This is a genomic window from Mycobacterium sp. E3251 (assembly GCF_001666835.1).
Classification (GTDB): Bacteria; Actinomycetota; Actinomycetes; order Mycobacteriales; family Mycobacteriaceae; genus Mycobacterium.
This window is the reverse complement of record NZ_LZJF01000014.1, coordinates 1-56,581: the sequence shown is the minus strand read 5'-3', so window position 1 is coordinate 56,581 and position 56,581 is coordinate 1. Positions and strand designations below refer to the sequence as shown.

The 56,581-nt window shown below is 68.1% G+C and carries 54 protein-coding genes, 1 tRNA gene and 1 other RNA gene (1 of these 56 cut by a window edge); 27 read left to right on the top strand and 29 right to left on the bottom strand.

All coding sequences use genetic code 11. The features are described from left to right. Positions 1-899: the 5' portion of a dihydrodipicolinate reductase gene (locus A5697_RS01970; protein WP_067943423.1), read on the bottom strand. The gene continues 181 nt to the left of window position 1, outside the view; 899 of the gene's 1,080 nt are visible here — the first part of the coding sequence; it begins with the start codon at positions 897-899; the stop codon falls past the left edge of the window. A 105-nt stretch (positions 900-1,004) separates the two neighbouring features. On the opposite strand from A5697_RS01970, the gene A5697_RS01965 reads away from it, so the two are divergent. Together A5697_RS01965 and A5697_RS01960 are read left to right on the top strand one after the other, a co-directional pair. Next, a complete protein-coding gene (locus tag A5697_RS01965; RefSeq protein WP_068007501.1) occupies positions 1,005-1,862 on the top strand; it encodes an SDR family NAD(P)-dependent oxidoreductase in 858 nt (285 codons plus the stop codon). A gap of 8 nt (positions 1,863-1,870) precedes the next feature. Continuing rightward, the gene (locus tag A5697_RS01960; RefSeq protein WP_067943350.1) at positions 1,871-2,257 is read left to right on the top strand and encodes a DUF1330 domain-containing protein; all 387 of its coding nucleotides are present in this window, start codon (positions 1,871-1,873) and stop codon (positions 2,255-2,257) included. A gap of 1 nt (position 2,258) precedes the next feature. Here the strand turns inward: A5697_RS01960 and A5697_RS01955 are convergent, their stop codons facing one another. After that, complete coding sequence (locus A5697_RS01955) at positions 2,259-2,756, bottom strand: adenosine-specific kinase (protein WP_068007584.1); 498 nt, start codon at positions 2,754-2,756, stop codon at positions 2,259-2,261. Between the two features lie 93 nt (positions 2,757-2,849). On the opposite strand from A5697_RS01955, the gene A5697_RS01950 reads away from it, so the two are divergent. The 4 genes from A5697_RS01950 to A5697_RS01935 are packed head-to-tail and all read left to right on the top strand — an operon-like array spanning position 2,850 to position 6,865. Next, positions 2,850-4,205 (top strand): wax ester/triacylglycerol synthase family O-acyltransferase, encoded by a 1,356-nt coding sequence (locus tag A5697_RS01950; RefSeq protein WP_067943352.1) that lies wholly within the window; start codon positions 2,850-2,852, stop codon positions 4,203-4,205. A 4-nt stretch (positions 4,206-4,209) separates the two neighbouring features. Beyond that, positions 4,210-4,695, top strand: coding sequence for an NUDIX domain-containing protein (locus A5697_RS01945; protein ID WP_067943353.1), 486 nt, complete (start codon positions 4,210-4,212; stop codon positions 4,693-4,695). Position 4,696: 1 nt separating this feature from the next. After that, complete coding sequence (locus A5697_RS01940) at positions 4,697-5,602, top strand: haloalkane dehalogenase (RefSeq protein ID WP_067943355.1); 906 nt, start codon at positions 4,697-4,699, stop codon at positions 5,600-5,602. Between the two features lie 36 nt (positions 5,603-5,638). Next, the gene (locus A5697_RS01935) at positions 5,639-6,865 is read left to right on the top strand and encodes a cytochrome P450 (RefSeq protein ID WP_067943427.1); all 1,227 of its coding nucleotides are present in this window, start codon (positions 5,639-5,641) and stop codon (positions 6,863-6,865) included. Between the two features lies 1 nt (position 6,866). Here A5697_RS01935 and A5697_RS01930 read toward each other — a convergent pair whose 3' ends face one another. Continuing rightward, positions 6,867-7,235, bottom strand: coding sequence for a hypothetical protein (locus A5697_RS01930; protein WP_067943357.1), 369 nt, complete (start codon positions 7,233-7,235; stop codon positions 6,867-6,869). Between the two features lie 127 nt (positions 7,236-7,362). Between A5697_RS01930 and A5697_RS01925 the strand changes: the two genes are divergently transcribed. Further along, complete coding sequence (locus A5697_RS01925; RefSeq protein ID WP_067943359.1) at positions 7,363-8,898, top strand: HNH endonuclease signature motif containing protein; 1,536 nt, start codon at positions 7,363-7,365, stop codon at positions 8,896-8,898. Here A5697_RS01925 and A5697_RS01920 read toward each other — a convergent pair. Further along, positions 8,895-9,965, bottom strand: coding sequence for an ATP-dependent DNA ligase (locus tag A5697_RS01920; RefSeq protein WP_067943361.1), 1,071 nt, complete (start codon positions 9,963-9,965; stop codon positions 8,895-8,897). The genes A5697_RS01925 and A5697_RS01920 overlap by 4 nt on opposite strands. A gap of 26 nt (positions 9,966-9,991) precedes the next feature. Here A5697_RS01920 and ligD point away from each other — a divergent pair, with 26 nt between their 5' ends. Together ligD and A5697_RS01910 are read left to right on the top strand one after the other, a co-directional pair. After that, on the top strand, positions 9,992-11,029 hold the full coding sequence (ligD, locus tag A5697_RS01915) for a non-homologous end-joining DNA ligase (RefSeq protein ID WP_068007498.1): 1,038 nt from the start codon (positions 9,992-9,994) through the stop codon (positions 11,027-11,029). A 1,510-nt stretch (positions 11,030-12,539) separates the two neighbouring features. After that, positions 12,540-14,582 (top strand): glycoside hydrolase family 172 protein, encoded by a 2,043-nt coding sequence (locus A5697_RS01910; protein ID WP_082953197.1) that lies wholly within the window; start codon positions 12,540-12,542, stop codon positions 14,580-14,582. Here A5697_RS01910 and A5697_RS01905 read toward each other — a convergent pair. After that, complete coding sequence (locus A5697_RS01905; protein WP_231971946.1) at positions 14,579-15,235, bottom strand: rhomboid-like protein; 657 nt, start codon at positions 15,233-15,235, stop codon at positions 14,579-14,581. The genes A5697_RS01910 and A5697_RS01905 overlap by 4 nt on opposite strands. Positions 15,236-15,333: 98 nt before the next feature. Beyond that, positions 15,334-16,638 carry a diaminopimelate decarboxylase gene (locus tag A5697_RS01900; RefSeq protein WP_068007494.1) on the bottom strand — a complete coding sequence of 435 codons (1,305 nt, stop codon included), beginning with the start codon at positions 16,636-16,638 and terminating at the stop codon, positions 15,334-15,336. 200 nt (positions 16,639-16,838) lie between these two features. Between A5697_RS01900 and A5697_RS01895 the strand changes: the two genes are divergently transcribed. Next, positions 16,839-18,041 carry a cytochrome P450 gene (locus A5697_RS01895; RefSeq protein WP_068007492.1) on the top strand — a complete coding sequence of 401 codons (1,203 nt, stop codon included), beginning with the start codon at positions 16,839-16,841 and terminating at the stop codon, positions 18,039-18,041. 1 nt (position 18,042) lies between these two features. On the opposite strand, the gene A5697_RS01890 is transcribed toward A5697_RS01895, so the two are convergent. Beyond that, a complete protein-coding gene (locus A5697_RS01890; RefSeq protein WP_068007490.1) occupies positions 18,043-18,606 on the bottom strand; it encodes a TetR/AcrR family transcriptional regulator in 564 nt (187 codons plus the stop codon). Positions 18,607-18,738: 132 nt separating this feature from the next. Here A5697_RS01890 and A5697_RS01885 point away from each other — a divergent pair, with 132 nt between their 5' ends. Continuing rightward, positions 18,739-19,125, top strand: a complete 387-nt coding sequence (locus tag A5697_RS01885; RefSeq protein ID WP_067943433.1) for a PPOX class F420-dependent oxidoreductase — start codon at positions 18,739-18,741, stop codon at positions 19,123-19,125. Here A5697_RS01885 and A5697_RS01880 read toward each other — a convergent pair. The 5 genes from A5697_RS01880 to A5697_RS01860 all read right to left on the bottom strand — a co-directional run bounded on the left by A5697_RS01880 (position 19,109) and on the right by A5697_RS01860 (position 23,698). Then, on the bottom strand, positions 19,109-20,272 hold the full coding sequence (locus A5697_RS01880) for a zinc-binding dehydrogenase (RefSeq protein WP_068007487.1): 1,164 nt from the start codon (positions 20,270-20,272) through the stop codon (positions 19,109-19,111). The two genes, A5697_RS01885 and A5697_RS01880, sit on opposite strands and share 17 nt — an antisense overlap. A 12-nt stretch (positions 20,273-20,284) precedes the next feature. Further along, positions 20,285-21,688: a wax ester/triacylglycerol synthase family O-acyltransferase gene (locus A5697_RS01875; protein WP_068007578.1), complete on the bottom strand. Its 1,404-nt coding sequence runs from the start codon at positions 21,686-21,688 to the stop codon at positions 20,285-20,287. Between the two features lie 121 nt (positions 21,689-21,809). Then, positions 21,810-22,793, bottom strand: a complete 984-nt coding sequence (locus A5697_RS01870; protein ID WP_067943372.1) for an NAD-dependent epimerase/dehydratase family protein — start codon at positions 22,791-22,793, stop codon at positions 21,810-21,812. A 27-nt stretch (positions 22,794-22,820) separates the two neighbouring features. Continuing rightward, a complete protein-coding gene (locus tag A5697_RS01865; protein ID WP_197500886.1) occupies positions 22,821-23,528 on the bottom strand; it encodes a cutinase family protein in 708 nt (235 codons plus the stop codon). Beyond that, on the bottom strand, positions 23,525-23,698 hold the full coding sequence (locus A5697_RS01860) for a CsbD family protein (protein WP_046182002.1): 174 nt from the start codon (positions 23,696-23,698) through the stop codon (positions 23,525-23,527). Before A5697_RS01860 ends, A5697_RS01865 begins: the two co-directional genes overlap by 4 nt. Before the next feature lie 59 nt (positions 23,699-23,757). Between A5697_RS01860 and A5697_RS01855 the strand changes: the two genes are divergently transcribed. Continuing rightward, positions 23,758-23,910: a hypothetical protein gene (locus tag A5697_RS01855; RefSeq protein ID WP_231971948.1), complete on the top strand. Its 153-nt coding sequence runs from the start codon at positions 23,758-23,760 to the stop codon at positions 23,908-23,910. A gap of 66 nt (positions 23,911-23,976) precedes the next feature. Further along, positions 23,977-25,251, top strand: coding sequence for a serine hydrolase domain-containing protein (locus tag A5697_RS01850; protein WP_068007484.1), 1,275 nt, complete (start codon positions 23,977-23,979; stop codon positions 25,249-25,251). Here A5697_RS01850 and A5697_RS01845 read toward each other — a convergent pair. Genes A5697_RS01845 through A5697_RS01830 form a run of 4 tightly spaced genes read right to left on the bottom strand, consistent with a single transcriptional unit; the run spans position 25,246 to position 29,424 of the window. Then, complete coding sequence (locus tag A5697_RS01845; protein ID WP_082953196.1) at positions 25,246-25,884, bottom strand: cutinase family protein; 639 nt, start codon at positions 25,882-25,884, stop codon at positions 25,246-25,248. The genes A5697_RS01850 and A5697_RS01845 overlap by 6 nt on opposite strands. Next, a complete protein-coding gene (locus A5697_RS01840; protein WP_068007481.1) occupies positions 25,881-26,948 on the bottom strand; it encodes a dihydrodipicolinate reductase in 1,068 nt (355 codons plus the stop codon). Before A5697_RS01840 ends, A5697_RS01845 begins: the two co-directional genes overlap by 4 nt. Positions 26,949-26,977: 29 nt before the next feature. Continuing rightward, on the bottom strand, positions 26,978-28,114 hold the full coding sequence (locus tag A5697_RS01835) for a hypothetical protein (RefSeq protein WP_068007478.1): 1,137 nt from the start codon (positions 28,112-28,114) through the stop codon (positions 26,978-26,980). Further along, complete coding sequence (locus A5697_RS01830) at positions 28,111-29,424, bottom strand: hypothetical protein (protein WP_068007570.1); 1,314 nt, start codon at positions 29,422-29,424, stop codon at positions 28,111-28,113. Before A5697_RS01830 ends, A5697_RS01835 begins: the two co-directional genes overlap by 4 nt. Positions 29,425-29,468: 44 nt before the next feature. Here A5697_RS01830 and A5697_RS01825 point away from each other — a divergent pair, with 44 nt between their 5' ends. Then, positions 29,469-29,807, top strand: a complete 339-nt coding sequence (locus tag A5697_RS01825; protein WP_068007476.1) for a hypothetical protein — start codon at positions 29,469-29,471, stop codon at positions 29,805-29,807. A 3-nt stretch (positions 29,808-29,810) separates the two neighbouring features. Here A5697_RS01825 and A5697_RS01820 read toward each other — a convergent pair whose 3' ends face one another. The 3 genes from A5697_RS01820 to A5697_RS01810 all read right to left on the bottom strand — a co-directional run bounded on the left by A5697_RS01820 (position 29,811) and on the right by A5697_RS01810 (position 33,420). Beyond that, positions 29,811-31,157 carry a CHAT domain-containing protein gene (locus A5697_RS01820; RefSeq protein WP_068007568.1) on the bottom strand — a complete coding sequence of 449 codons (1,347 nt, stop codon included), beginning with the start codon at positions 31,155-31,157 and terminating at the stop codon, positions 29,811-29,813. After that, positions 31,154-32,845 carry a hypothetical protein gene (locus A5697_RS01815; RefSeq protein WP_068007473.1) on the bottom strand — a complete coding sequence of 564 codons (1,692 nt, stop codon included), beginning with the start codon at positions 32,843-32,845 and terminating at the stop codon, positions 31,154-31,156. The genes A5697_RS01820 and A5697_RS01815 overlap by 4 nt, the downstream gene beginning before the upstream one ends. Before the next feature lie 95 nt (positions 32,846-32,940). Continuing rightward, positions 32,941-33,420, bottom strand: coding sequence for a lipoprotein LpqH (locus A5697_RS01810; RefSeq protein ID WP_067943384.1), 480 nt, complete (start codon positions 33,418-33,420; stop codon positions 32,941-32,943). Positions 33,421-33,563: 143 nt separating this feature from the next. On the opposite strand from A5697_RS01810, the gene A5697_RS01805 reads away from it, so the two are divergent. Beyond that, positions 33,564-33,944, top strand: a complete 381-nt coding sequence (locus tag A5697_RS01805; protein ID WP_067278284.1) for a hypothetical protein — start codon at positions 33,564-33,566, stop codon at positions 33,942-33,944. A 14-nt stretch (positions 33,945-33,958) separates the two neighbouring features. After that, positions 33,959-34,702, top strand: a complete 744-nt coding sequence (locus tag A5697_RS01800) for an enoyl-CoA hydratase/isomerase family protein (protein WP_082953200.1) — start codon at positions 33,959-33,961, stop codon at positions 34,700-34,702. Here A5697_RS01800 and A5697_RS01795 read toward each other — a convergent pair whose 3' ends face one another. Together A5697_RS01795 and A5697_RS01790 are read right to left on the bottom strand one after the other, a co-directional pair. Further along, positions 34,703-35,482 carry a hypothetical protein gene (locus A5697_RS01795; RefSeq protein WP_068007467.1) on the bottom strand — a complete coding sequence of 260 codons (780 nt, stop codon included), beginning with the start codon at positions 35,480-35,482 and terminating at the stop codon, positions 34,703-34,705. It lies immediately after the preceding gene. A gap of 92 nt (positions 35,483-35,574) precedes the next feature. Then, positions 35,575-35,660, bottom strand: a tRNA-Ser gene (locus A5697_RS01790). Positions 35,661-35,734: 74 nt separating this feature from the next. Between A5697_RS01790 and ffs the strand changes: the two genes are divergently transcribed. The 3 genes from ffs (at position 35,735) to A5697_RS01775 (ending at position 39,052) form a co-directional block, all read left to right on the top strand. Continuing rightward, an RNA gene (ffs, locus tag A5697_RS01785) (signal recognition particle sRNA small type) lies at positions 35,735-35,829 on the top strand. A 57-nt stretch (positions 35,830-35,886) separates the two neighbouring features. Beyond that, positions 35,887-37,182, top strand: a complete 1,296-nt coding sequence (locus A5697_RS01780) for an aminotransferase (protein ID WP_156673056.1) — start codon at positions 35,887-35,889, stop codon at positions 37,180-37,182. A 55-nt stretch (positions 37,183-37,237) separates the two neighbouring features. Continuing rightward, positions 37,238-39,052 (top strand): DNA polymerase III subunits gamma/tau, encoded by a 1,815-nt coding sequence (locus tag A5697_RS01775; protein ID WP_068007463.1) that lies wholly within the window; start codon positions 37,238-37,240, stop codon positions 39,050-39,052. A 9-nt stretch (positions 39,053-39,061) separates the two neighbouring features. Here the strand turns inward: A5697_RS01775 and A5697_RS01770 are convergent, their stop codons facing one another. Then, positions 39,062-40,372 carry a class I SAM-dependent methyltransferase gene (locus tag A5697_RS01770; RefSeq protein WP_197500885.1) on the bottom strand — a complete coding sequence of 437 codons (1,311 nt, stop codon included), beginning with the start codon at positions 40,370-40,372 and terminating at the stop codon, positions 39,062-39,064. Beyond that, on the bottom strand, positions 40,369-41,760 hold the full coding sequence (locus A5697_RS01765) for an FAD-binding oxidoreductase (RefSeq protein WP_068007461.1): 1,392 nt from the start codon (positions 41,758-41,760) through the stop codon (positions 40,369-40,371). The genes A5697_RS01770 and A5697_RS01765 overlap by 4 nt, the downstream gene beginning before the upstream one ends. Positions 41,761-41,827: 67 nt before the next feature. Between A5697_RS01765 and A5697_RS01760 the strand changes: the two genes are divergently transcribed. Beyond that, positions 41,828-42,271, top strand: coding sequence for an SRPBCC family protein (locus A5697_RS01760; RefSeq protein ID WP_068007458.1), 444 nt, complete (start codon positions 41,828-41,830; stop codon positions 42,269-42,271). Here A5697_RS01760 and A5697_RS01755 read toward each other — a convergent pair. Then, complete coding sequence (locus tag A5697_RS01755; RefSeq protein WP_067943397.1) at positions 42,268-43,029, bottom strand: Rv3717 family N-acetylmuramoyl-L-alanine amidase; 762 nt, start codon at positions 43,027-43,029, stop codon at positions 42,268-42,270. The genes A5697_RS01760 and A5697_RS01755 overlap by 4 nt on opposite strands. 98 nt (positions 43,030-43,127) lie before the next feature. On the opposite strand from A5697_RS01755, the gene A5697_RS01750 reads away from it, so the two are divergent. After that, positions 43,128-43,475, top strand: coding sequence for a YbaB/EbfC family nucleoid-associated protein (locus A5697_RS01750; RefSeq protein WP_068007455.1), 348 nt, complete (start codon positions 43,128-43,130; stop codon positions 43,473-43,475). Between the two features lie 10 nt (positions 43,476-43,485). Further along, complete coding sequence (gene recR / locus A5697_RS01745; protein ID WP_067943399.1) at positions 43,486-44,097, top strand: recombination mediator RecR; 612 nt, start codon at positions 43,486-43,488, stop codon at positions 44,095-44,097. Positions 44,098-44,102: 5 nt separating this feature from the next. On the opposite strand, the gene A5697_RS01740 is transcribed toward recR, so the two are convergent. From A5697_RS01740 to A5697_RS01730, 3 genes are read right to left on the bottom strand one after another with little or no spacing between them, the layout of a single operon-like run. Then, the gene (locus A5697_RS01740) at positions 44,103-44,537 is read right to left on the bottom strand and encodes a hypothetical protein (protein WP_231971944.1); all 435 of its coding nucleotides are present in this window, start codon (positions 44,535-44,537) and stop codon (positions 44,103-44,105) included. 1 nt (position 44,538) lies between these two features. After that, on the bottom strand, positions 44,539-45,246 hold the full coding sequence (locus tag A5697_RS01735; RefSeq protein WP_068007454.1) for a type 1 glutamine amidotransferase: 708 nt from the start codon (positions 45,244-45,246) through the stop codon (positions 44,539-44,541). Further along, positions 45,239-46,468, bottom strand: coding sequence for a Mur ligase family protein (locus tag A5697_RS01730; protein WP_068007451.1), 1,230 nt, complete (start codon positions 46,466-46,468; stop codon positions 45,239-45,241). The genes A5697_RS01735 and A5697_RS01730 overlap by 8 nt, the downstream gene beginning before the upstream one ends. Before the next feature lie 99 nt (positions 46,469-46,567). Between A5697_RS01730 and A5697_RS01725 the strand changes: the two genes are divergently transcribed. Then, on the top strand, positions 46,568-47,560 hold the full coding sequence (locus A5697_RS01725) for a DEDDh family exonuclease (RefSeq protein ID WP_067943405.1): 993 nt from the start codon (positions 46,568-46,570) through the stop codon (positions 47,558-47,560). A gap of 6 nt (positions 47,561-47,566) precedes the next feature. Here A5697_RS01725 and leuA read toward each other — a convergent pair whose 3' ends face one another. Beyond that, the gene (gene leuA, locus A5697_RS01720) at positions 47,567-49,408 is read right to left on the bottom strand and encodes a 2-isopropylmalate synthase (RefSeq protein WP_197500884.1); all 1,842 of its coding nucleotides are present in this window, start codon (positions 49,406-49,408) and stop codon (positions 47,567-47,569) included. Between the two features lie 230 nt (positions 49,409-49,638). On the opposite strand from leuA, the gene A5697_RS01715 reads away from it, so the two are divergent. The 4 genes from A5697_RS01715 (at position 49,639) to A5697_RS01700 (ending at position 54,883) form a co-directional block, all read left to right on the top strand. Continuing rightward, the gene (locus A5697_RS01715) at positions 49,639-50,904 is read left to right on the top strand and encodes an aspartate kinase (protein WP_068007446.1); all 1,266 of its coding nucleotides are present in this window, start codon (positions 49,639-49,641) and stop codon (positions 50,902-50,904) included. Further along, entirely contained in the window at positions 50,905-51,939 is a 1,035-nt protein-coding gene (locus tag A5697_RS01710; protein ID WP_068007443.1) for an aspartate-semialdehyde dehydrogenase, read from the top strand. A gap of 7 nt (positions 51,940-51,946) precedes the next feature. Next, complete coding sequence (locus A5697_RS01705; RefSeq protein WP_068007440.1) at positions 51,947-53,089, top strand: DUF4185 domain-containing protein; 1,143 nt, start codon at positions 51,947-51,949, stop codon at positions 53,087-53,089. Between the two features lie 66 nt (positions 53,090-53,155). Next, on the top strand, positions 53,156-54,883 hold the full coding sequence (locus A5697_RS01700) for an NAD-binding protein (protein WP_231971943.1): 1,728 nt from the start codon (positions 53,156-53,158) through the stop codon (positions 54,881-54,883). Between the two features lie 14 nt (positions 54,884-54,897). Here A5697_RS01700 and A5697_RS01695 read toward each other — a convergent pair whose 3' ends face one another. Continuing rightward, positions 54,898-56,406 (bottom strand): sensor domain-containing protein, encoded by a 1,509-nt coding sequence (locus A5697_RS01695; RefSeq protein WP_068007438.1) that lies wholly within the window; start codon positions 56,404-56,406, stop codon positions 54,898-54,900. Between the last annotated feature and the right edge of the window lie 175 nt (positions 56,407-56,581).

Here is a 56,581-nt window from a genome sequence, read left to right as displayed (position 1 = left end):
AAGGTGAGGCTCACGGTGGGGTCACCGGTGATCTCGACCTCGAAGCGTTCACCCTTGCCGCCGAAATTCCAGGCCGGCTCCAAGTTCTCCTCACCCATCAGCCAGTTGACCGCCGCGGTGATGACCGGCTCGCCGTCGACCAGGGCCTGCCAACGGAACCGGCGCGCGGCCACGGTTCCGGTGGTGATCGGAAACGGCGCATAGTCGATGTCGGCGGTCGCGACGGCGACGTCCTGAATGGTCCTGATGTTCGGTTCGATACGAAACCCCATGTGGTCTGCGATCATTCGCACCGACTGCTTGAAGCCGGCCTCGAGCAGGCCGGCCATGGGCCCTTGCATTGCTTCCTCGGGGGTGCCGCCGAAGCCCATGATGTGGCGCACGACGTCCGGGGCGTTGTAGGTGCGGATGTCGGAGAATTCCTCGGCCCGGATGTGGGTGACCGCCGACGAGAGCGACGACAGCATGAGCGGGAATCGTTCGGTGATGCCGCCGGGGTGGATCCCGGAACCGTGCAGAGTTACGCCACCTTCCACCGCCGCGTCTGCGACGGCCTGGTGCCTGGGGTTACCCGGGTCGGGGTACACCCAGCCGACCGGGGTGACGACGTTCTTGCCGGATCGCAGGATCGCGATCACCTCTTCGTCGTTGGGAATCAGCGGGCTGTACATGACGCAGTCGGCGTCCAGCGCCAGGATCTCGTCGATGCTGGAAGTGGCCGTGACACCGAGGTCCTGAATTCCGAGGATTCGCCCTACGTCGACCCCGTTCTTGTCGGCGCTGTGCACCCAGCAGCCCGCCAGCTCCAGCCGCGGATGGTTCAGGACGCACGCGATGGCCGCCTTGCCGACGCCTCCGGTCGCCCATTGAATGACACGAAGCTTGGACGGACTACTCATCTGCTGACCTCCGAATTGCATGCTTTACACGCCCACGACCGGACTGGCACAGTATGACCGGTTGACAGTGACTGTCAACATCGATCTGGAGTGGGAAGGCCTGTCATGAGCATCCTCGACGGCAAGGTCGCGATCGTCACCGGGACGAGCCGCGGAGTGGGCGTCGGCATCGCCCACGAATTGCTCCGTGCCGGCGCCACCGTCATCGGCTGTTCGCGTTCACCGCTGGACGCCATCCCCGGTTGCGAAACCGACTGGGCCGCCCGGGCCTTCCAGAAGGTTTGTGATCAAGGGGACTACCGCGCGATCGACTCCTTCGTCACCGACGTCGTCGCCGAGCACGGCCGGATCGACATTCTGGTGAACAACGCCGGCGGGACCGTTCCGGCGCCGCACGTCGACAGCATTCCCGAGTTGGTGCAACGCATTCAGGGGGCGCCGGCCAGCGACGACGAGTATGAGCGAACGGCGCTGTTCCACGCGTACGCGGTGCAGATGAACCTGATCAGCCCGCTCTGGTTCGCCATCCGCGCCTACCGGCAGATGCGCACCCAAGAGGGCGTCGGCTGCATCATCAACATCTCCAGCGGCGCGGGGCATCCGGCGGGATCGCCGACGCTGGTTTCCTACGGCGCGGCCAAGAGCGGGCTCAACCATCTCACCCGCTCGCTGGCCGAGGAGTGGGGGCCCAAGGTGCGGGTCAATTGCATCGCGCTGGGACCGACGATGACCGAGAACTTCCGGTCGTTCGTGCTGCCCAAGGACGACCCGACCGGCGCAAAGTATTTCGCCGCCGTCCCGCTGCGGCGTGCCGGCGACCCCGCGGAGGTGGGCAGGGTCTGCGTGTTCCTGGCCGGCGGCGAGGCCGACTTCGTCAACGGCACCACCATCGAGCACGACGGGGGCATGCTGCCCGGCGTGCTGTACGAAGCGGGCCTGAAGACCATCACCGATCTGCTCTAATCGTTGCCATGAGCAGTTCCTTGGAGCCCACCCGCGAGCAGTTCGCGGCTCTGGCCGCCCGGCCGGCCGACGCACCGGTGGTGATGGTCAACCTGTTGAAGTTCAAGACGCCGGGTGGTCTGGAGTCCTACCAGCGCTACGGGCAGGAGGTCGCACCGCACCTGCAGCGGGTGGGTGCCACCGTCCGCTACGCGGGAACCGCGCCGGCCTTCGTCATCGGCGATGGCGAAAGGCCTTGGTGGGACGCTATTCTCCTCGTTGAGTATCCGACGCCGCAGGCGTTCATCGACATGGTGACCACCGCCGAGTACGCGGCGGTGCATGAACATCGCGCCGCCGGTTTGGACCGCGGTGACCTCATCGCGACGTCAGCGTGGTCACTCGCGGCCGACTGACTCAGAGCTTGTAACCGATGGCGCGCAGCAAGTCGTGGCGTTCGGCCGCGTCGCTGTCGCCTTCCACTCCGAGGGGAGTCTGTCCGTCGATGACGCCCACGATGCCGCGACCGTGCGGGGACACCGCCACAATGACTTCCACTGAATTGGCTGTGGCGCAGTAGATCCCGCAGACTTCGGGCACCGCTTTCACCGGGTTGAGGACATTGACCGGAAAGCCCTCACGCAAGAAGATCACGAAGCTGTGTCCGGCCGCGATGGCCAGCGCGGCGTGAGTTGCCAGTTCGACCAGGTCCGCGTCGTTGCCGCTGCGGCGAACCAACCGCGGCCCGGACGCCTCGCAGAAGGCCACTCCGAACCGCAGCGACGGGCTCACTCCGGCCAGGGTCTCGTGCAGGTCTTCGACCGTTTTGATGAAATGCGCCTGGCCGATGATCACGTTGACATCCGCTGGCTTGTCAACGGCCACCACATCCCAGTTCAACGATCGCGTCGCCACGAACCCATGCTGCCACCAGTCCACCGCCGGCCGAAAGACCGCGATGTTCGAAGAGGGCCTTCGCCCGGGCGCTAGTCGAGGTCTAATTGATGGATGGAACTGATGATGCCCACCGACGCGATATTTCTGCTGGGCGAGTCGCGGGAACATCCCATGCACGTCGGCGGTCTGCAGTTGTTCGAGCTGCCGGAGGGCGCCGGCCGCGGCTTCGTCCGTGACCTCTACGACCGCTTGGTGGCGCAGGATGATTTCCAGCCCACGTTCCGCAAGCATCCGGCGACGTTCGTCGGCGGAATCGCGAACCTGGGCTGGTCCTACGACAAAGATGTCGACATCGACTACCACGTCCGGCGCTCGGCGGTGCCCTCGCCCGGGCGGATCCGTGAACTGCTCGAGCTGACCTCGCGGTGGCACAGCAGCCTGCTCGATCGTCATCGCCCGCTGTGGGAAACACACATCATCGAGGGACTCAAGGACGGCCGGTTCGCCGTCTACACGAAGATCCACCACGCACTGATCGACGGCGTCTCCGCGCAGAAGCTGATGCAGCGCGCATTGTCGACCGACCCCGACGATACCGAGATCCGCGCGCCGTGGAGCCTGCCCAAGAGCAAGCGCAAGCGGAACCCGGTGAGTCCCCTGACTTCGGCGCTGCATGCGGCGGGATCCCTTGCGGCGCTTGCCCCGTCGACGCTCTCGCTGGCCCGGGCGGCGCTGTTCGAACAGCAGCTGACGCTGCCGTTCGGGGCCCCGCGCACCATGCTGAACGTCAAGATAGGCGGCGCGCGCCGCTGCGCGGCACAGTCATGGTCGTTGGACCGCATCAAGAGCGTCAAGAAGGCCGCCGGCGTGACCGTCAACGATGTCGTGCTGGCGATGTGCTCGGGCGCCCTGCGCTACTACCTGCTCGAGCAGAACGCGTTGCCGGACACCCCGCTGATCGCGATGGTCCCCGTGAGCCTGCGCACCGAGGAGGAGGCCGACGCCGGGGGCAACCTCGTCGGCGCCATCCTGTGCAACCTCGCCACCGATACCGACGATCCCGCACAGCGATTGCAGACCATCAGCGATTCGATGCGCAGCAACAAGAAGGTGTTCTCGCAGTTGCCTCGCTTCCAAGCGCTGGCGCTGTCCGCCGCCAATACGTCAGCGCTCGCTTTGGCGGCGGTCCCCGGTTGGGTGGCGTCGACGTCGCCGCCGTTCAACATCATCATTTCGAACGTGCCGGGGCCCACCCAGCCGATCTACTACGGGGGCGCTCGCCTCGACGGAAACTATCCGCTATCGATCGCGCTCGACGGACAGGCGTTGAACATCACGCTGGCCAACAACGCCGGAAACCTGGACTTCGGTCTGGTGGGATGCCGGCGCAGCGTGCCGCACCTGCAGCGGCTGCTCGCGCACCTCGAGTCATCGCTCAAGGACCTGGAACGCTCGGTCGGGTCCTGAGGGAATGCCGAAGCTCAGTGCGGGCGTGCTGTTGTACCGGACCCGCGACGGCGTCGTCGAAGTCCTGATCGCCCATCCGGGAGGCCCGTTCTGGGCGCGAAAAGACGACGGGGCGTGGTCGATTCCCAAAGGGGAGTACGCCGAGAGCGACGATCCGTGGACCGCCGCGCGACGCGAGTTCTCCGAAGAACTCGGGCTTTCGGCGCCGGGCGGGGAACGGCTGGACCTCGGCCAACTCAAACAGTCCGGCGGCAAGGTAGTCACCGCCTTCGCCGTTTGCGGCGACCTGGACGTGACCGACGCGCGCAGCAACACCTTCGAATTGGAATGGCCGAAGGGTTCGGGCAAGTTGCGCGAGTTCCCGGAAGTCGATCGGGTGGGCTGGTTTTCGGTGGCGCAGGCCCGCGTCAAGCTGCTGAAGGGGCAACTTGGATTTCTGGACCGGTTGATGGCGCATCCCGATTTGGCGGGGTTACACGAAGGGACCTGACATGCAGACGTTACGCACACCCGACGAGTCGTTCGACCGGGTACCCGACTTTCCGTATGCGCCCAGGTATTGCGAAATATCGGACGGCGAAGGCGGGACGCTGCGGGTCGCCTGGGTGCAAGACGGTCCCGAGCGAGCCGACCCGATCCTCATGCTGCACGGCGAACCGTCGTGGTCTTTCCTGTACCGCAAGATGATTCCGGTACTTGTCGGCGCCGGACACCGGGTTATCTGCCCCGATCTGGTCGGGTTCGGTCGTTCGGACAAACCCACCCGCCGCGAGGATCACAGCTACGCGCGCCACGTCGAATGGATGCGCGCGGTGGCCTTCGATGTCCTCGATCTTCGAAACGTGACCCTCGTCGGCCAGGACTGGGGCGGGCTGATCGGTTTGCGCCTCGCCGCCGAACACCCCGACCGATTCGCCCAGCTGGTCGTGGCCAACACCGGTCTGCCGACCGGGGAGCAGCCGATGCCCGACGTCTGGTGGCGATTTCGCGAAGCGATCACCACCGCGCCGGAGCTACACGTCGGCGCGTTCGTGCAGGGCGGATGCCGCCAACCGATGAGCGACGACGTACGCGCAAGCTATGACGCGCCGTTTCCGGGCGACGAGTACTGTGCGGGTCCGCGCGCCATGCCGGGCTTGGTGCCGACCTCGCCGGACGATCCCGCGGCGGCGGCCAACAAAGCGGCATGGGCCACACTCGCCGCGAGCCCGACCCCCATGCTGGTCGCCTTCAGCGACAGCGACCCGATCACCGGTCCGATGGGCGCGATCTTCCAGCGCGAGATGCGCGGCGCGCAGGGGATCGATCATCCCCTGATCCGCGGCGCCGGACACTTCCTGCAAGAGGATGCGGGTGAGGAACTAGCGGGCCACATCGTCGAGTTCCTCCGTCGCTGAAACTGTGTGCGGCCCGCCGAGGGGCAGAATGGCCGCATGACGACCGCGCCGACCGATTCCCAGGGGTTGCTGCTGCAGCTGCTGGACCCGGCCAACCGGCCCGACCCGTATCCCCTGTGTGCGCAGTTTCGCGACGGGGGAGCGTTGCAGTTGCCCGGCGCCAACCTGACCGTCTTCTCGAGCTACCGAGACTGCGACGAGGTATTGCGGCACCCGTCGTCAAGCAGCGACAACGTCAACTCGACGGTCGCCAAGCGGCAGGCCGAGGCCGGCACGTCGCCGCGCAGGCAGGGTCCGCCGGGTTTCTTGTTTCTCGATCCACCCGATCACACCAGGCTGCGCAGGCTGGTCAGCAAGGCATTCGCGCCGAAGGTGGTGAACGCGTTGGAACCCGATATCCGTTCGCTGGTCGACGGAATGCTCGATCGGGTCGCCGAAAAGGGCCACTTCGATGTCGTCGAGGATTTCGCCTACCCGCTGCCGGTCGCGGTGATCTGCCGGCTGCTCGGTGTCCCCCTCGATGACGAGCCCCAGTTCAGTCGCGCATCGGCGTTGCTCGCCCAGGCGCTTGATCCGTTTTCGACGATCACCGGCGTGCCGCCGGAGCTGGCGAACGAGCGACAGCAGGCCGGGGCGTGGTTGCGCGAGTACTTCCACGGTCTGATCGACCGCCGCCGTTCGACACCCGGTGATGACTTGCTGTCGGGGCTGATCGCGGTGGAGGAGTCCGGAGATCAACTGACCGAGGAGGAGATCGTCTCCACCTGCAACCTGCTCTTGATCGCGGGACATGAGACCACGGTGAACCTGATTGGGAACGCCATGTTGGCGATGCTGCGCCATCGCACGCACTGGACCGCCCTGGGCGCCGAGCCGGGCCGAGCGCCGGCGATCGTGGAAGAGACCCTGCGCTTCGACCCACCCGTACAACTGGTCGGCCGAATTGCTCTCGCCGACATGGTGATTGGGGGAGCCGAGGTTCCCGCGGGCGATGTCATGATGTTGGTGCTCGCCGCCGCCCACCGTGACCCTGCGGAATTCGACCGGCCCGATATCTTCGATCCGGACCGGAAAGGATTGCGACACCTGGGCTTTGGCCGGGGCGCGCACTACTGCTTGGGTGCGCCGCTGGCCCGGCTGGAAGCCGGCGTGGCGCTGTCGGCGGTGACGGCGCGGTTCCCGCACGCGCGGCCCGACGGCGAGCCGCAGTACAAGGCGAACGTCACGCTGCGCGGACTGTCGCACCTGTCCGTCGCGGTCTAGCTCACCCGCGCTCCCACGGAGGGCTCTCGCCCATCTTCTTGTAGTACTTCGCCAAGTGGCTCTTGACACGGTCGACGTCCGCCTTCGGCAGGTCGATGCCGCCACGGGCGCCGTCCATGATGGCGCCGGCCGCCATCACCCCACGCGGCACGGCCTTGAGGTCGCCGCCGACTACATCGGCGATCAACAGTTTGTACGCCGTGAAGTTGTCCTTCTTGTCGTTGTCGTACCAGACGTGGGCATCACGGTATTTCTGGTTCGGCGCGTCCTCGGCCCCGGCCCAGCTGCGAACCCGCTTCTCGGCGGCGTCTCCGTCCCACTTGCGATCGCGATCGGCCAACGGCAGATCCTGAAACGCTGTCACAGACATGTGAGTTCGCTTGCCCGCTCTGGGTCGTATTAAACGCCCGGCCGAAGTTATCCACAGTTGGAAGTTTGTCCACAGGGTGGCACCTTCGGGCGGGGATGCGCTGCTCTGCGCGGCTATCATCGAAAATATGTTCGATAGGTCGCTTCCGGTCGCCGACGAGTTGGCGCGCGCCGACGACGGTGAAGTGGTTGCCGCGATCGCCGACTGTTCACGGGTAGAGGCGGCGGCCGCGGCACGCCGGCTGGCCGCCATCGCGGAGCTGGTGCATCGCCGAGCCGAAGGGCCCACAGTGTCCGCCCACTGGTCCTGCGACAACTGGGATGCCGTGGCCGCCGAAGTCGCCGCGGCACAAAACATCAGCCACGCCATGGCCTCCGGGCAGATGTACCTCGCCGCCGCGCTGCGCAATCGAGTGCCGCAAGTGGCGGCGCTGTTCGCCGAGGGCACGATCAGCGCCCGGCTGGCGTCGACCATCGTCTGGCACACGGATCTCGTAAAAGACCCCGACACACTGCGTTTGATCGATACGACGTTGGCCGAAGCGGCGATGAGGTTCGGGCCGATGTCGGCTAGCAAGACCGCGCAAGCCATCGACGCGGTGGTGGACCAATACGATCCGGGGGCGCTGCGGAGGACGCGCGCAAGCGCCCGCAGCCGCGACGTCGTCATCGATCAATCCGACGACCCGTCGGGCACCGCCGCCTTGTGGGGCCGGCTCTATGCGCACGACGCGGCCACACTGGACCGGCGCCTGCTGCAGATGGCTCACGAGGTGTGCGAAGAGGATCCGCGCACCGTCGCGCAGCGCCGTGCCGACGCGTTGGGTGCGCTGGCCGCTGGCGCGGACCGGCTCGCCTGCGGCTGCGGCAATGCGGACTGCCCGGCCGGCGCCGTCGAGGACGGGCGGGCAGCCAGCGTGATGATCCACGTCGTAGCCGACGCATCGGCCTTGGATGCCGAGCCGGACCCGCACATGGCGGGCCAACCGGAGCGGACGCCAATCACGGACCAGACCACGCTCGTTGAGGCACTCACCCCCGATCCCGAGCCCGACGTGCCGCCGTCCCGGCCGCCCGCGCTGATTACCGGCGGCGGCGTGATTTCGCCTGCGGTGGTCGCCGAGCTGATCCGCGGCGGCGCGAAAGTCCGGCCGGTGCGTCATCCCGGCGACGCGAAGCCCGAGCCGGGATATCGCCCCTCGGCCGAGCTGGAGCGGTTCGTCCGATGCCGCGACATGACATGTCGGTTCCCCGGTTGCGATCGACCCGCCGAGTTCGCCGACATCGACCACACGGTGCCCTACCCGCTCGGCCCCACCCACGCGTCGAACCTCAAGTGCCTCTGCAGAAAACACCATCTTCTGAAGACTTTCTGGACGGGCTGGCGGGACGAGCAACTGCCGGACGGCACGGTGGTGTGGACGTCGCCCACCGGTCAGACGTACACCACACGTCCGGGCAGTCGGCTGTTGTTTCCCGCGCTGTGCCTGCCGACGGGCGAATTGCGAATTCCCTCAACGCAATATGGGCCCCTCGGCGAGCGCGGAGTCATGATGCCCAAACGCCGCCGGACCCGGAATCAAGATCGGGCCCGCCGCGTCAATGCCGAACGAGCGCTCAACGCAGTCCACATCGCTGAACGCAACCAACCGCCGCCCTTCTAGTCCGCTCCCAGGCCCGGAACGATGTCCCCGAGGCTGAAGGTCACCGGCTGCTCGAGTTGCTCGTATGTGCACGAGCGAGGCTCGCGGTCCGGGCGCCACCGGTTGAACTGCGCGGTGTGGCGAAAGCGCCGGCCTTCCATGTGGTCGTAGCGGACCTCGACAACGCGCTCCGGACGCAGCGGCACGAACGAGAGATCCTTTCCGGCGTTCCAGCGCGAGAACTCGTTCTTGCGCGGTGTTCGTTCGCCGGCTTCGTGGGCAGCCCAATTCCACGGGTGGTCCTCGAAATCGGTGACGAGCGGCTGCAGCTCGGTGAACAGGCGCCGTCGTTCGGCCATCGGGAAGGCGCCGATCACCCCGACGGACGCGAGCTGACCGTCGTCCTGGTAGAGCCCAAGCAGCAGCGAGCCGATCGCTTGACCGCCGGACTTGTGCATGCGATAGCCCGCGACCACGCAGTCGGCGGTGCGCTCGTGCTTGATCTTGAACATGACGCGCTTGTCGGGCTGATAGGTGACGGTCAGCGGCTTGGCGATGACACCGTCGAGGCCGGCCCCCTCGAATTCGTCGAACCAGCGCCGCGCAACATCGACGTCGGTGGTGGCCGGCGTGACATGGATCGAAGGCCCGGTGTCCGCCAGGGCTTCAATGAGGGCGGCGCGCCGCTCGCTGAATGGCCGCCGCAGGTAGTCGTCGTCGCCCAGGGCGAGCAAGTCGAACGCGATGAAGGACGCCGGCGTCGCCTCGGCGAGCATCCGTACCCGCGAATCCGCCGGGTGGATGCGCTGTTGTAGCGCCTCGAAATCCAGGCCGTGGTCGGTTGCGATGACGATCTCCCCGTCGATCACGCAACGCTCGGGCAGCTCGGCGCGGACCGCGGCCACCAACTCGGGGAAATAGCGCGTCATGGGCCGTTCGTTGCGGCTGCCCAGCTCCACTTCGTCGCGGTCACGAAAGCAGATGGACCTGAATCCGTCCCATTTCGGCTCGTATGACGCATCGGGCGGGATCGACCGCACCGATTTGGCAAGCATCGGCGACACCGGGGGCATGACGGGTAAGTCCATAGGCCGATTGTGCTGGAATCTTTGGTATGGCCGCTGCAGAAGAGCTCGACGTCGACGGAATTGCGGTTCGCCTGACCAGTCCGGACAAGGTCTATTTCCCCAAGCTGGGCTCGAAAGGCACAAAGCGGCGGCTCGTCGAGTACTACCTCGCCGTGGCTGGTGGTCCGATGCTCGATGCGCTCCGTGACCGGCCCACCCATCTGCAGCGCTTCCCGGATGGCATCGACGGGGAGGAGATTTACCAGAAGCGGGTGCCGCAGCACCACCCCGACTATCTGCAGACCTGCCAGGTGACGTTCCCCTCCGGACGCACCGCCGATGCCCTGAAGGTTACGCACCCCTCCGCCATCGTGTGGGCGGCACAGATGGGCACCATCACCTTGCACCCATGGCAGGTGCGCTGCCCCGATACCGACCATCCCGACGAGTTGCGCATCGACCTGGATCCGCAGCCCGGTGTCGCCTTCGAGCAGGCGCGCGAGGTCGCGGTCGACGTGTTGCGGCCGTTGCTCGACGAGCTCGGTCTGGTCGGATATCCCAAGACATCCGGTGGGCGCGGGATCCACGTCTTTCTGCGGATCGCCACCGACTGGGACTTCATCGAGGTTCGCCGCGCCGGCATCGCGCTGGCCCGCGAGGTAGAGCGACGCGCGCCCGAGGCCGTCACCACGGCGTGGTGGAAAGAGCAACGCGGCGAGCGCATCTTCATTGACTTCAATCAGAATGCCCGGGACCGCACCATGGCGTCGGCCTACTCGGTACGGCCCACCCCGATCGCGACGGTGTCGACGCCGCTGACCTGGGACCAGCTGGCCGGCGCGGAACCAGACGACTACACCATCGCAACCGTTCCCGATCTGGTGAAGGCCCGCCAAGATCCCTGGGCCGCAATGAATGACGTGGCCCAGTCGATCACGCCTCTACTGGAGATGGCCGACGCTGACGAAGAGCGGGGCCTTGGCGATATGCCGTATCCGCCGAACTATCCCAAGATGCCCGGCGAGCCGAAACGAGTTCAGCCGAGCAGGGATACGGACTTGAAGAACACCGGCAAGTCAAGGTGACAGAGCTCGGCCCCTGGCCGCCGCCGGCCGCCCAGCGGTGATTTCGTAAGTGCCACAGGGCGTACGGCTTTTTGTCACAGTGACGCAAGCGCCCACCCGCTGGCTGTGCGAGAACGTCTGGTAGACAGACGCTTTCAGGGAACCATCCGATGGCAGTCAGTACGCTGACTGGCACGCCCACGGCCGAAGGCGGACCTACAAAATAGAGCGTGCCAGTAGCGCAACCCCGACGGCGGAAGTTTCGCCTATGGCGTGCAGGTGATTCCGGTGGCCCCGCTGGTGCACGAGATGGTAGGCAACGTGCATCCGGAGCTCGCCAATGCGGTGAAGCCCAGGACCACGCCGAGAACAACCTTGTACTTCAAACGAGACATGACCACTCCATTCGTTGAGAAGAAATGCTTCGCCCGAGAGGGCTATTGTACGTGAGCACAATTCGAAACACTATGGCTTTCAACAAAATTGCGGCAGTCTATGCCGACTCGATCAAAGGGCATGCGACAATCCTCCGTCGATACTTCCATTCCAGCCCGGGATTGATCCTATTGTGCTACAGGGCTTTACCGCGGACATGCGCACTGCAACTTCCTCGCGCGGCGCACCATGAGGATGCGCACGCCACTTAGCTAAGCGCGTGACAGGCAGGCGATTTCACCTGAGCCAGGACGTCGTAAACCAGTACGCTGGCTGGCACGCCATATCACCAACGGTGCACTCGGTAGGCTCAAAGTGAGCCCCTACCAAGCGAAGCGTGCCAGTAGCGCAACCCCTCGACGGCCCGATCAGCCGCCTATGGCGAGCAGGTTATCCCGGTGGCAGCGGTACTGCAGTCAATGGTCAACGGAATAGTGCAACCCGAGGATGTCAACGCGGTGGCGGCCAGAATCAGCCCGAGGACAACCTTGTACTTCACACGAGACATGGACCACTCCATCCTTTAGAGGAGAGATGTACGCCCGAGGGGAGTTATGTTACGTGAGTGCAATGCGGAATGCCATGCGATTCACCAAATTTGCGGCGATCTACTTCAACTGATTGAAAGCGGGCCACAGTCGTCGCCCGAACGGGCCGGCACGGCCGGCGATGCCTCCGTGCTGGCGGCCGAGCGCCTGATTTGCATTCATTTTCCAAATTCGTCCGCAGGGGCGGCCCGGGGCATAAGATTCGTAATAGCGCACGATCCGACCTACATTTCCAACAATGCAGGGCGATCCGAAACGTGTTCGGGGGGGCCGAGATACCAGCTTCCTGGCGCCGCGGAGCGGCCATTGTCGCCGGATCGCGGCATCCGTCGTGCCCATTGCCATCCTGCCCGCGAGCTCGGTAAGCTATCCGCACGACCACCGACCGCGCCGGCGTATCTGCTCGTGCCAATTAGGGTCTGCCCTTCCCCGAACCGCCAACACGTTGAATGCATTTCATGCGAGAGCGATCGTTGGTGTCCTGCAACACCGGGCGTATTAGATTCCAAATCCGGTCAACCCGGCCGAGAAAAGTAAGCTTTGTCGCTATGCCGGTGGCTATTCGTGCGTGGTGTGCAACGTTGGCCTTTTTGCTCCCGGGGGCGGCCAGTATCACCGTCGCGGCCGCGGCGCTCGCGGAGCCGAGCGGCATCGGCGCCGCCGACCGGCTGGTCGGCTGGGACACCTATCGACGGCTGGACCGGCTGCCGTATCTGCGCGCCGACACACAGGCCCTGCAGCTCTCCAGTTTCGACCGCAGCGGCGGTGATTTCGACCTCTCCACCGGTAACCGCAACGGCACCGGGGGATGTCTGACCTCCGGCGGTGCCGGTTGCGTCATCGCCGAGGATCGCGGTGCCGGCGAGGTGGATTCGATCTGGCTCACCCGCGACGGCGGCAAGGTGACGCGGATCGGGAACATCCGCGTCGAACTGGACGGGCGAACGGTGCTCGACGCTCCCCTGCAATCGGTGGTCGACGGTGCGTTGGGTGCGCCGTTCGAATGGCCGCTCGTTGCGAATGCGGCGCAGTCGCCGGGCGGGGTGTACATCAAGGTGCCGATGCCCTACCGGCAGTCGATGCGGATCAGCGTCGCATCCAATCTCGAGTACTACCACGTCGACTATCGCCAATTTTCGAACGCCGTGGGCGTATCCACTTTCTCACCCGCCGACCCCGCGCTCGACGTGCTCGCCACGCTGCGCGCCGCGGGCACCGTCGACCCCAAACCGTTTGCGGCTGCGGCTGTTCATGAGGGCCGGGTTGTCGAGGTCCCGGCCGGCGCCGGGACGACCATCGCGGAATCGGCCGGCCCGGGCAGCATCTCGGCGATACGCCTGCAACTGCCCGAACCGGCGGACCAACTTCTGAGCGGCTTGCGGCTGCAAATGGACTTCGACGGCCGCACCATGGTCGACTCCCCACTCGGGGAGTTTTTCGGCGCCGGGTTGGGGACCAATACCGTGCGGTCCCTGATGTTCGCCGTGGCCCAGCAGCCCGGAGGACCGCTGTCGTTGTCCGCATGGTGGCCCATGCCATTCGCCCACGCGGCCCGCATCACTCTGGTGAACACCACCGGTGACCCGGTGGCCGGAATCGACAGCGACGTGACGACCTCCCCCGACGCCCAGTGGGCGCCCGCGCTGGCCAGCGGTCGCGCCGGCTACTTCACCGCTCGCTCGCATGCCGGTCCGACGGTCCCGGGCCAGGACTGGCTGTTCGCCGACGAGCAGGGCCACGGGAAATTCGTCGGCGTCAGCCACACCATCCGCGGTTCTCGGATCAGGACCGCGTTCAGTGACGCCGCCCCTTACTTTCTCGAAGGGGCCGAGCGCGTCTACACGGACGGCGCCGGGTCGCCCCAGTGGTATGGCACCGGCACCGAGGACCTCTACGAGGGCGGCTGGTATTTCAAGGACGGCACCCGCTTCAGTGACCCGCTCACCGGTCAACCCGACCGCCGCACGTCGACCGCCGGGTGCGCCGACTACTGCGTCGCCGTCTATCGGCTCATGCTCGCCGACGCCATCGATTACCACTCCGCGATCCGCTTCGGCATCGAGCACGGTAAACGGAACATGGTTCAACCCGACTACAGCTCAACCGCTTTCCTCTACACGCAGCCGAATGACACTCTTGCGCCGGGTGACAACGTTCGCCCGGGCGACCCGGTCAGTCGACTCCTGCACGGCTACGCCGACGCTGACGGCACGGACCAGCTGTTGGTCAGCGAATATGAAGGCGCCGACGACACCCATCCGGTGATCGGTTCGGTCCGCGCCGCCAACGGTGCGGTCACGTTCCATCTTGAGACCGACCCGGACAACCGCGGAATCCTGCTCAGACGGACGTCTGATCAGGCGGACGGCTTCCAGTCGGCGGACGTCACCATCGACGGCGTCCCCGTGGGGAATTGGCTGCAGCCGCGCAGCAACACTTTTCATCGCTGGCTCGACGACACTTACCTCTTGCCGCAGTCGGCAACAGCGGGCAAAGCGCAGCTGACAATCACCCTCACGCCCACACCCGACTCCCCGCCGTGGACGGCCAGCCGCTATCAGATCGAGACGCTCACCGGCTCAACCGATTAGACCGCGGCCGACCGCACCACCCGATTGGCGAGCAGGGCCACCACCACGCCCGTCAATCCACCGAGGGGAGCCACCGACGATGACCATCCCGACAGCACGAAGAAACCGAACGCCGCGCCGACGGTGAGCAAGGCCGCATGCACCGGCGTCCAGCGCGTGATCGACGGCAACCGGAACGACAACCCCATGCCAAGGAGCAGCGCCAGGACGTGACCGAACGCGGTGAAGTCCGCGTCAAGCGTGGCCACCAAACCGATGCCAAGCCACCAACCAATCCAGGCCGCACGCCAGCGCAACGGTATCGAGGCGGTCAGGGCCCCCAGCACGCACACGGCGCCGTAGCTGATCCCGACGTCGGTGGCCCGGGCGACCGAGAACGGCAACCATCCCGTCTCCACCGCGGCGACCAGCCCTACCGCGAGGATCAACGTGGCGCCGATGTGGCCGACGGCAAACGTGATCAGCAAGCCCCTACCGCGCCAGGTGAGTTCGCCGAGCGCCAGCAGGCACACCAGGCCGGGCAACCAGAGATAGACGTCGCCCCCGTCGCTGACGAACGCGCTACCGACCAGGGCGGCCAGATGGCCGTGCGCCAGGTTGTGCAGGTTGGTGCTCATTTCGCTGACGACTGAGGCGCGGGTGCGTGCACCCATGGCCGTCAGGGTGACCGAAACCGTGAGCAACAGGACGGCGTACGCAGCAGTGACACGCAAACGGTCGGCGCGTGCGCGAACGTTCGTGCCGGAAGACGTCATTGGCCGTTCCAACCGCGGTCGCGGGCCAGCAGGTCGGCCACGGTCTCCCGGCGCACGAGTTCTCGGGAGCGACCACCGGAGACGGCGACCAGCGGCGGCCGGCCCACCAGGCTGACGCCCGATACCGTGGAGTGCTGGTAGGCACCGGTGCAGGCCACCGCCAGCAGATCACCGGGGCGGATGTCCGCGGGCAGCTCGACGCCGCGGGCGATCTCGTCACCGTTTCCATTCCGGCCCACGACGGTGACCGGTGCGCTCGCGGTCGGCCGGTGGCGGTTCGCCAGTGCCACCGTGTATTTCGCGCCCGGATTCCCGGGGTGGCCGGCCAGGCCGCCGTCCACCGCGACGAAGGTATGCCCGCCCGGCTGCCGCTTGACAGCGGTGACCCGGCACAGGGTCACCCCCGCGCGTGCGGCGATCGCCCCGCCCGGCTCGATCGCGATCTTCGGCCGCGGGAATCCGTACTCCGCGCAAGCGGATTCCAGTGCGGCATCCACAGCAGCGCCGAGTGACCGCAGGTTGAGCTCCGGGTCGCCCGAACGGTATGGGATCGCGTGTCCGCCGCCGAGATTGAGCTCAGTGAGCACGACCTGATGGTGGTCGCGGACCTGGGCCATCACGCCGATCATCTGCTGGATCGCCGCACCGTAGAGCGAGGCATCGATGAGGTGCGCCCCGAGTTGGCAGTGCAACCCCACCAGGTCGAGCGACGGCTGGTCCAGGACACGCTTGAGGGCCGAATGGCCCCCCGACAGGGCGAAGCCGAATTTCCGGTCGGGTGTCCCGGCGTCGGGAATGACCCGCAGCAGAACGCGCTGACGGTGACGCACCCGGCAGGCGAGCAGCGAGATCTCGCTGGGTGAGTCGATCACGATCCGCCCGACGCCGGCCGCGATCGCGTCACCGAGCTCAGTCGCGGTCTTCGCGCCATCCAGGACTATCCGCGAGGGCGGGAGGTCGGCGGCCAGCGCGGTCGCCAGCTCGGCGGCCGAGCTGACGTTCACGCCGGCCCCTTCATCCGCGGCCCAGCGGGCCACGTCCACGCTCAACAGCGCCGTGCCGCCGTAAATCAGCTCGGCATCCGGCAGCGTCGCGCGATAGCAGCGGATGCGGGCCCGAAAATCCTCTTCGTCCACCATGTGGGTGGGAGTGCCGTACTCGGTGGCAATATCGTCGGCTGCGACGTCCCCGACGCACAATCGGCCCAGGTCGTCGACGTAGGCGCTCAGCGGCCACACCGCGCGATCGAGGTGCGGGTTAAACCCGTGCCTCACCGACGGAAGCAGCTCGAAGAGCGTCATGCCTCCACGGTGCCGGTCCGGCCGCGGGCGTGCCGTCTTCTTAACGAAGCCTTCACACCCGGGCGGCAAATCTTCACAGATCCTTGCCAAATGTCACGCGGACATCATTCTCTCGGACGCCTTGACTGCTCGGTCTACCTGCTGCTAGACAGGGGTGCGTGCAAATTTGGGCGATCGCCCAAAATGGAGGTGGAGCATCGATGACCGTCACCAGCGGCACGGACGTCTACTACGACCCCTACGACGTCGACATCAACGCCGACCCGTATCCGACCTACGCCCGGCTGCGCGAAGAGGCGCCGATCTACTACAACGATCGTTACGACTTCTGGGCGCTGTCCAGGCATTCCGACGTCGAGCGGGCGCTGGCCAACTGGGAGACGTTCTCCAACAAGCGCAGCGACATCCTCGAGCTCATCAAGTCGAAATTCGATATGCCCGCCGGCGTCATGATGTTCCAGGATCCGCCCGAACACACGCGGCTGCGCGGCCTGATGTCGCGCGTGTTCACTCCCCGCCGCATGGCCGAGCTCGAGGACCAGATCCGGCAATACTGCGTGCGGTGTCTGGACCCGCTCGTCGGCTCCGGGAGCTTCGACATCATCGCGGAGCTGGCCTCGATGATGCCGATGCGGGTGATCGGGATGCTGTTGGGAATCCCTGAGTCCGAACAGGTCTCGGTCCGCGACGCCAACGACGCCAACCTGCGGACCAAGCCGGGTGCGCCGCTGAAAGTTGCAGACGCCGACTCGATCGCCGACGGCCGAATCTATGCCGACTATGTGGAATGGCGGTCCAATAACCCTTCTGACGACCTGATGACGACGCTGCTCAACGTCGAGTTCGACGACGAGCACGGGGTGCGCCGAAAGCTGACGCGCACGGAGGTGCTGCACTACACGCAGGTGGTCGCGGGGGCGGGCAACGAGACGACCGGCCGGCTGATCGGCTGGCTGGCCAAGGTGCTCGCCGAGCATCCCGATCAGCGGCGCGCCGTCTACGAGGACCGGTCACTGTTGACCCGTACCGTCGACGAGACGCTGCGATTCGAGCCGACGGGACCACACGTCGCCCGTTGGATGGCAAGGGATTTCGAGTGTTACGGCACTACGGTTCCGGCCGGCAGCGCCATGCTGCTGCTGTTCGGCGCAGCCAACCGCGACCACCGCCGGTACACCGATCCCGACACCTACAACGTTCGCCGCGACAATATCTCGCACATCACGTTCGGCAAGGGTGTGCACTACTGCCTTGGCGCCAACCTGGCCCGCCTCGAGGGTCGCGTTGCGCTGGACGAGATTCTGAACCGCTGGCCAGAATGGGGCATCGACTACGGCACAGCGCAATTGGCCTCGACATCGACAGTTCGTGGCTGGGAGCGGTTGCGGGTCATATTGCCCTGAATCAGCTCGGCATCTCGAATCGATCGACGATGCGACTCACCAGCGCGACCGCCTCCGCGTGGCCTGTGGTGGCGCCGAGCGCCTGCTCCAGGATCAGCATGCGGCCTACCGCGGCGAGGATGACCGCGAGGCCGGCCGGCGGGAAATCACCGGTGTCCAAACCATGTTCGCGGACAATGAAATTCAGCGCGGTGATCTGCATCTCGCGCCAACGCTCCGACCAGGCCGCGATCTCGGTCCTGATTTCCTTGCGGTGGTTGGCGAGCCCCATGAACTCCAGCAGCAGGCGGGTGTCCTTCGGCTCGATGAGCGTGTCCCAGAAGGCATGCAGGGGGCGGTCGGACGCCAACGCCCGCTGCTGGCGCTCCAGGTAGGCGGCCGCGCCACGCCGGAAGACGTTCAGGTAAAGGTCGTCCATGGTGGGGAAGTAGTAGTGCACCAGGGCGGGCTTGACGCCGGCTTCGGCCGCCACCCGGCGCGACGTCGCCGCGGCATAACCCTCGTCGACCATGATCTGGATCGTCGCGTCAATGAGCGTGTCGCGGGTCGCGGAGTCCCTGGCCATCAACGGACCCTAATTTGGGCGATCGCTAAAAATCAACACGGCGCCTGGACAGGCGCAGGCCAAGTCCATGATTAAGGAATCGGCGGCCGGGGAACTGCCATCCGGACAGTTCAAAAAGTGAAGGAAAATACCGTGGCTCCAAGCTTTAAAGACGTCATCGCATCCAAGTACCTGCTTCTGACCACGTTCACCAAGGACGGTCGCCCCAAACCGACGGCGATCTGGGGCGTGCCCGACGGGGACAAGCTCCTGGTCATCACCGACGACGGTTCGTGGAAGGTCAAGCGGATCAACAACACGCCGCGGGTGACGATCGCGAGGAGTGGATCCCTGGGGAAGCCGAAGAGCGAGCCGGTCGAAGGGATCGCGCGCGTTCTGCCGAAGTCGGAGACGCGGCGCGTGTACAACGCCGTGCTCAAGCGGTACTGGTACCACGCGTGGTGGTTTTATGCCCACTCGATCGTGCGCGGCGGCGTCGACAAGGTGCACGTGGGACTTGAGATCAAACCGGCCGCGTAGCGTGGCTCTTGGGGTCGATCAGGATCTTCGCGTGCGCCTCGGGGTCACCGAGTGCATCGAAAGCGGCTTCGACGCCTGCCAATCCGACCGTACCGGTGATCAGCGGCGCGACGTCGACCTTGCCGTCGGCGAGCATGTGCAGGGTGTCGCGGAACTCCAGGGGCGTGTAGCCGAGCACGAACCGCAGATCGATTTCTTTGTTGATCGCCATCGCCGGCCGAATGCGGTCGGCGCCCATGCAGACGCCGACGACGACGATGCGCGAGAACAGCGGCGCGCCGGAGATAATGCCGTCGATGATGCCCGGGACGCCGACGCATTCGAAGACTACGGGATGTTTGGGGGTTGCCGCGCCGGCGGCTTCGGCGGCGCGCCACACGTGCCACCACGGCAGCCGCAGCCTTTGTAGCTTCTCGATCGTCCCGACCGCGAGGTCGAACGCCTCGAGGATGCCTTGCAGATGCTTGCGGCCGGCCTCGGTCTCGTAGGGCGAGTCCTGTGCGGGGTCGACCACGATATCGGCGCCGCAGGCCGTCGCGAGCGCCCGGCGGCCCGCCGAGAAGTCGCTCGCGACGACGGTGCGCACCCCATGCGCCTTGAGCATGCAAATAACCGCGAGACCGATTGGGCCGCAGCCGATGACGATGGCGACGTCACCCTTGCCCACCTCGCCGCGGCGAACGGCGTGCCACCCGACGGCCATCGGCTCGGTCAGCGCGGCGACGTCGGGGGACAGCCCGTTCGGCACGGCGAACGTCAGCGACTGCTCGACCAGGAGCTGCTCGGCGTAGGCGCCCGGCGCCATGGTCGACAACCCGATCCCATGCACCTCCTTGCCGCGCCGCAGCAGCGGCAGGGCCACGACCGGGGTGCCGGGCCGCGGGGCCTTGCGGGTGCCGGGACCGTAATCGATGACCTCTCCGCAGAATTCGTGACCGAACACCACCTGCTGATCCGATCGCATGAACGCGTCATATCCCGACTCGGCCATCACGTCGGCGAGTTCGTCGCAGTGCCGGCGCGCGTGCAGATCCGATCCGCAGATGCCACACCGTAGGACGTCGATCAGCAACTGGCCTTTGGCCGGGGTCGGTGCAGGCAGGTCGACGACGTCCAGCTTCGCGTTGGTGCACGTTACGCTCTTCATCAGTCGATCCTCCTACACGGTGGCCGACTTGGAACTCGAAGGTTGCAGCCCTGCCGCTGCTCTCAACTGTCCGTAGGCCCGCCGGGTGCACCGGGCGAGGTGCGGGAGGTCACCGAGCGCCGCGGCGTTGGCGACGAAACCGAAGTCCATGGTGTCGTGGTAGGACGCGAAGGTGGCGTTGAGTCCGATGGAGGCCGCGAGGGCGGAAACCGGGTAGATGCCGAGAAGGCGCGCACCGTTGAGGTATTTGACCTCCTCTGCGCCCGCCACGTTGGAGATGACGAGGTTGCACGCCGGGTGCGCGACACGGTCCAGGTGCGTGGATGAACCCAGCCCGGCGAGCGCAACGAGCCCGGCCGCATAGGTGAGTGCCGCCTCGCTGGACATGCGGCTGAGCTCTTTCTTGCACGCGGCGACCGAGTTCACCACCTGTTGGATCCGTTCCCGCATGCTCGCTCCGGGCTCTCCGAGTCGCGGGAACACCGCGGACACTCGCGTACCGATCGTCGTGTCCGCGCCGCCACGCAGCGAGACCGGGCACATCGCAATGAAGGGATGCGCGAAGGCCTGGCCCGTCTCGCGTAGGTAGTCGTGCAGCCCCGCATCGATGACCGTGACAGCCACGTCGTTCAGGGTCGCCCCGAGGCGCCGCCCGACCTCGTGCATCTCCTCGAGCGGCAGGGAAAGCGTCGCGAAGCTGCGCCCGATCTGCAGCGGGGCGTTGGTCGGGGCGTGTTGCGCCCCGAACGGCAGACTGCCCTCCAGGTGCGATCGGACGATGGTCGCGAAGAGCTTGCGCAGCGCGCCGACCGAAATCTGGCTGAGCGCCTCGACCTGCGTGAGGGTCGCGCGAATCGAGTCGGTGATCCGCGACGTGAAGGGGGTCGGCGGGTGCGGCGTGGTTTGAGGCGCGCCCAGCGCGAAGGCCGGTGTCGGGACGGTGCGCTCCCCGGTCGTGCTCAGCCCGGCGTACAGAAGCTTGAGGCCGGATTCGCCGTCGATGATCGAGTGATGGGTTTTCGTGTAGATCGCGAACCTACCGCCCGGCACCCCGTCGATCACCCAGCACCGGAATAGCGGCCGGTTGCGGTCGAGCTGTGGCTCGTGCAGATCCGCGACGAGCCGCAGCAGGTCGTCGTAGGAGGCGCGAGCGGGGAGGGCCAGGTGTCCCACGTGGTAGTTGGGATCCCAGTGCGTCACCTCCCGGAAATGAGGTGCCCCCCGACCGAGCAGCTCCGGAACGTAGTTGAAGGGCGGTGCCGGCACGCACGCGCGATACGCCTGCACGATCTCGCGCACGATGGGCGCGCGGCCCGCGGGCTTCTTGAACAACAGCATGGCGCCGACATGCGTCGTGCCGGCCGGCGACTCGATCAAGAGCCATGAAAGATCCAGGGGCGGAATCGGTTTGGTCATGCTGTACATCCCCGGACGCGGAGGAGCCGAACGTTACGGTGATGTTCTCTCCGCAGACCACGCCCCGCGAGGGCATTAGGACCCCGTTACGGCAGTCGTTGGTCCTTCAGCCCGGTGACGCTCAGCTGACGGCGCGGAGCGCTTCGAATGTGTCAGCCAGAGTCTCTCGGGGATCCCGGTAGGTAATGCCCAGTTCGCGCTCGCTGGGCGAATCGTCGGACGCCGGCATCTGCGTGTAGTACTGCATCCCGGCCCACGTGAAGGGCGTGTCGAAGGGTACGAACCGGCTGGCGCGATCCATTACCGCGCCGGCGACGCGCAGGGCGGTATCGGGGATCGGAACCGAGACCATCGCCGACCCGGACACCTCGCCGAGCATTTTCGCCAACTCCGCCGCCGGAACGCGATGGCCGCCCGCCATGTACCGGCGCGGGCCGCGGCCGGGTTCCAGCAGCGCCGCATGCAACGCGGCCACATCGCGCACGTCGACGATCAGCCAGGCCCCGCTCCGCCCCGGGATCACATGCATCTGCAGGGCGGCCTTGACGCCTTCGCCGGCCTCCCCGAACTGGTCGCCCACCGGCGGACCGATGACCATGCCCGGGTAGGTGATGTTCACCGGCGCACCCGCATCCTGCAGACCGCGGGCATAGATCTCGACCTGCGCCTTGGAGGTCCCGTAGCCGTCCGCCCCGCCGACGACCGGCAGGTCCGCCGACAGCTCTTCCAGGCCGGCATGAAAGAGCGCGCTGAAACTGGACACGTGGACGATCGGGTCCAAGCCCAGCTCGACCGACTGGCCGAGGACGTTCTGGGCGCCCTGCATGTTGGTGGTGAGCATTTCCGTCGTCTGGCGCGGGTCGGTGGCGACCAGGGCGGCGCTGTGCACGACGGCCTCGCAGCCGTCCAGCGCCTCGCGCACCGCGATCCGGTCGGTGATGTCCGCGACGGCGAAGTCGGACACGTCGACGCCCAGCTTGGCCACAGTGGTCTCCAGCTTGCCGGGGTTGCGCACCAGAAACCGGATCGAGTGCCCCGCGTCGGCGATGGCCTTGGCCGTCCAGCCGCCGACAAACCCCGTACCGCCTGTGATCAGAACGCGCATGGTGCGATCTTTGCAGGGCCGTCCGGACTACAGGTGACTGGAGGCGAAGTTGGCGGCCTGGCCCGTCATGCCGTTCATCCCGTAGGACGTGTGGGCGGCGAAGTCGTTGCCGTTGCCGCTGCCGCACACCGGATCGCCCTGGGCGCACAGCTCGATGGTCTTCGGCTGATACAGCGGGCCGATCGCCAGCGGCGGTGCGTGGTACTTCTGCAGGAAGTCGCCCGACGGCGTTCCGAACAATGTGACCGCGGCGACATGGTTGGCGACGTCGGGCGGCATGGGCGGGGGCACGGCCGACGCGGGGACACCCGGCGGCACGGCCGCAGAGGTGACGTACCCGGCCAGGGCGGCGCCCTGCGAGTAGCCGCCCAGCACCTCACGGGTGTTGGGGCAGTTTTTGGCCGTGGCTTCGACGTGCGAGCTGGCGTCGCGGATGCCGTCGACGACCGTCTGTGGGAAGTCGGGGGCCGAAAAGTCGGTGCTGGCAGGATAATTGACCGCATACACACCGAGCGAGCGCGGGCCGATCTGCGAGCGTAACGCATCGACGAACGACCCGCCGATGCCGCCGATGCCGGGCGGTTCGCCCGACCCGCGGGCGAACACCACCTCGACCTCGGGGCACGGGTCCGCGGAGGCCGACGGACTGGGCGCGCTGGACACCAGGGCGCCGGCTGTCAGCGCCGCCAGTCCAACGAGCGCCGGCAGCCGGCGCAACGCGGAAAGCCCGATCACTTCTTGAACGCGTCTTTCACCTTTTCGCCCGCGTCCTTGAGGCTGGACTTCGCCTGGTCCGCCCGGCCCTCGTCCCGGGTGTCGTGGTCGCCGGTCGCCTTGCCGATGGCCTCTTTGGCCCGCCCGCCCAGGTCTTCGATCTTGTTCTTCAGCTTGTCCTCGTTACTCATGCCGGTGTGGCTACCCAGCAATGGGAGATGTTGAAACCCCGTCCTGCCATCATGGAGGGGTGAGCGCCGCAATCGTGGTCGCAATAGTGGTGGGGCTGATGTTGCTGGGCATCGGCATGGTGGTCAACCAGTTGCTTCGGCTGCGCAGGTATCTGAGGGACTCGCCGACCGCGCAACCGCCCGCCCCGGAGCCCACGGAGCCGCCAGGCTAGAAACCGGCCCGCCGCGCGGGGCCGGCTGATAGCTTCGTCCTCGTGGCAGCGGGGCGGCGCGGCACCGTGAAGCCGTCGGCTCTTCTGGTCGCCGACGATGGTCTGCCACGCGGTGTCTCCGGTGCGGCCGACCCCCATTTCGGCAACGTCGTCAAGCTGTTCGCGCAGCTGTTTCCCGGGCGCCGGTTCGGTGGCGGAGCGTTGAGCGTCTACATCGACGGCGTGCCGGTGGTCGACGTCTGGACGGGTTGGTCGGACCGGGCCGGCACCCAGCTCTGGACCGCCGACACCGGCGCGATGGTGTTCTCGGCGACCAAGGGTGTCGCGTCGACGGTGATCCATCGGCTGGCCGACCGGGGCCTGCTGTCCTATGACGAGCCCGTCGCCGAATACTGGCCCGAGTTCGCGGCTAACGGCAAGGCCGAAATCACGGTCCGCGACGTCTTGCGGCACCGCTCCGGGTTGTCGCACCTGCGCGGCGTAACCAAGGCGCAGTTGATGGACCACGCCCTGATGGAGGAACGCCTCGCCGCCGCGCCGGTCGACCACTTGCGAGGCGTGCAGGCCTATCACGCGTTGACCTACGGATGGCTGCTGTCCGGCCTGGCCAGGGCGGTGACGGGCAAGGGCATGCGGGAGCTGATCCGCCAGGAGATAGCGCGGCCCCTCAACACCGACGGCCTGCACCTCGGCCGCCCTCCGCAAGGCTCGCCGACCACGCCCGCGGAGATCCTGATACCGCAGGGCAGGCTGCGCGCCCCGGTGTTCAACTTCATCGCACCCAAGATGGCCGGCCTGCCGTTCTCCGGCGCGCTGGGCGCGATGTACTTTCCCGGCGTCGTCTCCCTGATCAAGGGGGACACCCCCTTCCTGGACGGCGAGGTGCCCGCCGCCAACGGCGTGGTGACCGGCCGTGGACTGGCGAAGATGTATGCCGTGCTGGCCAACGGCGGGCGTATCGACGGCAAGAAGTACCTGTCCGAGGAGCTGGCCCGCGGCCTGGCCGGGCAGGCGCGCCGGAAGTGGCCGGACGCGAACATGGTGGTGCCCATGCCATTTCACCTCGGTTACCACGAATCGCCGGTGCCCGGCCTGCTAAAGGGGTTCGGCCACGTCGGTCTCGGCGGGACGCTCGGCTGGGCCGACCCGGAGGCCGGCAGCTCGTTCGGCTTCGTCCACAACCGGTTGCTGACGCCGTTGCTGTTCGACATGGGATCCTTTGCGGGCCTGGCTCGTCCGCTGCGCAACGAAATCCTGGCGGCCCGTGATCAGGGCCCGCTGCGGGTGCCGCAGCTCGGGGCCACCTACGCCAAAACCACTCGGCGCAAGGCGGTTCTATAACCGGGCGGCGACGAGGTTCGCGGCCTGCGCCGTCATTCCGGACTGCACATACGAGCCGTGCGCGAAGACGTTGATGTTGGAGCCATCGGAGCACGCCGGGTCGCCGGCGGCACACATGTCGATGGTCTTCGCGGCGTACGGCGGGCCGATCGGGGGGAACACGGTGCCCGACAAGCGATTCGCGAGTGCGCTCGTCGGGTTGCCGAAGACGGCGATCGCCGCGACATGATCGGCCGCCTGGGGCGGCATGGCCGGCGTGGCCAGATCGATCACACCCGCGCCCTGCGAGAATCCGCCGAGCACCATTCGGGTGTTGGGGCAGCGTCCGATCATGTCCCGTACGTGAGCGACCAGGTCATCCGCACCGTTCTGGGCGCTCGCCGCGAAAGCCTCGGTCGCGGGATAGTTCACCGGGTAGACCCCCATCGAGCGACCGGAGATCTGAGAGCCGAGCGAGTCGACGAACGCCTGGCCGACGTTGCCGACACCCGCGGGCTGGCCGGTGCCGCGGGCAAAGGCCACCTCGACCGCGGGACACGGATCAGCATGCGCGCCAGGGCTGTTGAGCGTCCCGCCCGATGCCGCCGAAGTCACCGCGATCGCAACACCAATGACGATGCGCTTCGCGATCACCGCTTTATGCTGACACAGGCGTTCCCACGCGGCAGCGTCAGCGGAAGATCGGTGTAGGTGACGATGCCCGGCGCCGCCGCGACGACGGCGGGGATCGCGTTGATCGCCGGCATCGCGGTCATGATGTGGCCGAGGTCCATGAACTCCTCGAGCGTGGTGGCCTCGAAGTAGGGCGGCGGCAGGAAGCCGACCTTGGTGGTCACCGTCGGCTGCCCGTCGATCTGGATCACCCAGCCGTCCTGTTCGATCTTCCAGTCGGGTTCGAGCGTCTGTCCCTTGCGCCACCGCACGTTCAGGTCGATCAGGGTGGTGTCACCGACGATGCCCTGCCAGCTGATGTAGACGCCCGCCACACAGCCCGCGGGGATGGTCCAGGAGGCCATCTCGAGATCCGCCGTGGTCTGGGCGAACTCGGCCACGCACTTAACCTCGTCGAGCTCGACGCCGAGCGCGTCGCCCACCAGCCGGACGGCCTCGCCGAAGATGGCCGTTCCCTTCGCCGCCATCGCCGGCAGGTCGGGGTGGTCGATCGGCCGGCCGAAGCCCACCGGCTTCTCGGTTTCAGGTGAGTCGTAGAACGTGGTGTCGGCGGCTTCGTTCACCGTGACCTTGTCGATGCGGTTGCACACCATCGCCGACACGATGGCCAGCAGCTCGGCGAAGCCCGGACTCACCCCGGAGCCGAAGATGGTGGCGCCGCCCTTCTCGCAGGCCTGCGCCAACTTCTCGCGGCCGTTCCCGAGGTTTCCCCCGGTGATGAACGACGCCGTGGTCACCACGTTGACGCCCGCGGACAGGATGCGCACCAACTCGTCGACATCGATCCACATCGGGTTGTAGACCACGCAGTCCGGCTTCAGCGCGAGCAGCGCGTCGACGTCGTTGGTGGCCGCCACACCCAGCGGGGGGATCCCGACCAGTTCGCCGGCGTCGCGGCCGACCTTCTCCGCCGACCAGGCGTAGCAGCCCACCAGCTCATAGGTGGGGTTGGCGACGATCGACTTCAGCGAGCTCTTGCCGACGTTGCCGGTGTTCCACTGAACCACTCGATAGTTGTTTGGCACTCGCTCAGCATAGGGAATCGGGGCCGGCGTTAGTAGGAGGATTCGGCCGCCAGAATTTCGGCCAGGAACGCGTCGCCGGCCGGCCGGTCCAGCCGCGCCCGCGCCCACCGCCGCACGCGTTCCCGGGTTTCGGGGGACTCCGTCGTCTCCGCCCCGACGTGCACCGCCGTGGCCGACCAATCGTGGCCCCACGCCGCCGATTCGGTCAGCGGACGTTGCGCGCCATCGACCAGGGGGAGGGTCGCTCGGCCGTCGGCGTCCAGGGCACCGGTGCCGGAAACGGCGCCGGAGCGCAGCCGCACGGCGATACCGGTGGGCGCGTCCGGCCCGATGACCGCGGTCCGCACCAAGGCGACGGCCGTCCCGGCCGCCTCGATCGTCCAGTCGACGGTGTTTTCGCCCGCGTCGAAGATGCCGGGCGGAACCCCGCCCCAGTTGACGGACGCGACGCCGCGGGTGATCGGAGCCGCGGCGCCCGGACCCGCTCCCGCACCCGCGGCCAGGGCGTAGTCGTCGCGGCGGCCGCTCGGCACGCTCAGGGGCATACTCGAATCATCAAGGGCGGCACAGAGTTCGGGCCAGCCGGGGCCGTCCACGCCCAGTTCGTCGGCCAGGCCGGCGCCCGCCCGCACCAGATCGAGTGCGCGCGGATCGCCGTCGGCGACGTGGGCGGCCAGGGCATCGGCGTGCGGCGCCAGTAATCCCGCCACGTCGGAATCCAAGGTGTCGTCGGCGAAGAAGCCCTGCGCGCCGGCGGTCAGCAACGCGACCTCGAGGTCCAGCAACGCGCGGTCGAGGCCGGCGATGCCGTCGCGCCGGCTTGCGGGCCACCAGCGCCGCAGCCAATGGCCCACCGCCAGCCTGCGCAGCGGGGCGACCGAGCCCGGCAGGATGTCCACGCCGGCGAGGTCGATGCCGTGCGGGTCGTCCGCCGACCCGATCGCCGAAGCCAGGGCGACGTGTCCGGATTCGCCGAGGATCCGCCAAAGCCAGTCGGCGCGGCCGAAATCGGTGAACGTGATGTGGGTTGCCGCACCGTCCGGCTCGCCTGGCTGGTCCAAAGTCCACGACAGCACCGCGCCGCTGACCTCCAGCACCGCGGCCAGCGGCGTCGCCTCGCTGACGGGTCCGGTGCTCCACAGGCCGGAATCGGCAACCAATCTCATCCGGCCACCTGCAATTCCAGCATCGCCTTGATCCGCTGCCGGTGGTCCAGGCTCACCGAGCGCGCGACGCCCTCGAGCAGCGATCGCACATCGTCGACATCGTCGCAGGACTCCTGCCATACGTCGCGCCCGTGCAGCCGTGCCCAGAGTCGGCTCAGGTACGGCTGCGCGTAGGCGGCGAGGTCGTCGACCACCTGCCGTTGGCGCGGGTGGATGGGGCCGCCTTCGACGAGGTAGCGCCTGGCGTGCAGTACGTAGGCCTCCTTGCGCAACCGGGCCTGGATCTGCGCCGCCAGGGCATAGCGGCCGGCGACGGACGGGTCGAGCGGTGCCAGCTCCACCGCGACCTCGATCCCCGCGACGAGCGTGGCCTGTTTGTCCTCGGCCATCAGCCCCCAGGGCGCGCAGGCCCGGTCGACCTCTTCCTCGCAGAGCAGCGGGATATCGGGCAGTGCGTCACGGTCCAGGGCGCGGCGCAGGGTGGCGCGCACCCGGTCCACCACGCTGCGGTCCAGCGGCCGGTCGCTGTCGGAGTCGCCTGCGACTTGCGGAGGACGTTGCGGGGCAACGGAACTCAGGCCGAGTTCGACAATCGACCACGGCAGTTCCGCCGCCTCGACGCGGGCCAGCGCCCCGAGGTTGTACGGCGTGGCGTCGGCGATCATCGCCGACCAGACCCGCTGCCGCGCCGTCGCGCTCCGGTGGCTGTTGGCGGGCCCCAGCACGGTGGCGAGCTCGGCCAGAAAGGGGGCGGTGACGGTGTCACCAGGCCGCACGTCCCGCCAGCTGTGGTCGAGCTGGTCCGCCAGCTTCGCGACCGCTTCGGGGTTGGCCACGTATTGGTTCAGCACCTCGATCGCGGTGCGGTCGCGGCCCTGGTGGACGTCGCCCAGCACCGCGGCGGCCGTCTCGCGATCCTGCGGTGCCGGTGGGCCTTTCGTTACCGCGAGCTCGAAGCACACCGGGAAGTACAGTTCCTGGGCGTTCCCCGTGCGGATGCGCTGCCGCCGGCGCTCCATCTTGAGAACCTCGAACCACGCTGCGGCCGAGCGTAATTCGTCTCCACTGCCGACGATCAGGTCGCGCATCGCCGCGGCCGTCTCGGGGGTGACGACGGGAGCGGAATATTGCGGGTTCGACCGCAACCGGAGCACCAAAGGGTCGATGATGCGTTTGACGGTACGGCTCAACGGGCCGCCGTCGTCGCTGCTGAGCACCTCCACACCCGGGCCGATCGCCCGCCACGCCGCGTCGATCACCGACCGGCGTGGGTGGCCGACCGCGACGGCCAGCTGCGAATCCGCGCTCATCTGCACAGAATAGGGGCATCGCGCGAAACCCGGCAGCCGAAAACTTGGGTTCGGTAGCCGGTCGGTGGCTTCACCCTGGTCGCATGAACAAGCTGTTGGTGCTGGTTGATCGGCTCAGGTGCGCCCGGCGTCGCGGCGGCGGGGACCGCGCCGTCGGGGTCGGCACCGTGCGCGCGGTCGAGCGTCAGGTTTTCATCGAGGTGGTCGCCGTCTCCGGGGAGACCTTCATCGGCAAGCTGGCACGCTGCGGCGACGATCTCGACGTGTCGATGCTGCGGCCCGGCCTGGTCGTTCTGGTGGCGTTCGATCCCGCTGCGCGCGAGGAACTTTCGCTGCCCGACGACGTGCTGGCGGTACACGCGGCCTTCGTCGCGTCGCTGTGAGGGCTAGCGCGCGCCGTCCACGGCGAAGCTGACCACCGCACCCCAGTACAGCGGGCTCGCGGTGGCCTCGCCGTCGCGCCAGCGCCGCATCCGTTCGCGCTGCCAACGGTTCACCGCGCACCCGGCGTCTCCGTCGGCGTCATGTGCGCGATCGACGGCGGCGACGACGTCGGCCATCGGATCGGCGGTGGCCGTGGTGAACTGGCGGTAGGCCGCGGTGGTGGGCAGCGACCACAGCGTGGCGGTGACCAACTGGGCGCCGCCCAGGACCATCGCCGCCACCAGCCCGGTGGCCTCGTCGAATTGGTAGTCCCCGCCCGAACCGCACGCGAGCAGGGCCACCCGCGGGGGCATCGGCAGTTGCAGGGCCATCAGGTCCGACGCGGTCAGCGGGCGGTGATCGCCGATGGCGTCGGCGTCGCCGGGAATGTCGGCGGTATCGGCCAGGTGCAGCGCGGCCCGATCGGCTTGGCCGTCCGCCGAACTCGCGTGGCCCACATATAGCAGCCTGCTCGGGCTCTGAGCCAGCAGCTTGGCCAGCCACGTGCGATCGGCATCCTGGCGGCGGAACAGTTCGACCGCCGATTCAATGGCCGGTAGGACCGGTCGGTGCTCGAGCACCCCGGTGAAGTGCCGCGCCAAGGGTGTGTCCGGCGCGGGCCTGCCCAACACCGACCCGAGCGCGGAGTCCGGGCGCTGCCCCGGCACCCTGGGGTCGAGGACCAGCAGCGGCGGGCCGTCCTTCCTGGCGTCCCATCCGGCGGGCGCCCGCGGCGAATGCACGATGTTCGGCGGTACCGCCATCAGGACGTCGACCAGTTCCATCAGCCGGTAGCCGTCGGTGTGTTTCCCGATGTCCGCGAGCTGCCAGGGGATCCGGGCGGCGGCCCGGCCGCTGGCGGTGATGGCCTCCTGGCGGGCGCGCACCAATTCTTCCTTGCTGGGACCCGATTTCGGTACCGCCAGCAGCCCCCACGGGACACGGGCCAGCCGCGCGCTGGGCGAGACGAACAGCACGGGCCGCGGCGTGGCCACGCATTCGGCCAACAGTTGCCAGCCGGGGGAGCCGATCAGCAGCACCCCAAGGATGTAGGCGAGCGTCAGCTCGCTGTCCGCCGCCGCGAACGGCCCGGCGGTCAGCGCCCGCTCGATGGCGTCCCGCGGGTCCTCGGAACCGTGCGGCTCGGGCAGGGCGTTCGCGAGTTCTTCCAGCGCGGCCAGCAACAGCGGCTCTTCGATGACCCAGTTGACGGTTCGGGACGGCTGACCGACGACCCGCAGGCTGGCGTAGGTGGCGATCCCGACGTCGGCGTACCGCAGGATCAGGGTGGCCCGGTCGGTGTCGCTCACGGCCAGGTCGACCAAGCGGGCTCGGTCGCGGTGACGTCGCGGCCGTAGCGCTGAAATGCCAGCGCCCGATAGTGGCTCAGGATCGGCTCGGTATCCGGCTGCATCCGCAACGGCGGCAACGGTCCGAGCCGGGTCAGCGACGCGCCGCCGGGGCCCGGCGAGCCGGCCGCGGCCAGCGCGGGGGCCGGCTCCAGGTCGGCCTCGAGGGGGACGTGGGCGGTGGCGGTCGACGCCCATTCGCCGGTCCGCGGCCGCTGCGGACCGGCACCGAAAGTCCCCCGGGCACTGTGATATTCGACCAGCTGACTGATCAGTTCGGTGTTCTCCCATTCCCAGGCGACGGCGAAGGCGCCGGCCAGGACGGGGGCCGAAATGCTGGCGGCCCAGCGCGCTCGCGCATCGGCGTCGGCGATCGAATACCGCACTGAGTCGACCGCCAGGGCGGCGGGGACCTTGAGCTCGGCGGCCTGCTGCAGCTTCGTCATGCCGCGCCGGTATTCGTCGGTGCCGACCTCGCCGTGCAGGATGCCGAGTCCCTCCGCCTGCCGGGCCTCCGTCTCCTGCAGCGTCTCGTCGGGATCGCCCGAGCTGTCGAAACCGAGGTCCGCCAACGCATCCGCGCGCCACACCGTGCCGAGATGATTGTCGAGCAGCGCGTACTGCAGCCAGCTGCTGCGCGGGGACGAGTCGAGCAGTTCGCGGGCCTCGGCGATCAGCTCGACCGCTTTGGCGAAGCGGCTCCAGAAGATCGCGATCCAGCTGCGCTGCAACAGGATACGGTGCAGGTGGAGCAGCTTTCCCAATTCGCGCCAGTGCCGCTCCGCGTGCTCCCAGCATTCGTCGGCGGCTTCCAGGGCGCCGGCCCCCAGCCGGGTGAGCCCCATGTACAGCCAGCAGCGGGCGACGTCGTGGGCCCTGGCGTGGCGGGCGATGACGGGATAGGCCTCGGACACCAGTTGCTCGGTGCCGGCGTGGTCGTTGGCCGCCCAGCACGCCGCCGCCCGCTCCAATCGTGCTTGCGCCGTGGCCAGTTCCCAGCCGTTGGCCTGTGCGCGGGCTTCCGCGCGACGCAGCCAGGGATCAGCCTCCGGCAGCCGGCCCGTTTGGACGCAGAACCTGCCGTACCCGATGCCGGCGACGACCCGGAGGTGGTCGGCGGCATCGCCGCTCCCGCCGTAGTCCGCCAGGCCACGAAGCATGTTCTCCCACAACGGGACCGACCGGACATGCAGGTCGTCGTCGCACAGCGCTGTCGCGCACAGCACCAGCGCATGGATGCGCAGGCGAGCGTGTTCGTCGGCCAGCGCGGGAACGTCCGCGTCGTCGTCCAACGCCGCCAGTGCCGCCGCCGCGCCCTCGTGATCGCCGATCGCCGCGGCCAGGCCGATTTGCAGAAACTGGGCCCGGCGCGAGTACCGGCGGATCATGTGCGTGGTCTCGGCATCGGCGGGCATGCTCGCGTAGATCGCCACGCAGTCCTGAATGCGCCGGATGGATTCGCGCACGCCGTCATTCGCGCCGCGCTCGAGGTAGATTTCGCCGAGTTGCGCGAGGACTTCCAGCATCAGATCGTCCCGGTCCTCCCGCTCGATGCGCGGTATCAAGGACAGCAGCAGATCGCGCGCCCCGGCTTCATCGGCCGCGAACGCCAGGCGGCGCGCGTTGTCCAACTGGTCGGGGATCGACACGGCTGCATCATAAGTCCGCGGGCGCTGCCCGGGCTGGGAAAGCGGCGAGCGGCGGACGCGTGAGTGATGCACGTCCGCCGCCCGGTCGCAACCGATCAGCCGCAGGTCACCTTGATGTTGAAGTCCTTGCTGATCATGCCGGCCATCGGGTTCTTCAAGTCGGCGCCCTGCGCCTGGCCGGTGATGGTGTAGGTCTTGCCGTCCACCGCCACGTTGGCCGAGCCGACCTTCGCGCCCATGTTGTTGCTGACCGACAGGGCATTGCCGTCGACAACCATTGCCAGCGACTCGACCTTCGGGGTGGCCTCGTCGGTCATGACGACGGCCAGCGCCTGCCGTCCGCCGCTGGAGCCACTGCCGATGTCGATCTTGCCGCCGGTCCGGACGCAGGTCACCGAGGCCGGGTCCAGGCCCGCCAGGTCGGCGCCGCCAACTTTGACCTGCGCCCCGCCGCCGTTGGCGACGCTGGGTGCCGTGCTCGACGCCGGGCTGGCCGTGTGGCCGCCGCTGGAGCACCCCACCAGCACCGATGCGGCGCCCAGTGTCCCGATCGCAGCCGCGAGAAGTCGCTTCACTTCGTGATTCCTTCCTCCATGCGCCGCCCCGATGGCGTCGTCATGGCGCAAGTACAGCCCCCTGGATTCGCTACCGATCCCAAATTTCGCCGCGTCGGGCCGGTAGGCTGCGTCGAGGTCGACGCTGACGAAGGAGGCACGCGATGCTGAGCGTGAAGTGGCTGGAAAAGCCTGAGGCCCATGACTTTCCAGCGGCGGCGGACTACCTCACCATGCTCGCGGACCCGGCGACGGTGAAGAAGGTGATCAAGAAGTTGAAGGCCGGCACCGTTACACACCGGAAGGCCAAGGACATCCTGCGTGCGGCGCGGCTGGGTCTATTGCCCGTCGACAACCCGCACGTCGCGGCGGACCTGACCAAAATCGAGAAGGGGCAACCGCTGTCGCCCATCCTGCTGGTGCGCGGCGACTTCCCCACCGGAGCTCCGCTGCAGATCGCCGACGGCTATCACCGCGTGTGCGCGAGCTATCACACCGACGAGAACACCGATATTCCGGTCGTCATCGCGGCCGTGAGCCGCTGACCGAGGATGTGACCATGATCGACATCAAGACGGTGGAAACCGTGCAGGTGCTGACCCTGTCGTCGGGGCCGGTCAACGCCCAGGACGTCGAGCTGCTCGACGAGCTGACGCTGGCGGTGCGCGATCTGGGGGGTTCGAAGGCCGGCGCGCTGGTCGTCACCGGGGCCGGTCGGGCGTTCAGCGCCGGGGTAGACCTCAACCGCGTGGTGGAGGGCGGCGCGGGCTACACCGATCGGCTGGTCCCCGCGCTGTCTGCGGCTTTCGAGGCGGTGTTCTCCTACCCGGGCCCGACCGTCGCCGCGATCAACGGCGCCGCCATCGCCGGAGGATGCGTGCTGGCGTGTGCCTGCGACCGCCGCCTCATCGGCCCCCAGGCGCAGATCGGCGCGGCGGAGGTGCGCGTCGGGGTGCCGTTTCCGGTCGCCGCGCTGGAAGTCATGCGCTACGCCTGCGGCGATCGCGCCGAGGAGGTGCTGTTGGGCGGGCGCACCTACCGCGGAGCCGAGGCCGTCGCCCGCGGGCTGGCCCATCGCGTGGTCGAAGACGATCTCCTCGAGGCGGCCGTCGCCGAGGCGTCCGATCTCGGTGGCATCCCGTCCGACGCCTATCGCCAGACCAAGGCCCAACTGCGGGCCCCTACGATGGCGCGGATCCGTGACGGCCGGGGTGTCGACGAGGAGGTCCGCCAGATGTGGGGGGCGGAACCGACGCTGCAACGGATCGCCGCCTACGTGGAGCGGCTGCGGCGGCGCGACTGACTATTCCTCGTCGAGGGCTTCCTCGACGGCGACGCCGCCCCTGGTGCGCCGGCGCCGCATCCGATGCGACCCCTTGCCCGTCGGGCGGCGGTTGCGCAACCTGGCTTCGGTCGCTTCCGTCGCTTCGGTTTCTTCGGCGGGTTCTTCCGCCTCGGGAGCCGCGGCCGCTTCGGCCGTCTCTTCGGCAGCCTCGGCCGTGACGGCCTCGGTCTCCTCCGGCTCCTCGGTCTCCTCCGGCTCGTCGGCCTCCTCGGCCTCCTCCGCCTCGTCGGCGGGTTCGCCGCCTTCTTCGCCCGCCTTGCGGCGCGAGCGACGCTTCTTAGGTTTCTTCGCCTTGATCGGTTTCGGCGGTGGCGGCGGCAACTCGGCGACGAAAGACAGGTAGAACGCGAAGAACCCGAGCAATCCGATCGCGGCCGCCGCGCCGTAGATCGCGAACAGATACCGTCCGGCGGCGTCCAGGCTCAGCCAGATCTCGCTGATCGCCGCGCCGATGATGAGCACGCCGGCCAGCACATGGGCCACGATCGAAGCGACCCGCAGCGTCAGGGCCAGCTGCGGTGTCCCCAGCTCCGGCTTGCGCACCCGCAACAGGTTGAACACCACGGGCAGCGCGGCCAGGGCGAACAGCGCGCCCGTCGCGATCCGAAGCGCCGTCCCCAACGAGTGCGTGGTGTCACCCATCAGCTCCGGCCAACGGGGCAACACGAAAAAGAAGTAGAGGGCGCCGGCGGCGATGGAGAACAGCAGGTGCCACGGCACGGCAATCTTGCGCCCCATACCCCTCCTCGCGCTGGTGAGTTCACGCCAGCCTAAAGGCGGCCAACCCGAATCCAAACCAATTCGTGCACGTCCGCATGGCGGACCGGTTGCGGAGGATGCGGGATTTGAACCCGCGAGGGCTGTTAACCCAACCCGCGTTCCAGGCGAGCGCCATAGGCCACTAGGCGAATCCTCCGTGGCCATGGTAACCGAGGCCGTCGCGGCCCTGGAGGCGCACGCCGACTAGTCCGTGCCAGGTATTAGACTCGCCGTGGACCCCGCGCGGCGTCTATCCTGTGAACTCCCCCAGGGCCGGAAGGCAGCAAGGGTCAATGGGCTCTGTCGGGTGCGCGGGGTCCCCTATGCCGGGGGACCGTTTTGGCCCCACTGATCTTCCAGCGTTCTAAGCGAAAGGGCCCATGGTGTCTTTCGATTCCCTCAGCCCTGAAGAGTTAGCGGCTCTGCACGCGCGCAACCAGCAGGACTACGCGGACCTGCAGGCCAAGAAGCTGTCCCTCGACCTGACCCGCGGCAAACCGGCCCCCGAGCAGCTCGACCTGTCCAACCAGTTGCTGAGCCTGCCCGGTGACGACTACCGCGACAGCGAGGGCACCGACACCCGCAACTACGGCGGGCTGCACGGCCTGCCCGAGCTGCGGGCCATCTTTGGAGAGCTGCTCGGGATCGCAGTGCCCCACCTGATCGCCGGCAACAACTCCAGCCTCGAGCTGATGCACGACCTGGTCGCCTTCTCGATGTTGTACGGCGGAGTCGACTCGCAGCGCCCATGGATGAAGGAGCAGGACGGCATTAAATTCTTATGCCCCGTTCCCGGCTATGACCGGCACTTCGCCATCACCGAGACGATGGGCATCGAGATGATTCCCATCCCGATGCTGGCCGACGGTCCCGACGTCGACCTGATCGAGGAACTGGTCGCCGTGGACCCCGCCATCAAGGGCATGTGGACGGTGCCGGTGTTCGGCAACCCCAGCGGAATCACCTATTCCTGGGAAACGGTCCGCCGGCTCGTCCAGATGCGGACGGCGGCGCCGGACTTCCGGCTGTTCTGGGACAACGCGTACGCCGTGCACACGTTGACGCACGACTTCCCGCACCAGATCGACGTGCTGGGGCTGGCCGCTGCGGCCGGTAACCCGAACCGGCCCTACGTCTTCGCGTCCACCTCGAAGATCACCTTCGCCGGTGCCGGCGTGAGCTTCCTCGGCGGATCGCTGGGCAACATCGCGTGGTATCTGCAGTACGCGGGGAAGAAGTCGATCGGCCCGGACAAGGTCAACCAGCTGAGGCACCTGCGCTTCTTCCGCGACGCCGACGGGGTACGCCTGCACATGCTGCGTCACCAGCAGATCCTGGCGCCGAAATTCGAGTTGGCGCTGGACATTTTGGACAAGCGGCTGAGCGACTCCAAGATCGCCTCGTGGACCGAACCCCAGGGGGGCTACTTCATCAGCCTCGATGTGTTGCCGGGTACGGCACGCCGGACCGTGGCGCTGGCCAAGGACGCGGGCATCGCCGTGACCGAGGCGGGCGCGTCGTTCCCGTACCGAAAAGACCCGGACGACAAGAACATCCGGATCGCACCCACCTTCCCGTCGCTGCCGGACCTGCGCAACGCGGTCGACGGGCTGGCCACTTGCGCGCTGTTCGCGGCATCCGAGTCGCTGCTCGTCTCCGCCGCGTCCAGTGTGAGCTGACGGCGACGACACGCCCGCCGGGCTCCAGTCAGCGCGCGCCGGTAGCCTGCTGACCGTGGCCCTCTACCGCAAGTACCGACCGGCAACCTTCGCCGAGGTGGTGGGGCAGGAGCACGTCACCGAACCACTGTCGATCGCCCTGGAAGCCGGCCGGATCAACCACGCCTACCTGTTCTCCGGGCCGCGCGGCTGCGGAAAAACATCGTCGGCGCGCATCCTGGCGCGGTCGCTGAACTGCGCGCAGGGGCCGACGGCCAATCCGTGCGGGGTGTGCGAATCGTGCACGGCGCTGGCCCCGAACGCCCCCGGCAGCATCGACGTGGTGGAGCTGGACGCCGCCAGCCACGGCGGCGTGGACGACACCCGCGAGCTGCGCGACCGCGCGTTCTACGCGCCGGCGCAGTCCCGCTACCGGGTGTTCATCATCGACGAGGCGCACATGGTGACCACCGCGGGATTCAACGCGCTGCTCAAGATCGTGGAGGAGCCGCCCGAGCACCTCATCTTCATCTTCGCCACGACCGAACCGGAAAAGGTGCTGCCGACGATCCGGTCGCGCACCCACCATTACCCGTTCCGGCTGCTGCCCCCGAAGACCATGCGGGCGCTGATCGGACGGATCTGCGAGCAGGAGAACGTCGCCGTCGACGACGCGGTGTTCCCGCTGGTGATCCGCGCCGGCGGCGGCTCACCACGCGACACGCTGTCGGTGCTCGACCAGCTGCTGGCGGGCGCCGAGGACGACCACGTCACCTATCCGCGGGCGCTCGGGTTGTTGGGCGCCACCGATGTCGCGCTGATCGACGATGCGGTGGACGCCCTCGCCGCGTCGGATGCCGAGGCGTTGTTCGGCGCGGTGGAATCGGTGATCGATGCCGGCCACGACCCGCGGCGCTTCGCCACCGACCTGCTGGAGCGGTTCCGCGACCTCATCGTGCTGCAGGCGGTTCCGGACGCGGTCAGCCGCGGCGTGGTGGACGCCCCGGAGGACGTGCTCGACCGGATGCGCGACCAGGCCGCCCGCCTCGGGTCGGCCACCCTGACCCGCTACGCCGAGGTCGTGCAGGCGGGGCTGGGCGAGATGCGCGGCGCGACGGCCCCGCGCTTGTTGCTCGAAGTGGTTTGCGCCCGGCTGCTGCTCCCCTCGGCCAGCGACACGGAGTCGGCGCTGCTGCAGCGCGTCGAGCGGATCGAGACGCGGCTGGACCTGTCCATTCCCGCCTCCCAGGCGGCCGCCGCGCACCCGCCGGCGGTGACCGCGCCGGCGCGGCCACGCAAGGAGCCGGCCCCGCCCAAGGAACCCGCCCCGCCCAGGTCCGCTCCGCCCGTCCCCAAGCCGGAGGCGGTCCCCGAACCGGTCCCATCGCCCCCGGTGCCGGAACCGGCCGCCGCGCCGATTGCCGAACCGGCCGCGCCCGGTGAACTCAACGCGGCCGCTGTGCGGACCATGTGGCCGACGGTGCGCGACAAGGTGCGCCAGCGCAGTCGCACCACCGAGGTGATGCTGGCGGGCGCCACCGTGCGCGCGCTCGAGGAGAACACGCTGGTGCTGACGCATTCGTCGGCGCCGCTGGCCAAGCGGCTGTGCGAACAGCGCAACGCCGACGTGATCGCCGAAGCGCTCAAAGATGCGCTGGGCGTCAACTGGCGGGTGCGTTGCGAGGTCGGCGCCGCAGCGCCGGTCGAATCCGCCGCGCCGGCGCCGAGGGCCGCCGAGCCCGCGCCCGACGTGGCGCAGCGCGACGAAGAGGAGCACATGCTCGCCGAAGCCGGCCGCACTGAGTCGTCGGCGCCGCGCCGCGATCCCGAGGAGGTCGCGCTCGAGCTACTGCAGAACGAACTGGGCGCGCGCCGGATCGATAACGCCTGAACTGTTGACCTAGGGCGTCCACCACGGCCGCAGCGGCAGGTGGTCGCCGCCTCGCGCGTCCACGTTGGCCGCCAGGACGTGATGCAGCTGCAGGTTGTTCTGCTCGAAGGCGACCCGCGAGGCCGCCATGTACAGGCCCCACACCTTGGCGGTGGGCAGGCCGACCTCGTCGACCGCCTCGGCCCAGTGCTCGACCAGGTTGCGGCACCAGTCGCGCAGCGTCATCGCGTAGTGATGCCGGAAGTTCTCCTCGTGCAGCACCTCGAAGCCCACGTCCTGGACGTCGGTGATGATGCGTCCCGAGCCGGTCAGCTCCCCGTCCGGGAAGACATATCGGTCGGTGAAGCCGCCCGCGAAAGAAGTCGATTTGTTGTCGTGGCGGGTGATGCAGTGATTGAGCAGCAGCCCGCCCGTGCGCAGCTTCGACTTCAGGAACCCGAAGTAGGCCGGGTAGTTTTTGACGCCGATGTGCTCGGTCAACCCGATCGAGGACACCGCGTCGAACCCGCCCTCGCGGATGTCGCGGTAGTCCGAATGCCGGACTTCGGCCAAGTCCTCGAGACCCTCATCCTGGATCGCCCGTTGCGCCCACTTCGCCTGCTCGCCCGACAGGGTGGCGCCGATCACCCGGACACCGCGTCGCGCGGCGAACCGCACCATGCCGCCCCAACCGCAGCCCACGTCGAGCAGCCGATCACCTTGCTGCAGCCGCAATTTCTCGAAGACCAGCCGGTACTTGTTCTCCTGGGCCTCTTCCAGAGTCGCGTCGGCGTCGGGGTAGACCGCACACGTGTACGTCATCGACGGGCCGAGCACCCATTCGTAGAAGGTGTTGGAAACGTCGTAGTGGTGGTGGATGGCCTCGGCGTCGCGGGTCTTGGTGTGCATCAGCCCGTCGGCGATCCGCCGCCACCGGGGCGGGGTCTCCTGCGGCGGCGGGGGAACCGGCACCAGCCGCTCCAGCCCCATCGAGCGCACCACGTTGGCGAGCACCCGCGCCGGCGGCCGCTTGAACTGCACGCGGTCGGTCAGCGTCTTGAGCAGCTGGTAGGGATCACCGGGGTGGACGCCGTACAGGTCCATGTCGCCCGCCACATATGCGCGGGCCAGGCCGAGTTCGCCGGGAGCGGTGGCCAGGTAGGTGGCGCCGCGCGGGGTCCGAAGATCCAGGCCCAGTTGGGCATCCTTGCTGCCCGCGGTGCTGCCGTCGTAGGCGGTGAACTTCAGCGGGTGTCGCCCGGTGGCGGCGAAGATCTCCAAGATCTCCGCCATGCTGAGTTTTCGGGCCGTGGCGCGGCGGGGTTCTTTGGTTGTCGTCATCGCCGTTGCACCGCCTTCGCGTAGAGGTCGAGTAGCCGGGAATCGGGGTCGTAGGTTTTCTTGATCGTGTTGTAGGCCTCGCCGCCGTACAACTCGTCGAATTCCTCGCGGGCGTAATACGAATCGGAATACAGCGACTTGTGCCCGTCGAGCTCGCTCACCTTCGCTTCGATCGTCCGGTTGGTGGCGCCTTCCGTGGCGCCCGCCGGCACCGAAGACCAGAAGCCGATGTTGACGTAGGTGTGGTCCGGCCGCATCGGATACAGCGGCCAGCCCCCGTCATCGCGCAGCCGCAGCGGACACAGCCAGATCGGGGTGATGGGCACGTTCTGCAGGAACCACTCCAGGAACTCGCAGGTCCGTTCGACCGGCAGCTCGACATCCTGGACCACCCGCTCACGCGGGGGGCGCCCATGGCGTTTCTCGATCCGGTCGGCGACGCCGAAGCGCTGGTCGATGGCGACGAGCTTCGAGTAGACGCTGCTGCGCCGGTAGCGGCGCGGCCACCAGCGCCGCAGCCGCGGGTTCTGCACACCGAACGCGCGCGAGCACCAGAACCAGTCGGTGTCCCAGCGCCAGAAGTAGTCGTGCATGGTCAGCCGGTCGTCCTTGGTGGCTTCCACACCGGGGGAGTCGTGCCGGATCGATTGGTAGTAGATGCTGTTCCCGGTGTAGTCGCTGACCGGTCCCGGGGTGGTGGTTCGCCGGCCCACGCACAGGTAGCTCTCGTCGGCGCTGAACACCACACCGTCGAGATAGTCGACCGGCGTGCCGCCCTGCCCGCCGGTATCGATGATGCGTTCCATCGCCGCGATCAGCGCGGGCAGCGAGCGGAACCGGACGTGCCGCAACGCGACAAACGGCGCGACGGGCTCCAACTCGATCCGCAGCCGCGTTGAATATCCCAGCGTCCCATAGGAATTGGGGAAGGCGCGGAACAAGTCGGGATGCTGGGTGCGCGACGCGGTGAGCAACTCGCCGGCGCCGGTGAGGATGTCCATCTCGAGCACGGATTCATGGGGCAGGCCATTGCGAAACGACGCCGACTCGATGCCCAGGCCGCTGACCGCGCCACCGAGCGTGATGGTCTTCAATTGCGGGACGACCAGTGGCGAAAGGCCGTAAGGCAGCGTCGCGGCCACCAGGTCCTCGTAAGTGCACATGCCGGCCACATCGGCGGTGCGGGCTTCGGGATCGACGCTCAGCACGCCGGTCAGCCCCGACGTGTCCAGGCCGGGAGCGTCGCGTTTAGTGCGGGCGCGGAACAGGTTTGAGGTCGGCTTGGCGAGCCTGACGGCGGACGTCGCGGGGATGGATCGATAACTCGCCATCAACCGGTCAACGCCCGACTTGTGCGCCGAGAGTGCAGATCCAGGGACAGGCACCACATATACCCTAGTCTTCGACCACAGCCCGTGCACCCGCGCGCGGGCGGCATAGCTTTCGGGAGTTGTTTTGGGACAGGTGAGTGCTGCCAGCACAATTTTGGTCAATGCCGAGCCGGCCGCCACCCTCGCGGCCGTCGCGGACTATCAGCGGGTGCGCCCGAAGATTCTGTCCCCGCAGTACAGCGATTACCAGGTGTTGCGGGGCGGCCAGGGCGCGGGCACCGTCGCCAAATGGAAGCTGCAGGCCACCAAATCTCGCGTCCGCGATGTGCAGGTCAACGTCGACGTCGCCGGCCATTCCGTCATCGAGAAGGACGCCAACTCGTCGATGATCATCAACTGGACGGTGGCCCCGGCCGGACCCGGGTCCAGCATCACCGTGAAGACGACCTGGACCGGTGCGGGCGGCGTCAAGGGCTTCTTCGAGAAAACCTTTGCGCCGTTGGGGCTCAAGCGGATTCAGGGTGAGGTGTTGGCCAACCTGAAGAACGAATTGGAAGGCTCCGCCTAGCGCGCCTGGCCCTGCGAGGCGAGGAAACCCGCGACGCCGCGGACCATCGCGTCGGCGTACTTCTGCCTGCCCTCGGCCGACTCCATCAGCGCCGAGTCGGCAGGGTTCTTCATATTGCCGCACTCGACCAGGATCGACGGGTACTGCGCCAGGTTCAGCCCGGCGAGGTCCGAGCGCCCATACAGCCCGTTCTGGCCGATGTAGTTGGCCGGCGGAATCCCGGAGGCCTGCATCTGGTCGCGCATGATCCGGGCGTACTGCACCGACGGTCCGGCCTGCACCTGGTTGAGCGGCGGGGCCGAGTAGTTGACGTGGAATCCCCGGCCCGAGGCCGGGCCGCCGTCGGCGTGGATGCTCAGGACCGCGTTGGGATGCAACGCGTTGGCCATGTTGGCGCGCTCGTCGACGCACGGCCCCAGCCCGGTGTCGTTGCCGCGCGCCATGGCGGTCCGGACGCCGAGGGCGTTCAACTCCTGGCGGACACGTAGCGCGGTGTCCCAGGTGAAGGTGTGTTCCTGGTAGCCGCTGTTGGTCGACGTCCCGCTCGCCTGGCAGTCCTTGGTACCGCCGCGGCCGGTGGGCACCTGGCGGCCGATGGACGCGTCGTTGGAGCCGTTGTGGCCGGGATCGATGAAAACCACCATGCCGGCGATGTTGGACGGGACCGCGCCGGCGGTCGGGGTGATCGTGGCCGAGGCGGCAACCAGCACGCCGATGACCAACTTGATGCCGACACGCCTGCTCACTCGTAGGTCCACGGCGCAAAGGTAGCGTCGCGCGGTCTACGCTGAGTGTTTCGAATCGCCGGACACACGCAGGCGAAACCAACTTGAGACCAAGATGCGAGGGGACTGTCATGCAACCCGGAGGCGACATGTCGGCGCTGCTGGCCCAGGCGCAGGAGATGCAGCAGAAGTTGATGGAAGCCCAGCAACAGCTCGCGAATGCCGAGGTGCACGGGCAGGCCGGCGGCGGCTTGGTCAGGGTGACCGTCAAAGGCAGCGGCGAAGTGGTCGCGGTGCAGATCGATCCCAAGGTCGTCGACCCCGGGGACGTCGAGACGCTGCAGGACCTGATCGTCGGAGCCATGGGCGACGCGTCGAAGCAGGTCACCCGGATGGCGCAGGAGCGGCTGGGCGCGCTGGCCGGCGGCTTCGGCGGCCCAGCCCCGGGCCAGCCGCCGGCGCCGGCGCCGGGGCTCTAGATATTCCGACATGTTTGAAGGACCCGTCCAGGACCTGATCGACGAGCTCGGCAAGCTGCCGGGCATCGGGCCCAAAAGCGCTCAGCGCATCGCCTTTCATTTGTTGTCGGTCGAACCGCCGGACATCGACCGGCTGACCGCGGCGCTGGGCAAGGTCCGCGACGGCGTGCGGTTCTGCGCGGTGTGCGGCAACGTCTCCGACAACGAGCGCTGCCGGATCTGCTCGGACCCCCGCCGGGACGGCTCGCTGGTCTGCGTCGTCGAGGAGCCGAAGGACGTCCAGGCCGTCGAGCGCACCCGCGAGTTCCGCGGCCGCTACCACGTGCTGGGCGGCGCGCTGGACCCGCTGTCGGGCGTGGGGCCCGATCAGCTGCGGATCCGCGAGTTGTTGAGCCGGATCGGGGAGCGGGTCGACGATGTCGACATCACCGAGGTGATCATCGCGACCGACCCGAACACCGAGGGCGAGGCCACCGCGACCTATCTGGTCCGCATGTTGCGCGACATCCCCGGGCTGACCGTGACGCGGATCGCGTCGGGGCTGCCGATGGGCGGCGACCTGGAATTCGCCGACGAGCTGACCCTGGGCCGCGCGCTGGCCGGCCGCCGGGCGATGGTCTGAGACGCTCAGGTTTTGGTCAATCGGAACGGCCGGGTGACCGTCGAGCCTGGACCGCCGCACCCGTCGGACGTGGTCGTCCGGCCCTCACCGGCAAGCGACACCGCGTCGAAGCTGTAGTCGACGGTTGCCGGGACCGACGTTCCGTTCGCGCACGGCGCCTGCGTCGCGCCGCTGTGGGTCCAGCGTCCGTTCGCGAGGTCGAACTCCCAGCTGATGACGAACGTCCCGCCGTCCTGCGAGGTCGCCAGCGTGCAGTCCGACCCGCAGGGGGCGAAAAGCCACGTGGTCGACTTGTCGCTGTCGGTATAGAGCACGGTGTAGCTACCGCTCGGCACCTCCGGGGTGGCGTGCGCCGGCACCGGCGTAATCAATGCGGCCGCGACCAGCAGGGCGCCGCCGCCCGCCAACCCCGGCCGGCCGATTCTCGCGATCTCATTCACGTCAGCGCGCCCCCAACCGCTCGCGGCGCAGCAACTCCACCTCGGGCAGCTCCAGCGGCGCCAGCTCACCCACCACCTTGCTCAGCAGCAGGTCGGCCAGCTCCGGGTTGCGGGCCAGGCACGGCCCATGCATGTAGGTGGCGACTACGCTGCCCTGGACCGCGCCGTCGAAGCCGTCGCCCGCCCGGTTGCCCGCGCCCTTGACCACCGCGCCAAGCGGCGACGCGGCCGGGCCCAGGACGGTGCCGCCCCGGTGGTTTTCGAAACCGGTGAGCCGCTGGGTCAGCCCGGGTAGTAGCGGCTTGCTGACCAGCTCGCCGATGGTGCGGGCGTCCTGCGGCGAGGTGGTCGCGTCGAGCAGGCCGACTCCGTCGACCCGTTCCCCCGCCGACGTCTCATACCAGCGCCCCAGCACCTGAACGGCGGCGCAGATCGCCAGCACGGGCGCTCCCCGCTCCGCGGCCCGCTGGAGCCCGGGATGCTTGATCAGGTGCCTGGTGGCCAACCGCTGCGCATAGTCCTCGGCGCCGCCCAGGGTGTAGAGGTCCAGCGAGTCCGGCACCGGGTCGGCGAGCGTGATCTCGACGATCTCCGCGGCGATGCCCCGCAGCCGCAGCCGCTGGCGCAGCACCAGCGCGTTGCCTCCGTCGCCGTAGGTGCCCATCACGTCGGGCAGCACCAGCCCGATCCGCACCGCCGAGTCAGCCATGGCGCGCCAACGCCCGTTGCAGCTGGAGGAACGCGGTGTAGTTGGCGACGACCTCGACCCGCCCCGGCGGGCAGGACGCGATCGCCGCCACGGTGTCGTGCACCAGGGTGTGGTCGACGCCGGCGTAGCCGAGGCGCACCGCCAAGTCGGTGCCGCGTTCCCCGGCGGCCACGACGGCCGTCTCCTCGAAGTGCTCGAACCGCACGTCCCACAGCCAGGACAGGTCCTCGCCGTCGGGCACCTGCCCGTTGACCGCGATGACCACCCCGGCCGCCTGCTTGTCCACCATGGACAGCGCCTCCTGCCAGCCGGCCGGGTTCTTGGCCAGCAGGATCCGCGCTTCGTGGTTGCCGACGCGGACGGACCGGTAGCGCCCGGCGACCTCGTCGACGCCCGACACGGCCGCCACCGCCTTCGAAGGATCGGCGCCCAGCGCGACGGCCGCGGCGACGGCCTGGGCGGCGTTACCCCGATTGACCGCGCCCGGCAGCGCCAACCGCATCGGCAGCGCCAGCCCGTCGGGCCCATACAGCGTCTCGTCGTCGAACCACCACTGCGGGCTGGGCCGCTTGAAGTCCGCGCCGGTGGAATACCAGTGGCCCTGCTCGCGGACGATGACCTCGCCGCTGCGCGGGCAGCTGACCGAGTCGTTGGCCCACGAGCCGCCCGCGGCCACCCAGACCACGTTCGGGCTGTCGTAGGCCGCCGACGTCATCAGCACGTCGTCGCAGTTGGCGACGACGACCGTCGTCGGGTGCCTGGCCAGCCCGGCCCGCAACGTGCGTTCGATGACGTTGATCTCGCCGACCCGGTCCAACTGGTCGCGCGACAGGTTGAGCAGCACGACGACCGCGGGCTCGACGGCATCGGAGACGTGCGGCACGTGCATCTCGTCGACTTCCAGGGCCGCCAGCGGCGCATCGCGGTGCGCGGCCAGCGCGGCCACCAGGCCGGCGTCCATGTTGGCGCCCTCGGCGTTGGTGGCCACCGGTCCCAGCGTGCCCAGCGCGGCGGCGGTCATCCGGGTGGTGGTCGACTTGCCGTTGGTGCCGGTGACGACGACGGTGCGCCGTCCGGCCGCGAGCTGGCGAAGCACCGAGCGATCCAGGGTCATCGCGATCAGGCCGCCGATCATCGCCCCGGCGCCGCGCCCAGTCACCCGCGATGCCCAGCGCGCGCTCGCTCCGGCGGCGAGGGCGAGGCGTGCGCGGGTGGTGATCACCCGCGCAGTTTAAAGGCGGCCACCGGCCGCATCGAATTCACCGCCGACACGGCAGCGCAGCGACCAGGCGTTGTCGGTCGGACGTGCCATCCTCAAGTCATGAACCGGGTGTCCTGGGGGCGACCGGCCAGCGAGCCGGACGGGGGCTGGGCTGTCATCGACGTCGAGACCACGGGCTTTCGGCCGGGCCAGGCCCGGGTCATCAGCCTGGCGGTGCTCGGCCTCGACGACGACGGGCGCGTCGAGCAATCCGTGGTCAGCCTGCTCAACCCCGGGGTCGATCCCGGGCCCACCCACGTGCACGGCCTGACCGCCGCCATGCTCGAAGACCAACCGCAGTTCGCCGACATCGTCGACGACGTGGTCAAGGTGCTGGACGGCCGCACGCTGGTAGCCCACAACGTCGCGTTCGACTACGCGTTCCTGGCCGCCGAAGCCGAGCTCGCCGAGGCCGAACTCCCCATCGACTCCGTCATGTGCACGGTCGAGCTGGCCCGGCGGCTGGATCTCGGCATCGACAACCTGCGGTTGGAGACCTTGGCGGCGCACTGGGGCGTGACCCAGGAACGGCCGCACGACGCCTTCGACGACGCGATGGTGCTGACCGGTGTGCTGGCCTCGGCCCTCGAGCGGGCGCGCGAATGCGACATCTGGCTGCCGGTGCATCCGGTGACGCGGCGCCGCTGGCCGAACGGCCGCGTCACGCATGACGAGCTGCGCCCGTTGAAGGTGCTGGCCTCGCGGATGCCCTGCCCGTATCTCAACCCCGGCCATTACGTGGGCGGCAGGCCGCTGGTGCAGGGCATGCGGGTGGCCCTGGCGGCCGAGGTGGGGCGCACCCACGAGGAACTCGTGGAGCGGATCCTGCATGCCGGGCTGGCCTACAGCGACACCGTCGACGGGGAGACGTCGCTGGTGGTCTGCAACGATCCCGCGCCGGACCAGGGCAAGGGCTACCTGGCCCGGCAGCTGGGGATACCGGTGATTTCCGACACGCAGTTCATGGACTCCATCCGCGCCGTCGTCGGCGGCACCAGCATGGAGGAGTTCACCGATACCACCACGCTCGACCAGCAGCTCGCGCTGTTCTAGCGCCGGCTAGCGCGACGCGCGGTTGACCGCGGACACGACGGCGCGCAGCGACGCGGTGGTGATCGACGGCGCGATGCCGACGCCCCACACCGTGCGGCCGTTGACCGACGCCTCCACGTACGCCGCGGCCTGTGCGTCGTCGCCGGCGCTCATAGCGTGCTCGGAGTAGTCGAGGACCGCGACGTCGAACCCCACATCGCCCAGCGCGTGCACGAACGCCGCCAGGGGGCCGTTGCCGGCGCCGCTGATCTCCGTCTCCACCCCGTTGACCTTCACGGTCGCGGTGATCGTGGTGGTGCCGCTGTCTTCCTCCGACGCCTCGACCCGCTGCTTCATCCGCTCCAGCGGCCACACCGGGGCCAGGTACTCCTCGTAGAACGCGTCCCACATTTCCTTCGGGGAGACCTCGCCGCCCTCACCCTCGGTGATCTTCTGGATTGCCTGGGAGAACTCGATCTGTAACCGCCGCGGCAGCGCGAGGCCGTGGTCGGACTTCATGATGTAGGCAACCCCGCCCTTGCCGGACTGCGAGTTGACCCGGATCACCGCCTCGTAGGTGCGGCCGACATCCTTGGGGTCGATGGGCAGATACGGCACCTGCCAGAGCATGTCCTCGACGTCGGCGTCCGCGGCGTCCGCGTCGATCTTCATCTGGTCCAGGCCTTTGTTGATCGCGTCCTGGTGGCTGCCGGAGAACGCGGTGTAGACCAGGTCCCCGCCGTAGGGGTGCCGCTCGGGCACCGGCAGCTGGTTGCAGTACTCCACCGTGCGACGGATCTCGTCGATGTTGGAGAAGTCGATCTGGGGGTCCACGCCGCGGGAGAACAGGTTGAGCCCCAGCGTCACCAGGCACACGTTGCCGGTGCGCTCGCCGTTGCCGAACAGGCAACCCTCGATCCGGTCGGCGCCCGCGGCGAAGCCCAATTCGGCTGCGGCGACGGCCGTTCCGCGGTCGTTGTGCGGGTGCAGGCTCAGGATGACGGATTCCCGGTTGGCCAGGTTGCGGCTCATCCACTCGATCGAGTCCGCATAGACGTTGGGAGTGGCCATCTCCACCGTGGCGGGCAGGTTGAAGATGATCGGGTTCTCCGGCGTCGGCGCGATGATCTCGCCGACGGCGTCGCACACCTGCCTGGCGTATTCGAGCTCGGTTCCGGTGTAGGACTCCGGCGAATATTCGAAACGCCATTGCGTGCCAGGGTATTTGGCCGCCTCTTCGACGCACTTGCGGGCGCCGTCGGTGGCGATGGCCTGCACGGCCGCCCGGTCTGCGCGAAAGACCACGCGGCGCTGCAGGATTGACGTCGAGTTGTAAAAGTGCACGATGGCCCGCGGCGCACCCTCGCACGCGGTGAAGGTGCGCTCGATGAGTTCGGGACGGCACTGGGTCAGCACCTGGATGGTGACGTCGTCGGGAATGGCGCCGTCGGTGATGATCTCGCGAACGAAGTCGAAGTCGGTTTGACTGGCCGACGGGAACCCGACCTCGATCTCCTTGTAACCCATCCGAACGAGCAGATCGAACATGCGGCGCTTGCGGGTGGGGCTCATCGGGTCGATCAGCGCCTGATTGCCGTCGCGCAGGTCCACCGCGCACCACAGCGGGGCGCGGTCGATGACGCGGTCGGGCCAGGTGCGGTCGGCCAGGCGGATGGGCTCGACTTCCTCGGCGAAGGACCGGTACCGGTTGACCGGCATCGCCGAACCGCGCTGCGGGTTCCATGCGGGCTGGCCGGGCCCCGGCGGGCCCGCGGGTTTGACGATCGAACGTGTTGACGTATAGGCGTCGGGATTGGAAGTCACGGTAGTTGCTCCGGGGGTGTCAGAAGGAACCTCAGACCGGCGCATCGCGAACACCCGCGACGGGAAGCCGGTCTGGATCAGACCCCGTCGCGGCGTCCGAGGAGGAGCACCCGCTGCACGAGGAGAACTCTACCGCGATTGGCGTCGCGGAGAAAATTGCGCTAGAACTCGCTCAAAACCGCAGGCCGGAGTGCTTAGCAACGCTGGGTAAACCGTTATGCGCAGCCACGTATTCTGTTGTGGGCTTAAAACGTGCCGGAAGGGCGGGAAAAGTAGTGGCGCTCGTCGTGCAAAAGTACGGCGGATCCTCGGTGGCCGACGCCGATCGGATCCGTCGTGTCGCCGAGCGCATCGTCGCGACCAAGAAGCAGGGGAACGACGTCGTCGTGGTGGTCTCGGCCATGGGCGACACCACCGACGACCTGATGGACCTTGCCCAGCAGGTGTGCCCGGCCCCGCCGCCGCGCGAACTCGACATGTTGCTGACCGCCGGCGAGCGCATCTCCAACGCGCTGGTGGCCATGGCGATCGAATCGCTGGGAGCGCAGGCGCGCTCGTTCACCGGTTCGCAGGCCGGCGTCATCACCACCGGCACCCACGGCAACGCGAAGATCATCGAAGTCACGCCGGGCCGCCTGCGGGATGCGCTCGACGAGGGGCGCATCGTGCTGGTCGCCGGGTTCCAGGGGGTCAGCCAGGACACGCGCGACGTCACCACGCTGGGCCGGGGCGGCTCGGACACCACCGCCGTCGCCCTGGCCGCCGCGCTGCACGCCGACGTCTGCGAGATCTACACCGACGTCGACGGCATCTTCAGCGCTGACCCCCGGATCGTGCACAACGCCCGCAGGCTGGACACCGTGACGTTCGAGGAGATGCTCGAGATGGCGGCGTGCGGCGCCAAGGTGCTGATGCTGCGCTGCGTGGAATACGCTCGCCGCTACAACATTCCGGTGCACGTCCGCTCGTCGTACTCGGACAAACCGGGCACCGTCGTCAAGGGATCGATCAAGGACATCGCCATGGAAGACCCCATCCTTACCGGAGTCGCGCACGACCGCAGCGAGGCGAAGGTGACCATCGTCGGCATCCCCGACATCCCCGGCTATGCGGCCCGGGTGTTCCGGGCCGTCGCGGAGGCCGACGTGAACATCGACATGGTGTTGCAGAACGTCTCCAAGGTCGAGGACGGCAAGACCGACATCACCTTCACCTGCTCGCGGGACAGCGGGCCGACGGCGGTGGCCAAGCTGGATTCGCTCAAGGACGAGATCGGGTTCACCCAGCTGCTCTATGACGACCACATCGGCAAGGTGTCACTGATCGGTGCGGGCATGCGCAGCCACCCGGGCGTCACCGCGACCTTCTGTGAGGCCCTGGCGGAGGTGGGCGTCAACATCGAGCTGATCTCCACCTCCGAGATCCGCATCTCGGTGCTGTGCCGCGACACCGAACTAGACAAGGCCGTCGTGGCGTTGCACGAGGCGTTCGGGCTCGGCGGCGAGGAGTCGGCGACGGTGTACGCGGGGACGGGCAGGTAAATGGTTGCCATCGGCGTCGTAGGCGCCACCGGCCAGGTGGGCCAGGTGATGCGCAGGTTGCTCGACGAGCGGGACTTCCCCGCGACGTCGGTGAGGTTCTTCGCGTCCGCCCGCTCGCAAGGGCGCAAGCTGGAATTCCGCGGCCAGGAGATCGAAGTCGAGGACGCCGCGAAGGCGGACCCGACCGGCCTGGACATCGCGTTGTTCTCGGCCGGCAAGACGATGTCGCTGGTGCAGGCGCCACGGTTCGCCGCGGCTGGGGTGACGGTGATCGACAACTCGTCGGCGTGGCGCAAGGACCCCGAAGTGCCGCTGGTGGTGTCCGAGGTGAACTTCGAGCGGGACGCCCACCGCAGACCCAAAGGCATCATCGCCAACCCGAACTGCACCACGATGGCCGCGATGCCGGTGCTCAAGGTGCTGCACGACGAGGCCGGGCTGACCCGCCTGGTGGTGTCGAGCTATCAGGCCGTGTCGGGCAGCGGGCTGGCCGGCGTCGAGGAGCTGGCCACGCAGGCGCGCGCGGTCATCGACGACGCCGAGCAGTTGGTGCACGACGGCTCCGCGGTCGAGTTCCCGGCGCCGAAGACCTATGTCGCGCCGATCGCCTTCAACGTGGTGCCGTTGGCCGGGTCGCTGGTAGACGACGGCTCGGGGGAGACCGACGAGGACCAGAAGCTGCGGCACGAGAGCCGCAAGATCCTCGGCATCCCCGACCTGGCGGTCAGCGGGACCTGCGTGCGGGTGCCGGTGTTCACCGGGCACTCGTTGTCGATCAACGCCGAATTCGCGCGGCCGCTGTCGCCCGAGCGTGCCCGGGCGCTGCTCGACGGCGCGCCCGGCGTCAAGGTCGTCGACGTGCCGACCCCGTTGGCGGCCGCGGGCGTCGACGAATCGCTGGTGGGCCGCATCCGGCAGGACCCGGGTGTCCCCGATGGGCGCGGCCTCGCCCTGTTCGTCTCGGGAGACAACCTGCGCAAGGGGGCGGCGCTGAACACCATCCAGATTGCCGAGCTGCTGGCCGCCCAGCTGTAATAGGCGGGTGAGCACCGCCCACGCCCGACTGGTCGCGCGGTGCTCGCTTGCTGTGATTCTGTTTGCGCCGCAATGGTTTTGGGCCGCGCACGCCGACCCGCCCGCGCCGGTCCCCGAGCCGATCGTTCAGCCGCTGGCGCCCGGTCAGGTGCTGCGGATCGGCCCGACGGCCGGCACCGGCACCCCGACCGGCGACTACGGCATCGGCGCGACGGATCTCTGTGAGTTCGTCGAGTTCCCCGCCGAGCTGTTGCAGGTCTGCGGCGACAGCTTCGCCGGCCAAGGCGTCGGGTTCGGCGGCTGGTACGCGCCGGTGGCGCTGCGCGTGGACACCGCTTCCGTCGATGACCCGGCCGGCGTGCGCTACACCGGCGTCACCGGGGTCAGCAAACCGCTGCTCGCCGACCCCGCCCCGCCCGGCGCCTCGCAGCTGCCCGCGGGCGTGGTGCAGATCAACCGGCGCAACTACATGATGGTGACGACCACGAAGAACCTGGAGCCGCAAAGCTCCCGGCTCGTCACGGCCGAACCCGCGCGGGCGGGCTGGCAGACCCTCGCGGGATCGCGGCGACCCGCGTCGTACCAGGGCGGCTCACAGACACAGATCAGCGGCTACTACGACCCGATCCCCACGCCCGACTCGCCCACCGGATGGGTGTATATCGTCGCCGACAGCTTCACCCGTCGGGATCCTGTCGTGCTGTATCGGGCCACCCCGCAAACGTTTACCGACCGGTCCCGATGGCAGGGCTGGGCGGCCGGACCCGACGGCGGCTGGGGCAAACCCCCCACCCCGCTGTGGCCGGACGCGGTGGGCGAGATGTGCGTGCGGCAGATCGACGGCAAGGCCGTGCTGTCGTATTTCAACGCGGTGACCGGCAACATGGAGGTGCGAGTCGCCAACGACCCGACGTCGCTTGGCGACGCACCGGTGACCACGGTGGTGCAGCACGACGAGTGGCCCGAGCCCGCGGAGAGCCTGCCGCCGCCCTACGACAACCGGCTCGCGCAGCCGTACGGCGGATACATCTCGCCCGGCTCGACGCTCGACGAGCTGCGAATCTTCGTCAGCCAGTGGGACACTCGCGCGCGCGTGGCCGCGCCGTATCGGGTGATCCAGTTCGCCGTCAACCCGTTCAAGCCGGACTAGCGAGAAGCCGCCTCCCGCCGGGGCGATATGCCAGACATCGCTGACCAGCGGTGAAACGATATTGGCGTGAACGACAGTCGCGGCGCCCGGGGCTCTGTGCGGACTTTTCTGTGGTCCGTCGCAGGTCTGGTGTCCTACTACCGCTGGCATGTGCTCGCCGGGCTGGGCGTGGTGGCGCTGGTGCTGGGAAACATCGGGTTCTGGCAGCTGTGGAGACGGCATCCCGAACCGAGCGACATCGTCTTCTGGAGCTTCAAGCTGTTCACCGCGTCGACCCCGGTCGACGACCACCTGCCTGTCACGCTGGATATCGCCCGCTTCCTCGCCCCGCTCGTCGCCGGCTTCGCGGGGCTCAGCGGCCTGGCGTCGCTGTTCCGCGACCGCGTGCAACAGATGCGCGTACCGCTGATGAGCGGTCACGTGGTCCTGTGCGGGCTCGGCGATGTCGGCAGCGCGTTTCTGCACCACCTCCGCGAGGCCGGGGACCGCGTGGTTGTCATCGACTCGGACGCGGCGAACCCGAACATGCAGTTGTGCCACGGCTGGGGGGTGCCGGTCATCGTCGGCGACGCGCAGCAGGAACGAACCCTGCAGGCGGCCGGTGTCCGGCGCGCGGCGCGGCTGCTCGCGCTGTGTCCGCATGACGCCGTCAACACCGAGATCGTCGCCGTTGCCAGCCTGCTTGCGGGTGGCCGTTCCGGGAACGTGCTGACCTGTCTGGCCCAAATCGCGGACCCGGAGCTGTGCGCGCTGCTGAGGATCCGGGAGGCCGAGCGCGCGGCGTCGGCGCTCGACTTCTTCAACACCGACGAGATCGGCGCGCGGTCGCTGCTGGATGCGTTTCCCGTCGGCACCGGGTGCGACCGCCCGCACATCCTCATCGCCGGCCTCGGCGACTTGGGTGCCTGGGTGGCATACCACGCGGCACGCGAGTGGTATGAGCACCGTGCCGACGACGCCGGGGAGCTGGTGGTCACCGTCGTCGACAACCAGGCCGACCACCGGGTGCAGTTGCTTCTCGGCCACTATCCCGCCCTCGAGCAGGTGTGCAGCTTCATCACCCTGCCCGCCTCGGTCAGCAAGATCCACCGGCTGCGCGCCTATCACGCCGATGCGGGAGCGCCCCCGCTGGCCCGCGCCTACGTGACCGCCGACAACGACGAGCAGGCCGTTGAGCTGGCGTTGCAGTTGAGGCATGAACTGGATCCCGCCGTCCCCTTGGTGGTCGCGCTGACGCGGTCGCGCGGAGTCGCCCGGCTCCTCGATGAGGCCGGCGGCGCGGGGGGACCCGACATCGATGTCTTCCCGACGCTCGAACGAACCTGCACGGTCGAACTCACCCGCGGCGGTTCGTACGAGGCGATCGCCCATGCCATCCACCGCCGCTGGTGCGCCGAACAACTCGCTTCCGGTAAACCCGCGCCACCGTGGTCGGAGCTGGACGAATCACGCAAAGATTCCAGCCGCGCGCAGGCGCGCCACATTGCGGTCAAGCTGAGAAGCGTCGGTTGTGATCTTGCGCCCCTGCGGGATTGGGACGCATCGGAATTCGCGTTCAGCACCGACGAGGTCGAGACGCTGGCGGTCGCCGAGCACGACCGCTGGATGGCCGAGCGCCTCGCCGACGGCTGGTCTCTGGGCGAGAAGGACATCGAAAACAAGAGGACCCCGTATCTGGTGGCATTCTCCGACCTGCCCGACGACGTCGCCGACTACGACCGCGTGTTCGTTCGGGAGATCCCCGCCCTGCTCGCCTCGGCCGGCCTGCAGATCATCCGCACCCAGCGGAAGTGAGAACGGCCGCCAGTTCAGAACTTCGGCCCCGCGGACTTCGGCACCTTGACGGCCATTTTCGCGGCGATCACGCTGCCCTGGTCGGTGATGTGGTCCCCACACACCTTCACGTCGATCACGTAGGCGGATGCCGCCTGCAACACCCGCTGGCACGCGTAGCTGGCAACGTTGCCCTGTTGCCTGTACATCTGGGTGATCTGCGGGGCGTGCCCGGTGAGGTTTTCGACGACCCACGTGTACGCGCGGCCGTTGTCCAGGTAGGTCGCGGTCACCGTCTTCCCGTCGCAGGCCGCCCACTCATTGGCCGAGCGCCGCACGAAGTCCAGGGCTTGGTCTCTGGTCGAAAAGGCCGCCACGGCCTGATCGACGAAGTGGTGATTGCCCTCGCCTGCCCGCACCCAGCCACCCGAATCCTCCAGCGCCGCCCAGTCGAGTTGCTTTTCTCCGCTGTCTTCATACGTCAGGTCCGCGCCGGGATAGAGCACGCCCATGCACCACCGCGGTGACACGTCAACCGCCTTGCTGACGTCCTTGAACGTCTTGCCTTGGTTGTCCGGGGTTTTCGCCATATTGGAGGTGCCCGTGATGGAGTTGATCTCCGCGTCGCTGAGCAGGACGGATTCCAGGGACACCGGGGCGGGACCCGGCTTGGGGCGGAGCAGCAGCATCGCGACGACAACGATCGCGATCAGAACGGCCAAGCCCGCGCCGCCGGCGATGACCCACCTGGCGCGCGGCCGGTGACTCTTACCGACCTCGGGAGCGTGCGGAGGCGCGGCGTCGGAGCCGTCCGCCGCGACCGCTCCCGATTCGGGCTCCGCCGGCGCGCCGGACGCCGTGATCGGTGCGGCTGCCGCGGTCGCAGGTTCCTCGTCCACCGACTTCAGCAGGGCATCGATGCTGTTTCGCGCCTGATAGGTGACGTCCGGGCGGTCACGCAGCTTGGACAGCAACCGGGCGATGTCGCGGCGCGCAGCCGGATCGGCCCCGTCCTCGCGAAGCCCCGCCTTCAGCTCCGACACCAACTCGGCCTGCTGGTGGGCGCTGAGCTCCGGGTCCGCGAGGGTATGGCCCAGCCGCATCAGGTAGGCGAAGGGCACCGGCGGTTCGTCTGGCAGGGGTGAAGGCAGCGGCTCAAGCTTGTCCTTCAATTCGTGCACCGCTTCGATCAGCTGAATACCACTGTCCACGGTCGGATTTCGGTAGTCGATGACCTGCGTCTCCGCCAGCGGAGTGAGCCGCATGGAATCGACCGGGCCCACCTGCACGGGAAGGATCGGACGGCGCAGAGCCTCGGCGTAGCGCAACTCGGCTTGACACGGTTTCGATGCGATCGAGTTGTTCGACAGCGCAAAGACGAACACGTCGCAGCCCCGGATTTCCTCGAGGATGGTGCGCCACCATGCGTCACCGCCGCCCAACGTTTCGTCAACCCACACGTGCTGACGCGCGTCCCGCAACGCCTTCAACAGATCCTGGATCGCCGCCTTGTCCTGGCTGGAGTGACTGACAAATAGCGTCATGCTTTCTCCTGATGCAGGGTCGGCGGTTTGTCGGTCTGCGGGCGGACGCGGTTGAGGCGTTTCAGGCAGCGTAAATCTTCGGCGGTGGAGCGGGTGGCTGATTGGGTCGCCGCGAATCGACGGGGTTCGGGCGCAAACGGGGAGCCGGTCCGGCGACGGCGATGAAGCCGCCCTG

Excerpts from the sequence above, each read along its gene's own strand:
- A5697_RS01965 (WP_068007501.1), top strand. The coding sequence starts at position 1,005 with ATGAGCATCCTCGACGGCAAGGTCGCGATCGTCACCGGGACGAGCCGC.
- A5697_RS01960 (WP_067943350.1), top strand. The coding sequence starts at position 1,871 with ATGAGCAGTTCCTTGGAGCCCACCCGCGAGCAGTTCGCGGCTCTGGCC.
- A5697_RS01950 (WP_067943352.1), top strand. The coding sequence starts at position 2,850 with ATGGAACTGATGATGCCCACCGACGCGATATTTCTGCTGGGCGAGTCG.
- A5697_RS01945 (WP_067943353.1), top strand. The coding sequence starts at position 4,210 with ATGCCGAAGCTCAGTGCGGGCGTGCTGTTGTACCGGACCCGCGACGGC.
- A5697_RS01940 (WP_067943355.1), top strand. The coding sequence starts at position 4,697 with ATGCAGACGTTACGCACACCCGACGAGTCGTTCGACCGGGTACCCGAC.
- A5697_RS01935 (WP_067943427.1), top strand. The coding sequence starts at position 5,639 with ATGACGACCGCGCCGACCGATTCCCAGGGGTTGCTGCTGCAGCTGCTG.
- A5697_RS01930 (WP_067943357.1), bottom strand. The coding sequence starts at position 7,235 with ATGTCTGTGACAGCGTTTCAGGATCTGCCGTTGGCCGATCGCGATCGC.
- A5697_RS01925 (WP_067943359.1), top strand. The coding sequence starts at position 7,363 with ATGTTCGATAGGTCGCTTCCGGTCGCCGACGAGTTGGCGCGCGCCGAC.
- A5697_RS01920 (WP_067943361.1), bottom strand. The coding sequence starts at position 9,965 with ATGGACTTACCCGTCATGCCCCCGGTGTCGCCGATGCTTGCCAAATCG.
- ligD (WP_068007498.1), top strand. The coding sequence starts at position 9,992 with ATGGCCGCTGCAGAAGAGCTCGACGTCGACGGAATTGCGGTTCGCCTG.
- A5697_RS01910 (WP_082953197.1), top strand. The coding sequence starts at position 12,540 with ATGCCGGTGGCTATTCGTGCGTGGTGTGCAACGTTGGCCTTTTTGCTC.
- A5697_RS01905 (WP_231971946.1), bottom strand. The coding sequence starts at position 15,235 with ATGGGTGCACGCACCCGCGCCTCAGTCGTCAGCGAAATGAGCACCAAC.
- A5697_RS01900 (WP_068007494.1), bottom strand. The coding sequence starts at position 16,638 with ATGACGCTCTTCGAGCTGCTTCCGTCGGTGAGGCACGGGTTTAACCCG.
- A5697_RS01895 (WP_068007492.1), top strand. The coding sequence starts at position 16,839 with ATGACCGTCACCAGCGGCACGGACGTCTACTACGACCCCTACGACGTC.
- A5697_RS01890 (WP_068007490.1), bottom strand. The coding sequence starts at position 18,606 with ATGGCCAGGGACTCCGCGACCCGCGACACGCTCATTGACGCGACGATC.
- A5697_RS01880 (WP_068007487.1), bottom strand. The coding sequence starts at position 20,272 with ATGAAGAGCGTAACGTGCACCAACGCGAAGCTGGACGTCGTCGACCTG.
- A5697_RS01875 (WP_068007578.1), bottom strand. The coding sequence starts at position 21,688 with ATGACCAAACCGATTCCGCCCCTGGATCTTTCATGGCTCTTGATCGAG.
- A5697_RS01870 (WP_067943372.1), bottom strand. The coding sequence starts at position 22,793 with ATGCGCGTTCTGATCACAGGCGGTACGGGGTTTGTCGGCGGCTGGACG.
- A5697_RS01860 (WP_046182002.1), bottom strand. The coding sequence starts at position 23,698 with ATGAGTAACGAGGACAAGCTGAAGAACAAGATCGAAGACCTGGGCGGG.
- A5697_RS01835 (WP_068007478.1), bottom strand. The coding sequence starts at position 28,114 with ATGAGATTGGTTGCCGATTCCGGCCTGTGGAGCACCGGACCCGTCAGC.
- A5697_RS01830 (WP_068007570.1), bottom strand. The coding sequence starts at position 29,424 with ATGAGCGCGGATTCGCAGCTGGCCGTCGCGGTCGGCCACCCACGCCGG.
- A5697_RS01805 (WP_067278284.1), top strand. The coding sequence starts at position 33,564 with ATGCTGAGCGTGAAGTGGCTGGAAAAGCCTGAGGCCCATGACTTTCCA.
- A5697_RS01800 (WP_082953200.1), top strand. The coding sequence starts at position 33,959 with ATGATCGACATCAAGACGGTGGAAACCGTGCAGGTGCTGACCCTGTCG.
- A5697_RS01795 (WP_068007467.1), bottom strand. The coding sequence starts at position 35,482 with ATGGGGCGCAAGATTGCCGTGCCGTGGCACCTGCTGTTCTCCATCGCC.
- A5697_RS01770 (WP_197500885.1), bottom strand. The coding sequence starts at position 40,372 with ATGACGACAACCAAAGAACCCCGCCGCGCCACGGCCCGAAAACTCAGC.
- A5697_RS01750 (WP_068007455.1), top strand. The coding sequence starts at position 43,128 with ATGCAACCCGGAGGCGACATGTCGGCGCTGCTGGCCCAGGCGCAGGAG.
- recR (WP_067943399.1), top strand. The coding sequence starts at position 43,486 with ATGTTTGAAGGACCCGTCCAGGACCTGATCGACGAGCTCGGCAAGCTG.
- A5697_RS01735 (WP_068007454.1), bottom strand. The coding sequence starts at position 45,246 with ATGGCTGACTCGGCGGTGCGGATCGGGCTGGTGCTGCCCGACGTGATG.
- A5697_RS01725 (WP_067943405.1), top strand. The coding sequence starts at position 46,568 with ATGAACCGGGTGTCCTGGGGGCGACCGGCCAGCGAGCCGGACGGGGGC.
- leuA (WP_197500884.1), bottom strand. The coding sequence starts at position 49,408 with ATGCGCCGGTCTGAGGTTCCTTCTGACACCCCCGGAGCAACTACCGTG.
- A5697_RS01710 (WP_068007443.1), top strand. The coding sequence starts at position 50,905 with ATGGTTGCCATCGGCGTCGTAGGCGCCACCGGCCAGGTGGGCCAGGTG.
- A5697_RS01695 (WP_068007438.1), bottom strand. The coding sequence starts at position 56,406 with ATGACGCTATTTGTCAGTCACTCCAGCCAGGACAAGGCGGCGATCCAG.